Here is a 42,694-nt window from a genome sequence, read left to right as displayed (position 1 = left end):
CCGCCGCGCCGACCGCGGCACCGGCCGGTCCCCCCTCCCCACCCCACGAAGGGAAACGGACCTCATGTCCACGCAAGCCGTCACCCAACCGACCTACGGGAACTGGCGTCGGCCACGGCGGCCGGGGCTCGGTCCGCTCGGGCTCGTCGGCACCTTCGGTGTCTTCGGCGGGCTCGTCGTCACCCTGCTGGCGTCGCTCATCTCGCTCTACGCGGCGCTCGTCGTGCTCGTCCCGGTCGTCGTGTTCCTGGTGCCCCTCGCCGTCCGTACCCAGGACGGGCGCAACGTCTACCAGTTGCTCGCCCTGCGCATCGGCTGGCGACGCCGTAAGGCGCGGGGGGCGCACCTCTACGTGTCCGGGCCCCTCTCCGCCCGCCCCGGCGGCCGATACCGCCCGCCGGGGCTGCTCACCAAGGTCACCGCCTCCGAGGGCCGGGACGCCTACGACCGGCCCTTCGGCGTTCTGCACCACCCCGAGCGCAACACGTACACGATCGTCCTCGGCTGCGAACCCGACGGCGGCTCACTCGTCGACCCCGACCAGGTCGACGTATGGGTCGCGCTGTGGGGCGAATGGCTGGCCCGGCTGGCCCACGAACCGGGCCTGCGCGGCGCGTCCCTGATCGTGGAGACCGCGCCCGACCCGGGCACCCGGCTCGCCCACGAGGTGCTGCCCCGCATCCAGGAGGACGCGCCGCCCGCCGCGCGGGCCGTGATGGAGGAGGTCGTCGAGCGCTACCCGACCGCGTCCTCCGAGATGCACACCTACGTCAGCCTCACCTACGGCGTTCCCCCCGGCCAGAAACGTTCGCGGGACGACGTGATCGCCGACCTCGCCATCCGCGTGCCTGGCCTCCTCAACGGGCTGGTCGCGGCCGGCGGCGGAGCCGCGTACCCGTTGTCGGCCGAGCGGATCGCCGAGGTGGTGCGCGTCGCCTACGACCCGGCCGTCGCCGCCGACGTCCTGACGGCCCGTGCCCAACACGGCGGTACGGGTCTGGAGTGGGACGACGCGGGACCGGCCGCCGCCGTGGAGACCGTGAACAGCTACCAGCACGACTCGGGAGTCTCCCGCACCTGGCTCATGACGCTGGCGCCGCGCGGCACCGTACGGGCCTCGGTCCTGCGGGGGATGCTGGAGGCGGCTCCCGGTACCCGCCGCAAGAGGGTCGCGCTGGTGTACCGGCCCATCGACCCGGCCACCTCGGCCCGGATCGTCGAGTCCGACCGGCGCAGCGCCCAGTTCATGGCCAACTCCGGCCGCGGCATGGTGCAGGCCAGGGCGGCCTCCGAGGTACGGGCGGCGGAACAGACCGCGGCCGAGGAGGCCTCGGGGGCCGGGCTGGTGGAGTTCTCGCTGATGCTGACGGTCACCGTCGACGACCTGGAGCAACTGGCCGACGCGACGGTCACCGTACGCAACCTCACCGCCGCCTCCCGCGTGCTGATGCGCCCCGCCGACCGGATGCAGGCCGCCGCGTTCAGCTGCACCCTGCCCGCCGGGATCCTCCCGTGGGAACAGACCCTGGTCCCGCACGAACTGCAGGAGGCGCTGTGAGCCGCCGTAGCGAGGAGAGAAGGGCCGAACGGGCCGACCGGCTGGCCGAGCAGCGGGCGCGCGAGGCGCTGGACAACGGGCCGGCGGCGCTTGAGCGTACCGGGACCGAGCGGGAACCGAGCGGGGCCGGGCCGGCCGGACGCCGAAGGAGCAAGCCGCGGAAGAGCGGGTCCGGCACGACCCTCGAACCGGTGGAGTCCGGCGCCGGCCGCAGGGGCCGCCCACGGAAGTCCGCCTCCCGCGGGCAGCAGCAGACGGCCCGGCAGCAGCAGGAGACAGCCCGACCGCAGAAGCAGGCCCGCCCGCGGGAGCCGTACGTCCCGCCCCGCGGCTGGTCGGGACCGGGCGGCGGACGGGTCGGGTACCTGGACCCGCCCACCATGTGGCGCGCCACGACCGTCCAGGCCTGCGGCATGTGGCCCTTCGCCGCCGGGTCCGGTTCCCCCATGACCGGTGTGCCGCTGGGACAGCACCTGTTCACCGGCGCCACGGTCTGCGGCGACCCGCTGAACTGGTTCACCCGGGCCCGCTACATCTCCAACCCCTCACTGTTCATGCTGGGCATGCCGGGACTGGGCAAGTCCACGCTCGTCAACCGGATGCTCATCGGGCTCTCCGCGACCGGTGTCGTCCCGCTGGTCCTCGGCGACCTCAAGCCCGACTACGCCGACACGGTCCGGGCCCTGGGCGGCCAGGTGATCTCCATCGCGCGGGGGCGGGGCGGCATCAACATCCTGGACCCGGGCGCCATGGGCGCGGCGGCGGAACGGATCGGCGGCCAGGCGGGCGAGATGCTGAAGGCGGAGACGCACGGCCGGGTCCTGAACATGGTGGCCGCGCTCATCACCATCGTGCGCGGCCGGCCGATGGACGACCACGAACAGTCCGTGCTCTCCGCCGTGCTGCACCACCTGCGGGAACGTACCGCGCCCGGACGCCCGGCGCTGCTGCCGGACGTGCTGCGGATCCTCGCCGAGGGGCCCGACCGGGTGCGCGCGGTCACGCTCGACCGGGGGGACGACACCCGCTACCGGGACGCGGTCGACCCGCTGCACCGCTCCCTGCTCGGCATCCTCGACGGTCCCCTCGGCGACACCTTCGCCTCCGAGACGTCCACCCGCATCGACCCGAACGCGCCGGCGGTGTGCATCGACATCTCCGGCATCGGTGAGGCCGACACCCAGCTGACCGCCGCGGCGATGCTCGCCGCCTGGTCCGACGGGCTCGGCACGGTGGCCGCCTCGCACGCCCTCGCGGACGCCGGACTCGCCCCCAGGCGCTGGTTCTTCACGGTGCTCGACGAACTGTGGCGGCCGTTGCGCGCCGCCTCCGGCATCGTCGACCGCATCGACGCGCTGACCCGGCTCAACCGTTCCCTCGGCCTCGGCGACGCCAAGATCACCCATACCCTGAAGGACGCCGAGGCGCTCGGCACCGACGCCGACCGGGCCAAGGCCCGCGGGTTCGTGGAGCGGGCCGGGATGGTGGTGTGCGCCGGGCTGCCGAAGGCGGAGATGGAGGACCTCGGGAAGGTCGTGGGCCTGTCCCGGCGCGAGATCGAACTCGTCTCCTCCTGGTCCTCGCCGCCCGGCTGGGGAGTCACGGGGGACCACGAGGAGCCGCCCGGCCGGGGCCGCTTCCTCATCAAGGTCGGCGGGCGGCCCGGCATTCCGATCAAGGTCGCCATCACCGACGCCGAGCGTCGGCTGCACAACACCAACACCCGGTGGACGCCGAACGAGGAGGCGGTCGAGCAGGCCGTGGCCCACACCGCCGAGCAGGTGGCACGGGCCGCGCTGGAGGGTGCCCACCCGATGCCCGGTGCACCCGGTGCGCCTCTCGAACCCGGTGCGCCCGGTGTGCTCCTCGAACCCGGCGTGCCCGGCGGTCCGCTCGCGTCCGGGCACCCCGGCCCCCCGGGGCCGCCCGCCCGTGAGGGCGACGCGCCGGACGGGAGGTGGACCGCGTGAGCAGCCCCCGTTCCAGCGACCTCGACCAACTCCTGCCCTGGGCCGTCGTGGCGGTGGCGGGCGCCGGACTCACCGTGTTCACCGTCGTCTGGTCCGGCGGCACCCTCGGCTCGGGACTGAGCGGTCACGGCTGGCAGGCTCCGCCGTTCACCCTGTCCACGATGGCCCGGATGGCCTCCGACGGGCCCGCCGCGTCCTGGCCGTGGGCACCGGCCGCCGCCGTGTACGGGGGCGTTCTGGGCGTCCTGGCGCTCATCGTGCTCCCGGTCGCCCTGCTCGTCGGCTTCCTGGTGCGCGAGGGCGCAGGCCGCAAGGGCCTGGCCGGCCGCCGTGAACTCGCCCCCCTGTGCCCCAAGGGCGTCGCCGCCCGGGCCCGGGAACTGCGCCCCGGACTGCGCGGCCGTGAGCACCTGCGGCCGGACGAGACCGGCAACCTCCTCGGCGACCTCGCGCCCCACGGCCCCGAGCTGCGCAGCAGCTACGAGGACGTGGAACTCGACCTCATGGCGCCCCGGGCCGGCAAGTCCACCGGCATCGCTGTCCCCCGGGTGCTGCGCGCCCAGGGTGCGGTCCTGCTCACCTCCAACAAGTCCGACGTGTACGCCGTCACCCGCGCCGAACGCGAGAAGGCGGGCACCGTGTGGACCTTCGACCCGCAGGGCATCGCGCACGCCCCGCGCACCATGTGGTGGGACCTGCTCAGCGAGTGCCGCAGCACCGAGGGCGCCCGCCGGCTGGCCGGGCACTTCGTGGCGTCGGTCAACGACGACACCGCGAAGAAGGACTTCTGGATCTCGGCCGCCCAGAACACCCTCACCGCCCTCTTCCTCGCCGCCGCCCGCAACCGCGCACCGCTGCACGAACTGCTCGGCTGGCTCGCCGACCCCGGCGACCGCACCCCGGTCGACCTGCTCCGCGACGCCCGACTGATCGCCATGGCCGAGCAGTTGCAGGGCACGGTCCAGGGGGCCGTGGAGACACGGGACGGCATCTACGAGACCGCCCGGCAGACCGTCTCCTGCCTCCTCGACCCGGAGATCCTCGCCTGGGTCACACCCGACCCGGACCTGCCCGAGTTCCGGCCCGACCAGCACGTCCTCGGCCAGGACACCCTCTACCTCCTGTCCAAGGACGGCGGCGGCTCCGCCGCGGGCGTCATCGCGGGACTGGCCGACGCGACGATGCGGGCGGGCGTGGTGGCCGCCGAGCGGATGGGCGGACGGCTGGACCCGCCCATGACGGCGGTCCTCGACGAGGCCGCCAACGTGTGCCGCATCTCCGACCTGCCGGACCTCTACTCACACTTGGGCTCCCGGGGCATCAACGTCGTGACACTGCTGCAGAGTTACCGTCAGGGCACGCGGGTGTGGGGCGAGGTCGGCATGGACGCGCTGTGGAGCGCGGCGACCGTCAAACTCCTGGGAGCAGGCCTCGACGACGCCGACTTCGTCCAGAAGGTCTCCACGCTCGTCGGCCAGCGGGACGTGCGTACCCCCACCATCTCCCGCAGCAAGGACGGCACATCGCGGTCCTACTCCTACCGTCTGGACCCGGTGCTGCCGCCCGACCGCATCCGGGCCCTGCCCAAGGGCACGGCCCTCCTCCTGGCGACCGGGATCAAGCCGGCGCTGATCCGGCTGCGCCCCTGGTACAAGGAACCGGGCGCCGACGTCATCTCGGCCGCCGCCAAGGCGGAGACCGCGGCCATCACCGAACGCGCCGCACGGCGCCTGATCCCCGGGATGCCGCAGACTGCGGACGGGACGGAGGCGACGGGGATCCCGGGGCCGCCGGGCGTGCACCTGTCGAAACCGGCCGCCGACGGCGGGCAGCGGGGCGCCGCGCCCGCGTGACCGTACGCAGCACGAACTCGGCCGGGCCGTACCGCAGGTGCCGCCGGAGCAGGGCCCCGGCGGCCAGCTGGACCGCGTAGAGCACCACGCAGCCGGCCAGGACGGCGAGCGTCCCGGCCCGGTCGTACAGCGCGAACCCGTACCCGGTGAACACGAACGAGAGGACCAGGGACTGGGCGAGGTAGTGGCTGAGGGCCAGCCGCCCGGCCGCCCCGAGCACCCGGGCCGCCGCCGGCCGGCAGAGCTCAAGCAGCAGGAGCAGCCCGCACGCGTACGACGCCGTGAGCAGGGGTGCCGTCAGCACCGACACCGCCAGCCCGACCAGGAACCAACGGCTGTCCAGCGGCCCGGCCATGCAGCACGCGGCGACCGCGCCACCGGCCAGACCGGCCGGCAGCAGCCGCACCACGACGCCCCGCAGCCACACCCGGTCCCGGCCCCGCCGCTCGGCCAGAGCGGACTTGGCGGCGGCGAGCCCCGCGAGCATGGCGGCCAGTATGGCGGGCGCGTGGAGCAGGTCGGCGCCGATCGCCCCCGGAAGGCCCGCCAGATGCGCGCCCACCACGGACCGGAACCCCCCGCGGTACGCGGCGACGGCCTCCGCCTCCTCGGCAGTGCGCCGGGCGGCGCCGAGCGGCTCGGTGACGGCCACGGTCAGCAGTCCGTACGCCAGCATCAGCGCCGCCAGCACCACCAGCAGGCAGGCCGCGAGACGCAGGGCGGCCCGCGGGGACAGCCCGCGCAGCCCGTACAGCACCAGGGCCAGCGCCGCGTACGTCATCAGGATGTCGCCCGGGTACAGCAGTACGGCGTGTACGAGCCCGATCCCGAACAGCGTCGCAGCCCGCCGCAGATGACGAGGGCCGTGGGCGGCGCCGTCCCACTCGGCGGACCGCGCCTGGAGCACGAAGCCGTAGCCGAAGAGGAAGGAGAAGAGCACGTAGAACTTGGTCGTGACCAGGGCGGTCACCGCCCAGGCCGCGACCCGGTCGGCCCCGGAGGCGTCCGGTCCGGGCGCCGCGTACGGCCCCGCCGTCAGCAGTGCGTTGGCGAGCAGGATGCCCAGCAGGGCGAAACCCCGGAGCACGTCGAGTGCGTCGACGCGCCGGGGGAGCGCGGGCGGACCTCCGGCCGGCCTCACCGCAGCGCCACCGCGCCGGTGCCGAAGACCAGCGTCGAGACCAGGAACCATCCGAACGACGGGGCCAGCAGATGCCGGAGCGTCCCGAGCCTGGCCCGGCCGGGTCGGCCGCGCGCGTACACCACGGGGACCGTCCCGCCCACCGGCGGCACACCGTAGAACGGGCCGTACCGGCCCGGGTCGAGTACCAGCTCCCGTCCCAAGTGGTCGAAGAACAACACGAGTTCACCCTGCCGCCCGCCGGTCCCCGTACGGGCCGTCACGAATCCCATGACCCGCTCCCCGCGCAGCGCCAGCCCGACGGCGCCCGCCGCCGCCCGCACCGCGAGGTACAGGAAGCCCAGCCCCGACCCCGTACACAGCGCGAGCAGCACCAACCCCGCGTCCACGCGCGTCCCTCCCCTTGCCCGTTGCCCCGTTGCACGGATTCGGCACGCACAACGGGCAACGGACCGGGCCGGTTCACGTCCGTCCTGAACCGCCGGACGGTGCGGCGCCGTTGTCGGGACGCACCACCGACCGCCCTCGCGCACGCGCTGCGTACGCGTACGCACCGGCACAAGAAGGAAGTTGCGGCCCGGAATGAGACGGATCCCACGCGCGCGCGGCCACCGCCGGACGGCCGCGACCGCCGCCCTGACCCTCAGCCTGACGGCAGCACTGCACCAGCCCGTCGCCGCCGAGCCGCAGACGCTCTCCGAGGTGCGGGCCGAGATCGAGCTCCTCCACCACGACGCCGAGGTCGCCACGGACCGGTACAACGCCGTCGACCAGGAGGTCACCCGGCAGACGAGGCAGGTCCGCTCGCTGGGGGCCCGGATCCGCCGGACGGAACGGGACCTGAACCGCCTGGTGCCGCTGGCCGGAGCAGCGGCCCGCGCCCAGTACCGCGGCGGCGGGCTGCCCGCGGAAGTGCAGTTCGCCCTCGCCCCCGACCCCGCGCACGCGCTGGACGCCGCCGCCCGGACCCGCCAGGCGCAGCACACCACGAACCGGGTGGTCACCACCCTGGCGGCCCTCCGCCACCGGCTGCGCACGCTCACCGACGACGAGTCCGCGGAACTGTCGCGCCTGCGCGAGAACCGCCGTGCCCTGGCAGCCCACCGCCGCACCGTCGAGAAACGCATCGACAAGGCCCGGAAGCTGGAGTCCCGACTGGCCGAGGACGAGCGCAGGCGACTGGCCGAACTCGACACGGCCGCCGGCGACGCGGCCCACGCACAGTGGGTGAGCACCGGCATCCTGAAGCACCTCGGCACCGAGGCCGGCGCCGCCGGCAAGAAGGCCATCGAGTACGCCACCCGGCAACTCGGCAAGCCCTACGTCTGGGGCGCCGAGGGGCCCGACTCCTTCGACTGCTCGGGCCTCACCTCACAGGCCTGGCGGTCCGCCGGCATCACGGTCCCCCGCACCTCTCAGGACCAGTGGCGCCTGCTCGAGCACGTACCGGTCGAGGAGATGCGGCCCGGCGATCTGATCATCTACCACCCCGACGCGAGCCACGTCGGCCTCTACACCGGCGACGGCAACATGATCCACGCCCCCCGCCCGGGCCGGTCGGTGACCGTGGCCCCGGCGGGCTCCATGGTGATCCTGGGCGTGGTCCGGCCGGACGCCTGAACCGGACGCCTGAACCGGACGCCTGAACCGGAAGCCGCCGCCGGAAGACAGCAGGGAGAACCATGACGACCGCACCAGCGGAGAAGACCGAAACCCCGGACACCGGGCCGGACACCGAAACCCCGGACACCGACGCCCCGGACACCCGGCCGGACACCGGCGCCGGGCCGCCCGGCACGGCGACCCCGGACAAGGAGCCCCCGCCCCCGGCCTTCATCCTCTACATGCAGGGCCCCGCCTACGCGCACGAGCTGCGCCAGCTGACCCTCTGGACCCACCACGTGCTGCTGCCCGTCTACGGCAGGGAGGCCTCCTCCGGGCTGCCCTGGTGCCCCGTGTGGTGGGAACACCCCGAAGCGGTCGCCCAGCTCCACGGTCTGTGGCTGGCCTGGGGAGACCTGACCGGCCCGGGCTCCCCGCCGACCGGCCCCGCCATGTGGCACCGCGACTACCTGTTCCCGGCCATGAGCGCCCTGCGGGACCCACAGGGTCCCTTCGCCGGCTGCAAACCCGGCATGCACCGCCCGAAGACACCCCCACCGATCGACACCCTGGACCCCTTCGGCCCACCCCCGCCCCCGCCACCACCGGCCTGACGGGAAGACACCCGGCCGCCGGATGAACCGGCCATGACGGCGGGCACGTTGATGCCGTGTCATCACCCGCCACACGACGGGACGAACCGTGCCGAAGCACGACCGGGACAGCTGCATCTCCCCAGAAGCCCTCGCATCCGCAGCAGCCCTCGCAGCAGCCGATCACCTGAACCGCACTCCGACCCAGGCCGGCCCTCCGGCTCAGGACGGACCGGGAAGTGGATCCGGCAACGAACCTGTTGCCGGATCCGGATTCGGGCAGCAGGGCCGACAGAGGAGGAACGAGCTCGCCAGCAGCACGAGGCGCAGCGCCGCAGCGCAGAGCGAAGCGCTGCGGCGCGGGCCGAGCAGGTGGCGCTCCGTGAGCGGTGGCAGAACCCCTTGCAGGTCGCAGCCGATCGGCACGCCGCGCTTGTGCGTGTCCAGCAGCCCCCAGCCACTCGGCAGCAAGGCCTGCCCTCCTACGGAGACCAGCCACCCACAGCAGCCGCACCTGGCGCGCCCACGATCCCGGCCTATGCGCCCCTGCCCGCGGTCAGTCCGGTGCTGAGCCAGGCAGGTGCCCATCTGCAGGAAACGGCACGGCCCTCGTCCGGTGCGGCCGACCCGTCCCGTGGAGGGGCCGCCCAGGGACAGAGCAGTGCTGGGACTTGGAGCACGTGGCAGGACATGCAGGGGCGGCAGTTGCAGGGCCGGCAGACCGGGCGTGGCGGTCCTGGCGGCAGTGGCGGGAAGTGAGCCGTCCGTCCTCGGGGTGGTCGCTGCCGAACCGGGGGCCCGGGATCACCGTTCCACCAGAGTGAGTCCCCAGGGGGCGTCGGCTGTTGAGGCCGGCGCCCCCGAACGCTGTTCGCGGCGGGACGAATCTCCGGCGGAAAGTTGAACCGGGCTCACCTGTCGCCCGTTGTACGGGATGCTCGGCCGTTTCCAGCCCCACGCCGGAGCGGTCGGGCACCTGTTTCTGTTCGGAGGGAGGGGGCAGGTCACGCCAGGCGGTCGAGGCGCTCCTGGATCTTCTCGGCGTCCGCGTGGTCGCAGTCCGAGAGGATCTCCAGAGCCTCGAGCCAGGTGCTGCGCGCCGCTTCGGGGTCCTCATGCATCTGTGCGTCACCGAGGTTGCCCAGCGTGTAGCCCTCTCCCCATCGGTTCCCGACCTCTCGATGGGTTGTGAGTGCCTGGTGATAGAGACTGACCGCGTCGTCGTAACGGTGAAGGCGCCGGTACACCGTGCCGAGCATGTCGAGGGCGACGCCTTCGACCCAGCGGTTGTCATGCTTGCGCAGGAAGGTCAGGGCCTGCTCCAGGCAGGTGACGGCCTCGTCCAGTCTGCCGAGCCGCCGGTAGGCGTCGCCCAGATTGGCCAGCCCGATGCCCTGGCTCCAGGCGTCGTCCTGGTCCCGGGCGATGGCCAGTGCCCGGAGGGTGTACTCGACGGAGTTGCCGGGCTGACCGGACAGCAGGTACGCGTCGCCCAGGTTGGCCACGATCGTCGACATGCCGGCGGTGTCGCCGAGTTCCTCGCAGATGGCCATGGCTTCGTGCAGGGGGCCGATCGTCTCCTCCAGCATCCCGGAGCCGCGCAGCGCCGCGGACGTGTCCACGAGCCCCTGGGCCTCGCCCCGGCGGTCGCCGGCGGCCCGGGCGGCGGCGAGCCCCGTGGTCGTGGTGTCCAGCCAGTCGTGCGTGTGGCTGCGCAGATAGAAGAACCCCCACAGGACGGCTGGAAGTCGCCACGCAATGCCCGCGTGTCCGGATCCGGCGGCCTGGTGCACCGCGTCGACCAGGTTGCCCCGCTCGGTCTCGCACCACTCCAGCGCCTCCTCCCGCGTGGTGAACTCCAGCGGCCGGCAGCCGGCGGGCGGCGCCTGCGCGGGGATCCGGGGCCGGTTCGGAGTGATGTGCGGGTAGGCGGCGTCGGCGGTGTGCAGGTACCACGCAAGCAGCCGCCCGACCGCCTCGTCCCGCTCCCGTTCCGTGTCCTCGGTCCCGGCCAGCTCCCCGGCGTAGTCGCGCAGCAGGTCGTGCAGGACGTAGCGGCCCGGGAAGTGCTCCGTCAGCAGGTGGGCGCGGGTGAGTTCGGCGAGCACCGCGCGGATCTCGCGCAACGGCACCCCGGCGAGCGCCGCCACGGCGGGTGCCGAGATGTCGGACCCGGAGTGCAGGCCCAGCAGCCGGAACAGACGCGCGGCCGGTGCGGGCAGCGCCCGGTACGACCAGGAGAAGACCGCCCGTACGTCGGTGGCGCTGTCGTCGCCCCCGGCGAAGGCGTCGAGGCTGCTGTGGTTGTCCCGCACCTCCTCGGCCATCACACTGAGCGGGAATCCCGGCCGGGCGGCCGCGTGCGCGGCGACGATGGCCAGCGCGAGGGGCAGCCGGCCGCACCGCGTGATGATCTCGCCGGCCGCCCTGGGCTCCGCCGTCAGCCGTTCGTCGCCCAGGCGCGCGGCCAGCACGTCGAACGCCTCGACGGGCGTCATCTGGTCCAGGGTCAGCGGATGGGCTCCCTCGCTCGCGGTCAGGCCGGCCAGGTGGTTGCGGCTGGTGACGATGACCAGGGAGCCGGCAGATCCCGGCAGCAGGGGACGCACCTGTTCGGAGTCGCGGGCGTTGTCGAGCAGGAGCAGTACCCGGCGCCGCGCGAGCGTACTGCGGTAGAGCGAGACCTGGGCGTCGAAGTCCGACGGGATCCGCGCCGGGGACACCCCGAGCGCGTCCAGGAGGATGCGCAGGGCTTCCTCGGGTGCCATGACCGGCCGGTTCGGGTCGAAGCCGCGCAGGCTGACGTAGAGCTGACCGTCGGGGAAGCGGTCGGCGACCTCGTGGGCCCAGTGCACGGCCAGGGCCGACTTGCCGATGCCCGCCATGCCGCCGATCGAGCTGATCACCAGGGTCGCAGGAGGACCCCCGTTGTCCGGCAGCAGCGTGCGCAGGTGGTCCAGCTGGGACTGGCGACCGACGAACGTCGGCAGGTCGGAAGGGAGTTGTGCCGGACTGGGAGGCTGCTCGGCGGGGGCGGACGCCTGGTCGGCGGGCGGGGCGGGTGCGGCCGCGGTGCCGGGCCGATGGGGCTCCGCGGCGGCGGGGTCCCCGGCCTGAGCGGGCGCGGCGGAGGGGACCGGGCCGACCGGGCCGTGGGCCGCGGCCGTGGGCGGATCGAGCGTGGGCGGATCGAGGAGGGTCCGGTCGCCCGCGAGGATGCGGTCGTGCAGGTCCCGCAGGGACGCGCCCGGTTCGATACCCAGCTCGGCCACCAGAGAGCTCCGCGCGCTGCGGTAGGCCGCCAGCGCCTCGGCCTGTCTGCCCGACCGGGACAGCGCCAGCATGAGCAGCTGGCAGAGCTGCTCACGCAGCGGGTGCTTGGCGGTCAGCGCGAGCAGCTCGGGAACAGCCGTGTCGTGACGGCCGAGTACGACGTCGATGTCCAGCCTGGTCTCCAGCGCACCGAGCCGTTGCTCGGCCAGCCGCGACTCCTCCGACTCCGCCAGTGGGCCGGGGAGTCCGGCCAGCGCCGGCCCCTGCCATGCGTCCAGCGCCTCGCGCAACAGGGCGGCGGCGTCGGCGAGGTCACCGGCCGCCTGCAGCTTCTTCGCCTGGGCGACCCGCCTTTCGAACACGGCGAGGTCCAGTGAGTCGTCCCCGACCCGGATCAGATAGCCGTCCCCGACGGAGACGAGCAGCTCGGGCAGCCGGCCCTGGGGCCCGGTTTCCAGGACCTTCCGCAGACGTGACGCGTACGTCCGGACGACGGAGACGGCAGCCTTCGGCGGCTCCTCGCCCCACACGGCATGAATGAGTTCGCCGAGGGCGACCGGTCGCCCCCGGCCGAGTAACAGTGCCGCGAGCGTGACGCGTTGCTGTGGTGACCCGAGGTCCAGCTCGTGTTCACCGCGCCACGCCCGGACCGGGCCCAGGACAGAAAAGTAAAGAGAAGGTTCAAGTTCGGTCATGGCGTTGACTCTATTGACCGACCGCTGCGCCGTATTCGCTTCGACGGAACATTCCGTTCCGCCGGAACCTCCCCGTCGTGGGCCTTTGTCGTGGTTTCACGGGGCGGGGTCGTCCTCCGATTCCGGGTGAACCGTTTCCGTGTTCTGCCCGTTGCAGTCGCGAGCCCGCGAAGGCGGGACCGACCGGGCCACGCGGCCGGAACAGTCAGGAGGGAAGGGAAACCCATGGTGCGGGACGGAGAAGAGGGCGAGCCGGGCACGGCGGGCGGGGATGCCGAATCCAGGGAGGCGTCCGAGCCGGTTTCCCACTTCGAGGTGGTCGTCTCGGGTGACGGCTCCGCCGACATCGACGGCGAGCGGGTGAGGGTGGCGGAAGGGGAGACGGTCGACACCGCGATCCTCGGACTCCTGGCCGCCTACGCCGACGGCCGGGGCGCGCCCGTGACGGCCACCGTCTCGGACCCCTCCGCGGGCTACGTGGCCGTCGTCGAAGTCTCCCCCGACGGCTCCAGCAGGCTCCTGGAACAGTACGAGAGCAAGGACCCGCCTCAGAAGCCGCGGTCCGGCGGTACCGCACCGCCGCCCTCCCCGACCGCCGCCGTCACGGCCGATGGTGACGGCGGCGGTGACAGCGACGGCGACGAAAGCGACCCCTGCGCCTACGAGGACGACGGCGACGGTCGCCGCGGCGACGGCGGCGGCGTCGTCGATGCCGACGACTACGACGACTACGACGACTACGACGATGATGACGACCGCGATGACGACCGCGATGGCGACGATGGCCACCGCGAGGGCGATGACGACGACCGCGATGACGACGACCGCGATGACGATGACGACGGCGACGATGACGACGGCGCGCCCGGGCAGTTGAGCCCGGTTCCGGTGGGCACCCGGTCCGCGCCGGTCCCGGCGGTCCCCCGTGGCGGCGTCCCGCGTCAGTCCGACGACGAGTACCGGACGACCGGAATGCTGCGGAAGCCGCTGGTCGTCGGCCCGGCGGCACTGGTCACCTCGGCCCTCGTGATCGTGCCGCTCATCATCCTCGGCAGTTCCGGTGACGGGGACCAGCAGGCCGGCGGCGCCGTCACGGACGCGAGTGCGACGCCTGCGCCGGGGGAGTGGCTCACGCCCGAGCCGACGTCGCCCAGCCCCTCTCCGGCGTCCCCCAGTTCCACGTCCGCCTCACCGACGCCCACCGCCGGGAAGTCCGGGGCGGAGAAGCCGGCGGGCGCGAAGGGCGCCCGGGCCACCGTGACCGTGACGGCACCCGCTCCGAGGAGTACCAGGACCGTCACCGCCGACGCTCCGGCGGAGACCGCCGCCTCGGCGGTCCGGCGGATCGCCAAGAAGGACCCCTCCGGCCAACACGTCTGCTACCGCGCCTTCGTGGCCGGACAGGGCTGGCAACTCCCGGTGTGCGACGGCACGGTGACCGGCACACCCGGGGGAGGCAAGGCGGTCAAGGCCCTCAACATCGCGGTGTACGGCGTCGGCGGGTCGGACGCCAACGCGTTCGTCCACTCCTCCAAGCCGACCAACGGCCGGGGAGAGTGGAAGCCGGAGTGGACGGGCGTCGTCGCCGACGGCAAGGACAACTACATCGGCAGTACGAAGGGCGGGGCACCGGACATGATCGCCTTCGCGGTCAACGTCGGGAGCGGAGGGGTCTGCCAGAACACGTACGTCCACGAGATCGGATGGGGCGAGAAGGGCTGCGCCGGCGGCCGGCCCGAAATGGTCTCCGGCGGATCCTTCGACAACGACCTGTGGCTGGAGGCCGTCAAGTTCACGGTCTGAGCCCGGCGGCTCGCTCAGCGCGCGTCCCGGGCGGCGCGCCTCAGCCGGAGGGCGGAGAGGAGGAAGAAGACGCCGCCGAGGAAGGCGTAGCCGGCGAGGCTCCCCAGGGAGGCACCGTCCTTGCCGGCCTGCGCGACGAAGGACGCGCCGGCGAGCGTCGAGATGGCACCGCTGGCGATCATCGCCCACTGGCCGCCCAGCCGGCGGCGAAGGGCGCCGACGACGAGCTGGACGAGGCCCGCGGTGACGGCCCAGGCGCCCCAGACGCGCAGGACGGCCGGGATGCCGGACGCGGCGGCGACGGCCAGGCCGACGCCGGTGAGGGTGCTGAGCGCGATGTTCGCGTACAGGCCTCGGACCGGGCCGCCGGCCTCCCGGGCGGACCGGACGTCGACGACCGCGCACGCCACGTCGAACAAGGGATAGACCACCAGCAGCGTCACGCTCACCGGGCCGAGGGAGCCGGCGGTCGTGAACAGCAGGGCCGCCCACACGGCGGCGAACGCGAAGCGCAGGAAGTACAGCTTGCTCAGGGCCGTGGTGTGGCCGGTCGGGGCGGTGGGGGCGGTGGCGACGACGGTGTCCATGGGCACGCCTTTCGAGTCGATGAGGGAGTGATTGAGGGAGTGATTGAGGGGGTGATGAAGGGGTGACGGGTGGAGCGATGAGGGAGAACGTTCGGTCTCTTTCTGTATTCAAGAAGAGTCGGCGCCCACTGTCAAGACCGAACGTTCTCCCTCGCGGCTTGCTACGGTGGACCCATGAGTCGGGACACAGGAGGAGGCGGCAGCACGTCGGCGGCGCGGTCGCGGCTGCTCACCACGGCGACCAGGATCTTCTACGCGGAGGGGATCCACTCCGTCGGCGTCGACCGGATCATCGCGGAGGCGCAGGTCACCCGCGCCACGCTGTACCGGCACTTCACCGGCAAGGAAGAGCTGGTCCTCGCCTACCTCGGCCAGGCAGACCTGGGCATCCGGGCCCAGGTCGAGGCCGCACGGGCGGGCGAGGAGTCGGCCGCCGGCCAGGTCCGCGCCGTTGCCCGCTCCATCGCCGACGGCATCCGGTCCCCGGGTTTCCGGGGCTGCGCCTTCCTCAACGCGGTGGCCGAGTACCCCGACCCGGCCCACCCGGTCCACCGTGCCGTCCTGGCGCACCGGCAGTGGTTCCTGGACACCGTCACGGAACTGCTGGCCCGGATCGGCGACGCGCCCGCCGACGGCGACGGCCGGCACGTCGTCATGCTGAGGGACGGAGCCATGGCGGCCGGCTGCCTCTTCGACCCCGAGCTGGTCTGCGAGACCTTCCTCGGCGGTGTCGAGGACGTCGTGCGCTCCCGCGAGGCCTGAGCCCCCTCCGTACCGCCGCGGGACCGACGTCGTGCTCCCGCCGGGTCAGCGTCCGGTCGAGCCGTCGATCAGTTCGCGCAGGATGTCCGCATGGCCGGCGTGGCGGCCCGTCTCCTCGATCATGTGGGTGAGGGCCCAGCGGACGCTGGGCGCGGCGCGGCCCGGCGCGGATCGGGGGAGCGGTGCGCCGAGGTCGCTGCACGTGTCGAGGACCCGGTTGGCGCCCGCGACGGCCTCCCGGTAGCGGGCGAGGACCTCCGCGACGCCGTCCTCCGGCGCCGCCCGGAACGTTGCCGGCCAACTCCGCACCTCCTCCCCGAGGAAGAGCGCGCGCTCGACGTGGACGAGGTGGTTGAGAAGCCCGAGCAGGTTCGTGCCGGACGCCACCGCGGCCGTGCGGACCTGCGGTTCGGGGGCGCCGTCGACCTTGTCGGCGATCGAGGCCCTGAGGTGGTCGAGGAAGCCGCGCAGGGTCTCGGCCTCACTGCCCCCGGTGCGCGGCGGCGGGCTGTCCCGGCGGGGGCCGCGGCGGGCGGCGACGGGCATGGTGGCCTCCTTCTCGTGGTGCGGGACGGCGTACGGTCCGTCAGTCCTCCCGGTCGACGGGGGCGACGGGGTCGACGGTGTCGACGAGGCGGACGAGCAGGACGTGGTCGACGACCTCCGCGGTGCTGCCGTCGGGGCCGGTCGCGATCCGGCGCGGTGCGTCGGCGCGCTCGGTCCGCCACGCCGCCGGGTCGAGAGCCAGGCCGTCGGCGACCTCCCGGGGCGTCGGGTGGTGGACGTCGGGGTCCTGGTTCCACGACCACGGCGCGGTCGAGCCGTGGTCGACGACCAGCAGCCGTCCGCCCGGACGCAGCGCCCGCGCGGCCGTCCGCAGGACCGCCGACCGGTCCATGTCGAAGGGGGTGTGGAAGTAGTGCGCGGTGACCAGGTCGAACCGCCCCTCGGGGAAGGAGACGCCCAGGTCGTGCCGCTGGGCGTCGACCATGTCGCCGAGCCCCTGGGCGCGGGCGCGTCCGGTGAGGCGTTCGGCCGCCACGCCGGAGATGTCCACGGCGGTGACCCGCCATCCCCGGCGGGCGAGCCACAGCGCGTCGCCGCCGGGGCCGCACCCCAGGTCCAGGGCGTCGCCGGGCGGCAGGTCGGTGACCGTCTCGACGAGCCGGGCATTGGGCTGCGGGTCGCCCGCCGGCCGGTGGGACGCGTGGAGGTCGTCCCAGAAGGTGACCGCGTCGGTGGTGTGCACAGCAACTCCGTAAGTCGTCGGGCGGCCCTGGAGGGCCCGTTGCGGTCAGTCTCGGCAGCGCCGCCCGGTGTGGCACGGAAACTTGCTGTTGTGGCAAGGTGAGCCGGATGGACGCCGGAACGGACGACGTGCTCGACGCGGTGGGCCCGCGACTGCGTGCGCTGCGCCGCGAGCGGGGCATCACCCTCGCCCACCTCTCGGCCGCGACCGGCGTGTCCGAGAGCACCCTGTCCCGGCTGGAGGGCGGGCAGCGCCGGGCCGCCCTGGAGCTGCTGCTGCCGCTCGCCCGGATCTACGACGTTCCGCTGGACGACCTCGTCGGGGCCCCGCGCACGGGCGACCCCCGGATCCACCTGAAGCCGGTACGGCGCTTCGGCATGGTCTTCGTGCCCCTGTCCCGCCGGCCGGGCGGGACCCAGGCCTTCAAAATGATCATCCCGAGGCGGCCGGCACCGCTCGAACCGACCCCGCAGACACACGAGGGCCATGAATGGCTGTACGTGCTCAGCGGCCAGCTGCGGCTGCTGGTCGGGGAACGCGATCTGACGCTGTCGCCCGGGGAGGCGGCGGAGTTCGACACGTCCCTGCCGCACTGGCTGGGCAGCGCCGACGGCGGCGCGGTCGAACTCCTCGTCCTGTTCGGCCTGCAAGGCGTGCGCGCACACGTGCGCGGCGACTGAGCGGTCGACGCGCGCCGCCGTCCCGTGTCGTTCCGCGGCCGTTCACCGCGCGGAGCGTCGTGTCCGCGATCCGCGTACCGTCGACTCGCACACCGACGCCCCGCGCACCGGCGACCCGCATACCGCCCCCGCGCCGCCCGTGCCTACCATGCGCTCAGTCGAACGCCCGGCCACCCGAGACCCCCCGGCCACCGTCCGCGGCGGCCCTCCGCGTCACCGCCCGAAAGCAGGAGCACGGTCCACGTGTCCACACCGCCGCCGCCCGGGTCCCACCAACCCCAAGGACCCCAAGGACCCCAAGGGCCCGAAGGACCCCACGGGCCGCACGCCCAGGGGCCGTACCCGCAGGGGCAGCAACCGCCGCAGGGGCCGTACCCGCCGCACCCGCATCCCTACCTGCCCCCGCAGCCGGTTCCCGGCCCCTGGGGACAGCCCTCCGGCGGCCACGGCGGCCACGGCGGGTACGGCGGCCAGGGCGGGTACGGCGGGCTCCCCGGGCAGACCGCCAGGCTCAACGGGCTCGCCGTCGCCGCGTTCGTGCTCGGTGTCCTGTGCTTCGTGCCGGCGGTGGGGCTGGTGCTCGGGCTGATCGCACTGGCGGGGATCCGGAAGCGCGGCGAGCGGGGCAAGGGGTTCGCCGTGGCCGGGTCCGTGCTGTCCGGCGTGGGGCTGGTGCTGTGGGCGGTGTTCCTCTCCACGGGCGCCGCGGGAGACTTCTGGGACGGCTTCCGGGACGCCGCGCGGGGTGAGGGCACCGCGTACGCGCTCGAGAAGGGCCAGTGCTTCACCACTCCCAGCGGTTCCCTGCAAGGCGTGACGTACGACGTCGACGAGGTGCCCTGCGGACAGGAGCACGACGGCGAGGTCTTCGCCTCCTTCACGCTGCCCGGCGGTGCCTTCCCCGGCGACACGGAGATCACCCGGGCCGCCGACGACCGGTGCTACGCGCTGCAGGACACCTACGCCATGGACCGGTGGGCGCTGCCGGGCGACGTCGACGTCTACTACCTGACACCGACCTCCGCCAGCTGGCGGACCGGCGACCGGGAGATCACCTGCCTGTTCGGGAACAGCGACGAGCGGGCCTCCCTGACCGGCTCGCTCCGCAACGACGGTGCCCGGCTCGACGAGGACCAGCACACCTACCTGCTGGCGGAGGGTCACCTCAACCGCGCCATGGACGAGATGCCCGGCGCGGCGGCCGTCGAGGACGACCTCGCGGGCTACCGGGTCTGGGCGGGACGGGTGTCGGAGGCGCTCAGGACCGAGACCACGATGCTGGACCGGCACCGCTGGCCGGGCGGCGCCGAGGGGCCCGTCACCGAACTGGTCGCGGACCTGGAGGCGGCGCGCGAGGAGTGGGGCCTGGCGGCGAAGGCCCCCGACGCCGACACCTACTACGCGCACTACGGCAAGGGCTACGACCTCCTCGCTGCCGACACCACGGTCACCGCCCGCGAGGCGCTGGGCCTGGCCACCACGCCGCCCGACTCCGAGGCGGACGGCGGCAGGGGAGACGGCGGCGGGGGAGACGACCCCGGCCTGGAGGTGTGAGGGCCGTCATGACGGGGACGCCATAGCGGGGAGAAAGTGCCTGCGTAAAGCCCTCGGGCGATACATGTCATCACATCGAGTGATTCTCTGGCCTTTGCTTGCCTGTCCCAACCTACGGTTGCCAGGCTGTTGCTGTCTGTACAACCTGATGGGAGCGGCCAGTGACATTCGGTGAGCAGCCGGCGTATCTGCGTGTCGCGGGTGATCTCCGCAAGAAGATCGCCGACGGCCTGCTGCCGCCCCACACCCGCCTGCCGTCCCAGGCGCGGATCCGCGAGGAGTACGGGGTCTCGGACACCGTCGCCCTCGAAGCGCGCAAGGTGCTGATGGCCGAGGGGCTGGTCGAGGGCCGTTCCGGTTCCGGGACCTATGTGCGCGAGCGGCCCGTGCCCCGGCGCATCGCCCGCTCCGGGTACCGGCCGGCGGGCGGTGCCACCCCGTTCCGCCAGGAGCAGGCGGACGGCGAGGCGCGCGGCACCTGGGAGTCGCGCAGCGAGCAGGCCGAGGCGAGCGGTGCCGTGGCCGAGCGGCTGGGCATCAAGCCCGGCGACCGGGTCATGTGCACGCGGTACGTCTTCCGGGAGGCCGGCGAGGCCGTGATGCTCTCCACCTCCTGGGAGCCGCTCGACCTCACCGGCCGCACCCCCGTGATGCTGCCCGAGGAGGGTCCGCTCGGGGGCATGGGCGTCGTGGAGCGCATGGCCGCCATCGACGTCGTCGTCGACAACGTCACCGAGGAGGTCGGTGCCCGCCCCGGCCTCGCGGAGGAGCTGCTCGCCCTGGGCGGCGTCCCGGGCCACGTGGTCCTGGTCATCCAGCGCACCTTCTACGCCTCGGGCCGGGCGGTCGAGACGGCCGACGTGGTCGTCCCCGCCGACCGGTACCGGGTGGCGTACCACCTGCCCGTCAAGTAGCGGCGCCGCCGGGGGACTTCGGGCTCGCCTCCGTGGTGTGAGATGGCGCACGCCTCCCGTGCGCCTCTCGCGCCCCTTCACCCTGCCCGCGGGCTCGCCCGGCATGGCCCGCTGCCATCCGGGCGGCGCCGGAATCCGGTCGTCTCCGCAGGTCGTGTCCGCCGCCCCCGCCATGCCTCCGACCGGAAGCGTTGATGCCCGCGGACGGCGCGTTCCATCCCGTGCGCCCCCTGCGTTCTGGCTGGTTGCGTACCTCTTTGTGCAAAGCCGTATTCGCTGAGTGAAGGTTGGGCGTAGGGTCGGGCATATGCGGATCGGGGTTTCCTTACCGGGTGGGGCGCGGCGCGGGCCGCGGGCGGGAAGTGGAGGGGCGCGATGAACGACAGCACGGTCACTCTTCCCTGGCTGGTCTTCCGGCAGGACGACAACGGCAATCGCTACCGCGTGGGGCGGTACGCGACCCGGGCCGAGGCCCAGAAGATCGCGGACACGCTGCACGACCGCGGGCACCAGCAGCTCTACTGGGTCGAGAGGCTCGGCGCCAAGAGCGCGGGTGACTGACCGCGGCCCACCGGACGCGGGGCGCCGAGGCCGACCGCGACCGGCCGGGCCGGCGAGGCGGCCGGGGTGTTCCGGTCCCGCGCCCGCGGCGCCCTCCGGCCGGCGGGACGGCCCGACAGCCGGGTGGCCGGACGGCCCCGTAGGCTCCGGCGCATGACCGAACGGATCGTGGTGGGCGCGGCCCTCGTCGACGGCGGGCGTCTGCTCGCCGCGCGCCGCAGCGCGCCGGCCGACCTGGCCGGACGCTGGGAACTGCCCGGAGGCAAGGTCGAGGCGGGCGAGACCCCCGAGGCGGCCCTCGTGCGCGAACTGCGCGAGGAACTGGGCGTGACGGCCGAACCCGGAGAGCGCGTCCCCGGGTGGTGGCCCCTGCGGGCGCCGTTCGTCCTGCACGTGTGGACCGCGCGCCTGCTCCCCGGCTCCGCCGCCCCCGAGCCCCTCGAGGACCACGACGCCCTGCGCTGGCTCACCCCCGACCGGATCTGGGACGTGCCCTGGCTCGACCAGGACGTACCGGCCGTCGAACGGGCGATCGCCCACCTGCGGTTCGACACGGTGTGTCCTCCCGGCGGTACCGCGCCCGAATAGGGGGTATGTGCCCATTAACCCCATGAAAGCGGACATGGGTGGGTGCGCCGACCGGGGATGTGAGCGGCGTGGACGACAGCGAGGGCGGCTGTGCCGAGTGGGTCTTTCCCGCGGCGCCGGACGTCGTGCGCACCGCCCGTTCACTGGTGCGCCGCACGCTGTCCGAGTGGCGGCTCGACGGCGTCGGTGACATCGCAGCCCTGCTGGTCAGCGAGTTGGTGACCAACGCCCTGCGGCACGCCGACGGACCCATCGGCGTCCGCCTGGTACGTGGCCCCGGCGGGGCGGCCGGGGTCCTGCTCGTGGAGGTCTCCGACCCGCTGCCGGACCCGCCCCGGGAGCGGGTGGCCCGTCCCGACGACGAGGACGGCCGGGGGCTGCAGTTGGTGGCGGCGGCCGCACGCCGCTGGGGGACCCGGTCCGGCGGCACGGGCAAGACGGTGTGGTTCGAACTCGCCGTGCCGCACCGGCCCTGACCCGCCGTCGCCACCGTGCCGGGACGCTCCGCCGCAGCCCCGTCGACGCGCCCGCGACACCCCGCTGCCGGGCGCCGTCGGGTTCCGGCCGACGGCAGTTGTGCAACTCCGTGATTCGATGCCGTGTCCGCTGGTTAGAAGACTGGTTGTGTTGTCACGGTCCGGGCCGAAAACATCGGGACCGTGATGTGATCGTGAACACCGTGTCGTGCGGCGCCGTAGTGCTGGATACTGCGGGCAGCCGCCTCCGGTGACCGGTGCCGGATGCGGTGAGCTGGAGGGGACGGTTCGCGTGAGCGAGATACCAGCGAGGGCCAAGGAGTCCACGGAGTCCAAGGGGTCCACGGGGTCCATGGAGTCCGGGAGGCCGTCGCACGGCGCGCCACTCGGTGACGCGGTGTGGCAGAGCAGCCCGCCCGGGTCCATCTACGACTACATCAAGGTCGCGTCCTTCTCCATCGGCCCCGACGGCCTCGTCGACCAGTGGAGCCTGCGCGCGGAGCAACTGCTCGGCATCCCCGCCGAACACGCCGTCGGCACCGACCCCATCGACGCCTTCGTCGACCCCGACCTGCGCGAGCGCGGCCAACGGAAGATGGCCGAAATCCTCGACGGCCGGGAATGGACCGGCGTGGTCCCCTTCCGCGTACCGGACCCCTCAGGCGGCGAACCGGGCCGGAGCGACGAACGCGGAGGGGAGCAGGCCGGAGGACGCGGAGACGAGCAGGGCACCGGGCGCGGACACGTGCGGGGGCGCGGGCGGCGCGGGCTCGCCGAGGTGTACGTCATGCCGACCCGCACCGAGGACGGGGAGAAGGCCGCCGTCTGCATCGTCGTCGACGTACGGGTCCTGCGCAGCATCGAGACCGACCTCGCCGCCTCGCAGGCCATTTTCGGCCAGTCCCCGTTCGGCTTCCTGCTGATCGACCCCGACCTGCGGGTGCGCCGCGCCAACCAGCGGTTCGCCGCCACCTTCGGCGGCACACCCGACACCCACCGCGGCAAGGGCGTCCACGACTACCTGCCGCGCGCCGAGGCCGACCGGGTCTCGGCGACCCTGCGCCGGGTCCTGGAGACCGGCAACTCCATCACCGACATGCACGTCACGGGCTTCGTGCCGGGATCGGAGGGACGCCGGCACTGGTCCGTCAACCTCTACCGGGTGCACAGCGGTTCCGGCCGGCCCATCGGCGTCGCCTGGCTGGCGACCGACATCACCTCCCGCCGCCAGGCCGCCCGCGAGGCGGCTGCCGCCCGGCGCAACCTCGCCCTGCTCAACGAGGCCGGCGCCCGCATCGGCAACTCCCTCGACCTGGAGACCACCGCCCGCGAACTCCTCGACGTCGCCGTCCCCGGCTTCTGCGACCTGGCCACCGTCGACCTCTACCAGGGCCTGCTGGCCGGCGACGAGACCCCGCCCGGCCTCGCCGACGGCAGCGCGGAACTGCGCCGCGTCGCCTTCTCCAGCGCCGTCTCCGACGCCCCGTTCCTCGGCACCGGCGAGCGGGTCAAGCTCGGCGCCGTCCACCACTACCCGTTCAACTCGCCCTGCGCCGACGCCCTGCGCACCGCCCGCCCGCGCAGCGTGCCCGCGGAGGAGGGCGGCCTCGTGCAGTCCACCCTCGCCGTGCCGATGGTCGCGCACGACACGGTCGTGGGACTCGCCCAGTTCGCCCGGACCAAGGGCAGCGAGCCCTTCGGCGACCGCGACCGGGACCTCGCCGTGGAGCTGGCCGCTCGCGCCGCCGTCTGCATCGACAACGCCCGCCTCTACCGGCGCGAGCACGAACGCGCGCTGATCCTGCAGCGCTCCCTGCTCCCGCCCGGCGACCCCGAGGCGTCCGGCCTCGACATCGCCTGCCGCTACCTGCCCGGCAACGCCGCCACCGGCCGGGCCAGCGAGGTCGGCGGCGACTGGTTCGACGTGATCGAACTCCCCGGCCACCGCACCGCCCTGGTCGTCGGCGACGTCATGGGCCGCGGTCTGCGCGCCGCGGTCGCGATGGGCGAACTGCGCACCGCCGTACGCACCCTGGCCCAGCTCGACCTCGAACCGGCCGAGGTGCTCGCCCAGCTGGACGAGATCGCCCGCGGCCTCGGCGCACCCTCGGGCGTCCAGCAGGCCACCCGGGCCGCGCGCCGCCCCCGCGAGGCCGACCTCTCCGAGGTCTACCTGGCGACCTGCGTGTACGCCGTCTACGACTCGGTGACCAGGCGCTGCACCTTCGCCAACGCGGGCCACCTGCCGCCCGTCCTGGTCGAGCCCGGAGAGACCGCGCTGATGCTGGACGTACCGCCCGGCCTGCCGCTCGGCGTCGGCGGGGAGCCCTTCGAGGAGGTGGAGGTCGAACTGCCCGAGGGCGCCCTGCTCGCCCTCTACACCGACGGACTGGTCGAGAGCCGCGACCACCCCCTCGACGAGGGGCTCCAGGCCTTCGTGGGCGCCCTGACCGACCCGGCGCAGCCGCTGGAGGACGTCTGCGACCATGTCCTCAACACCCTGGACAGCCACCACGGCGAGGACGACATCGCGCTGCTCATGGCCCGCGTCCAGGGCCTGCCCAGCGACTCGGTCGGCGACTGGACCCTGCCCCGCGAGCCGCGCAGCGTCGGCCGGGCCCGCGAGCTGGCCCGCGCCAAGCTGCTCGACTGGGACATGGAACCGCTGGTCGACACGACGGAGCTGCTCGTCAGCGAACTCGTCACCAACGCGCTGCGCTACGGCGAGGGCGAGATCAGGCTCCGCCTCCTCCTCGACCGCACCCTGGTCTGCGAGGTCTGGGACTCCGGCCTGGTCCAGCCTCGCAGGCGCCGCGCCCGCGACACCGACGAGGGCGGCCGCGGCCTGCAACTGGTCGGCCTGCTCAGCGCGGCCTGGGGTTCGCGCCGTACGCCGCGCGGCAAGACCGTCTGGTTCGAACTGCCCCTGCCGGGCGCCGACACCCAGCTGACCGACCCGGCGGAGGCCCTGCTCAGCCTCTTCTGACGCCTCCCGCGGCCCGCCCCGGAGTCGTCCGGCTCCGGGCCCGCCGGACGCGGCGTACGTGGCCGTACCCGGCCAGCAGCAGGACCGCCCCGGCCGTGACCAGGGGCGGCACCAGGTCGACGGAGATCATCGCCACGCACCCCCGACCGCAACCGGAACACCGGTTCGAGTCGTCCCTGCCGGCACCACGCTCGGAGCGTATGCGCGGCGACCGGCCACCGCGACCGGAGCCGGCCCACAGGGAGGGGACACCGTGGACCACACGGAACCGAGAACCACGGAACCGAGAACCACGGAACCGAGCACCACCGAACCGACAGACACCGAACCGAGCACCACCGAACCGTCGGCCGCCGACGGCGACCAGCCCCCACCGGGGCCACCCGCACTTGACGACGAAAGCCGCACGGGTGGCGCGGGTGGGAACCCGGACGCCGAAGGCGAAGCCGAGGCCGAGGCCACCCCACGAACAGAAACCCGCACCCGCACCCGCGTCCGCATCCGCAGAACCGCCCTCGCCGTCCTCCTCGTCCTGCTCCTCCCCCTCCTCACCGCCGAGACCGCCCTGCGCGTCAACTACACCGGCGACCCCGCCGAAGGCACCCGCACCCGCAACCGCGACGCGATCTGGCTCGGCCACGCCTGGGTCGACGGCCGCAAGAAGGACGCGGACCTCACCGCGCTGGCCCGGAGCCTGAAGACCACCGGCATCCGCGACCTCTACGTCCACACCGGCCCCATGGAGCACGACGGCACCCTGCCCGAGGGCCTGTACCCCAAGGCCCGCTGGTTCGTCGACGGCGTGCACCGCGAGTTGCCCGGCGTCCGCGTCCAGGCGTTCCTCGGCGACGTCCTCGCCACCGAGAGCCCCGACGGCATGCGTCTGGAGAAGGCCGCCACCCGCGCCGCCGTCGTCGGCTCGGCCCGCCAGGTCCTGGACGTCGGCTACGACGGCGTCCACCTCGACCTGGAGCCGCTGCACTCGGGCGACGGGAACTACCTCTCCCTCCTGGACGACGTCCGCGCCGTCACCCGCGCCCGGGGCGCGCAACTGTCCGTCGCCGCCCACCAGATCGACCCGCTCCCGGGCTTCCACTCCTTCTGGGGCACGGTCGCCGGACACCCCAAGTGGTGGTCGCAGGAGTTCTTCGGCCGGGTCGCCCGCCGCGTCGACCAGATCGCCGTCATGTCGTACGACACGATGCAGCCGCTGGAGAGCCTGTACGGCGGTTACGTCGCCCAGCAGACCTCGCTGGCCCTGGAGGTCACCCCGCCCACGACCCACCTGCTGATGGGGCTGCCCTTCTACCACGAGAACCGCTTCGGCCACTGGGCGCACGCCGAGACCGTCGCCGCCGCCGTCCGAGGCGTCCGGCTCGGACTGTCCCGTACGGACGCCGACCGCGAGAGGTTCGGCGTCGCCGCGTACATCGACTTCGCGGCGACGGACGAGGACTGGGCGTCGTACCGGGACGACTGGGTCGGCTAGGAACGGTCCCGGCCCCGGTCCCCGTCACGAGTCCGGCGGCCGATCTTCGAGCCCAGCCACACCAGCGGGTCGTACTTTCGGTCGACGGCCCGCTCCTTCAGCGGGATCAGCGCGTTGTCCGTGATGCGGATGCCCTCGGGGCACACCTCCGTGCAGCACTTGGTGATGTTGCAGTAGCCGAGGCCGTGCTCGTCCTGGGCCGTGCGGCCGCGGTCCAGGCCGGTGTCCTCGGCCGCGTCCAGCGGGTGCATGTCCAGCTCGGCCACCCGCATCAGGAAGCGCGGGCCCGCGAAGGCCGGCTTGTTCTCCTCGTGGTCGCGCACCACGTGGCAGGTGTCCTGGCACAGGAAGCACTCGATGCACTTGCGGAACTCCTGCGAGCGGTCCACGTCCTCCTGCATCATCCGGTACTCGCCCGGTCCCAGCTCCGCGGGCGGCACGAAGGCCGGGACCTCGCGCGCCTTGGTGTAGTTGAAGCCGACGTCCGTCACCAGGTCCCGGATCACCGGGAAGGCGCGCAGCGGCGTGACGGTGATCGTCTCCTCGCGGGTGAAGACGGACATGCGGGTCATGCACAGCAGCCGGGGACGCCCGTTGATCTCCGCCGAGCACGAGCCGCACTTGCCGGCCTTGCAGTTCCAGCGCACGGCGAGATCGGGGGCCTGGGTGGCCTGGAGGCGGTGGATGATGTCGAGGACCACCTCGCCCTCGTTGACCTCGACCGTGAAGTCCTCGAGGCCACCGCCCTCCACGTCACCGCGCCACACCCTGAAGCGGGCCTCGTAGCCGCTCATCCGCCCAGGCCCTCCAGTTCGTCGTCGCCGAGGTACTTCACCAGCTCCTCCTTGTCGAAGAGGGCGAGCAGGTCGGGCCGGATCGGCTCGGTGGTCTGCCGCTCGAGCGAGATCCGCCCGCGCTTCGGGTCCGTCGCCGCCAGTTCGCCCGCCGGGTCGGCCAGCGAGCACAGCAGGTTGGCCCGGCGCCAGCGCCGGTCCATCGACGGGTGGTCCTCGCGGGTGTGACCGCCGCGCGACTCGGTGCGCTCCAGCGCCGCCCGCGCCACGCACTCGCTGACCAGCAGCATGTTCCGCAGGTCCAGGGCGAGGTGCCAGCCGGGGTTGAACTGCCGGTGCCCCTCCACTCCGGCCCGGCGGGCGCGCACCCGCAGCTCGGCCAGCCGCTCCAGGGCCTGCTCCATCTCCGGCGCGCGGCGGATGATGCCGACCAGGTCGTTCATGGTCTGCTGCAGTTCCTGGTGGAGGGAGTACGGGTTCTCCGGCGGGCCCTCGTCGGGCTCGTGGGTCTCGGCGGAGAACGGCCGCAGCGCCTCCGCGGCGGCCGCGTCGACCTGGGCGTCGTCGACCGGGACGCGGACCCCGTCGCCCCTGTCGCCCCCGTCGTCCGCGCCGCCCGGTCGTGCCGCCGCGTACTCGGCCGCGTACCGGCCCGCCCGGCGCCCGAACACCAGCAGGTCGGACAGGGAGTTGCCGCCCAGCCGGTTGGAGCCGTGCATGCCGCCGGCCACCTCACCGGCCGCGTACAGCCCCGGCACCCCGCGCGCCGCGGCCGTGTCGGAGTCGACGGCGATGCCGCCCATCACGTAGTGGCAGGTCGGTCCGACCTCCATGGCCTCCGACGTGATGTCGACGTCGGCCAGCTCCTTGAACTGGTGGTACATGGAGGGCAGCCGGCGCCTGATCACCTCCGCGGGCATCCGGGTCGACACGTCGAGGAAGACGCCGCCGTGCGGTGAGCCCCGGCCCTCCTTCACCTCGGCGTTGATCGCGCGGGCCACCTCGTCGCGGGGGAGGAGTTCGGGCGGGCGCCGGTTGTGGTCCGGGTCGTCGTACCAGCGGTCGCCCTCGGCCTCGGACTCGGCGTACTTCTCCTTGAAGACGTCGGGGACGTAGTCGAACATGAACCGCTTGCCCTCGGAGTTCCTGAGCACCCCGCCGTCGCCGCGCACCGACTCGGTGACGAGGATGCCCTTGACCGACGGCGGCCAGACCATGCCCGTCGGGTGGAACTGCACGAACTCCATGTTCAGCAGCGGCGCCCCGGCCAGCAGCGCCAGGGCGTGGCCGTCGCCGGTGTACTCCCACGAGTTGGACGTCACCTTGAAGGACTTGCCGATGCCGCCCGTGGCGATCACCACGGAGGGTGCCTGGAGGACGAAGAAGCGGCCGCTCTCGCGCTCGTAGCCGAAGACGCCCGAGACGCTGCGGCCGTCCTTGAGGACGCGGGTGACCGTGCACTCCTGGAAGACCTTCAGGCGGGACTCGTGGTCGCCGGTCTCGCGGAAGTCCTCCTGCTGGAGCGAGACGATCTTCTGCTGGAGGGTGCGGATCAGCTCCAGGCCCGTGCGGTCGCCGACGTGGGCGAGGCGCGGGTACTCGTGGCCGCCGAAGTTGCGCTGCGAGATCCGGCCGTCCTGCGTCCGGTCGAACAGCGCTCCCCAGGTCTCCAGCTCCCACACCCGCTGCGGCGCCTCCTGGGCGTGCAGCTCGGCCATCCGCCACTGGTTGAGGAACTTGCCGCCGCGCAGGGTGTCGCGGAAGTGGACCTGCCAGTTGTCGCCGGAGTTGACGTTGCCCATGGCGGCGGCGATGCCGCCCTCGGCCATCACGGTGTGCGCCTTGCCGAACAGCGACTTGCAGATCACGGCCGTACGGGCGCCGCGTTCGCGGGCCTCGATCGCGGCGCGCAGCCCGGCGCCGCCCGCGCCCACCACGACGACGTCCCAATCCTGCCGGTCGACCACGGACATCAGAACAACCTCGGATCGTCGAAGACACCGGACGCGACCAGATACACGTAGAAGTCGGCGAGCGCCACGCTGACCAGGGACGCCCAGGCGAGCTGCATGTGCCGGGCGTTGAGCCGGCCGACCAGCTGCCACGCCCGGTAGCGCACGGGATGCCGGGAGAAGTGCTTGAGCTTGCCGCCGACGATGTGCCGGCAGGAGTGGCAGGAAAGGGTGTACGCCCAGATGAGCGCGATGTTGGCGAGGAAGACCAGCGTGCCGAGCCCCATGTGGCCCCAGGCGTAGTGCTCGTCGCGGAAGGCGAGCACGGTGTCGTAGGTCAGGACGACCGCGACCAGGAGCGCCGCGCAGAAGAAGTACCGGTGGATGTTCTGCAGGACCAGCGGGAAGCGGGTCTCGCCGGTGTACTTCTTGTGCGGCTCGGCCACCGCGCAGGCCGGCGGGGACGCCCAGAAGCCCCGGTAGTAGGCCTTGCGGTAGTAGTAGCAGGTCAGGCGGAAGCCGAGCGGGAAGATCAGGATGATGATCGCGGGGGAGACGCCCCACCAGGAGCCGAGGAGTTCCCAGTTGGGCCCCGAGCGCATCGGCGCGCAGTTCTCCGCCAGACAGGGGGAGTAGAAGGGCGAGACGTAGGGGGCCGCGTAGTAGTCGGCGTTCGCGAAGGCCCGCCAGGTCGAGTAGACGACGAAGGCCAGCAGGCCCGCCGCGGTGGCGGCCGGTGCCAGCCACCAGCGGTCGGTGCGCAGGTGCGGGGCGCGGATGGCGGCGCGCGTCCGGGTGTGGACGCCCCCGCCCCGGGGATGGTCTTCGGTAGCTGGCGGTTCCGTACCAGTGGCCACTGGGCGACTCCGGTCGGTCGGGTCGGGTTGAGGACCTGTCTCGTCTCCCCGGGACGGGGCCTGGGAGCGCGTCCGGGGACGGGTCCCGGGAACGGATTCCCGCAGCGGGCCCCGGGAGCGGGTTCCCGGAACGGGCCCCGGGAGCCGGTTCCCGGAACGGGTCCTAGGGGGCGCGGCGGTCGCGGGCGCCGAGACCCTCGTCGTCCGAGTCCGTCCACAGCGAGCCGTCGTACGGCGTGTCGGGGATCGGGACGAGGTCCGGGCGCCTGGGCGCGTCCGGCGCGGCCGCCGCCGCCCGCAGCAGCGCGACGCTCTCGCGCAGGTGGTCGGTGTCGGTGCGGACCCGGCGGACCTCCAGGTCGCCGCTGCCCAGCTGCTGCTCCAGCCGGGTCACCGACCGGGACAGGTCGTCGAGACTGCGCTGCACCGATGACAGGTCGTCGTGCACGGACATGACGTGACCTCGCTTCCGCCGGAGCTGGTGCCGGACGTCCGCAGGACGCACGGCAGGGGCCGGACCCTGGGTGGCGACGCTCATGCGCCTGCGAGTGTCGCGCGTCACACCTGCCGCTGGGAAGGGATGTGCAGCGATTGGCCGGGGCGGATCGGCGCACCACGGGTGGCATTGCGCCGCACGAGTGGCGTTGCGCGCCGCCGTCGCCGTGTCTCCGAGCGCGGCCGAACCGTTTCCTCTTCAGTGGCCGCATCCCTCGCCCGGATACAAATGATCAACTTCAATACCGCAAAACAACCCGCAAACAAGGCGTACCGCGGCATAACGCGCACCGCGCGACATGCCGCCCCGAGCGCACACCACGGCCGCGGCCTTCCGGAGGTAGCAGAGATGTCCCACGTCCGCGTCGGACCGCGCGCCGTCACGCGCTCGGTCGCCTTCCTCACCGCGGGCCTCCTCGCGGTCACCGCGCTGGCCGGCTGCACCTCCGAGGAACCGCCGGGCAAGCCCCTCGCCGCACAGGACGTCGGCGCCGCCTCCCGCGCCCGGGTCGCCGACGGCGGCACCCTGCGCTGGGCCGTGGACACCGTGCCGGAGACGCTGAACGCCTTCCAGGCGGACGCCGACGCCACCACGACCCGCGTCGCCCAGGCCGTACTGCCCTCGATGTACCGGACGGACGAGACCGGCCGGCCGGTGCGCAACCCCGACTACCTGGAGTCGGCCGAGGTCGTCGACACCGAGCCCAAGCAGGTCGTCGTCTACAAGCTGAACCAGCAGGCCGTCTGGAGCGACGGCCGGGAGATCGGCGCCGCCGACTTCGCCGCCCAGTGGCGCGCCCTGTCCGGCAAGGACAGCGCCTACTGGACCGCGCGCAACGCCGGCTACGACCGCATCGAGAAGGTGGAGCGCGGCGCCAACGACCTCGAGGTCAAGGTCACCTTCAGCCGCCCCTACGCCGACTGGCAGTCCCTGTTCACGCCGCTGTACCCGAAGGACGTCACGGGCACTCCGGACGCCTTCAACGACGGCGCCCGGCGCGAGCTGAAGGTCACCGCCGGGCCGTTCGCGGTGAAGAAGGTCGACACCAAGGGCGACGAGGTCGTACTCGCCGGCAATCCGCGCTGGTGGGGCGAGCCGGCCAAGCTGGAGCAGATCGTGCTGCGCGCCGTCCCCCGCGACAAACGCGTCTCCGAGCTGGTCGCGGGCGACCTCGACCTCGCGGAGATCGACCCGGAGACCGCCGACGAGGTCGGCCTGGCCGCCGGCCCCCGCGACGCCGGCACCGGCACACCGCTCATGGGCCCGCAGGGCACCCCGGCCGCGGGCGCCCCCGGTTCCCCGCTCGCCGGGGGCCAGGGCAGGTCCGCGGCGCAGGCGCTGCGCTCCTGGGCCGTGGCCAACGGCTCCGACGAGGAGGCCGCCGAGGAGGAGGTCCTCGCCCGCGAGGAGCGGCGCGAGACGGAGGCGAAGGCCCAGCGCCGGCAGCAGGCCCTGAGCGGCTACGAGGTCCGCAAGTCGCTGGAGCCCGCCTACACCCAGCTCGCCCTCAACGGCGCCGAAGGACCCCTCGCCGACGAACGCGTCCGCAGGGCCGTGGCCCGCGCCCTGGACCGGAAGAAGCTGGCCGAGGCGGTGCTGAAGCCCCTGGGCCTGCCGACCGAGCCCGTGGGCAGCCATGTGGCGCTGGCCGGCCAGCCCGCCTACGCCGACGGCAGCGGCGCACTCGGCGACCAGAACGCCAAGGAGGCCCGCGCCCTGCTCGCGGACGCCGGGTGGGTGCCCGGCGGACCGGTGAAGAAGACGGAGGAGGGCGAGAAGGCGGCCGGCGCCGAGGGCGACAAGGACAAAGAGAAGGACAAGGACAAGAAGGACGGGGACAAGGACAAGGACACGGATGGAGGCAAGGACAAGGACGAGAAGAAGTCCGACGGCGGCGACGGCGACGGCGACGACGGCACGTACATCGTCGGCGAGGAAGACGGCCAGGACGGCGGAGGCAGCGAGAACAGCGGCGAAAACGGCAGCGACGGCAGCGGCGCCGGTGACGGCGGCGACGACGGCAAGAACGCCGCCGGCGAGGCGCAGGCCGACGACGATGACGCCGACCGGGAGAGCGGCGAGAAGCACAGCAGCGGCAAGAACACCGCGCAGGGCGGCGCCCCCGGCGCCTACGCCCCCAAGGGCACGGCCGCACCGGCCGCCGCGGCGGCCCCCGTCGCCAAGGACGGCAAGGCGCTCACCCTCCGCTTCGTGCTCCCCTCCGGCCCCGGCTCCGAGGCGCTGCGCACCGTCGCCGGCCGGGTCTCGGACATGCTCGACGAGATCGGCATCGACACGGACATCACCAAGGTGCCGGACGAGAGCTACTTCAAGGACCACATCGCCTCCGGCGAGTACGACCTCGCGCTCTACTCCTGGCCCGCCACCGCCTTCCCCGCCACCGACGCCCGCCCCATCTACGCCAAGCCCGTGCCGGCGGCCGACGGCTCCCTGAACGTGGCCCAGAACTACACCCGGGTCGGCACCGACCAGGTGGACCAGCTCTTCGACCGCGCGATGTCGACACTGGACCGCAAGGAGGCCCGGGACCTGCTGCGCAAGGCCGACTCCCGGATCTGGGCGGCGGCCGGCTCCCTCCCCCTCTACCAGCGCCCCCAGCTGACGGCGGCCCGCAAGAACCTCGCCAACGCGGGCGCGTTCGGTTTCGAGACGCCGGTCTACGAGGACATGGGCTTCCTGAAGAAGGGCGCCCAGGGCTCCCGGCCCTCGGCCTCCGCGTCCTCGTCCCCGTCCTCCTGACCGTCCTCCTCATCGTCCGACCGTCCTCCTCACCGTCCGGGGGCGCAGCCCGGTCCCCGGGGCACAGCCCAGTGTCCGGGGCCCCGTACCATTGGGTGAGGCCGTGGCATGTACCGCCCGGCAGGCCCGCGTGACACGGACGTCCGCGAGGGCCGTCCTCACACCCTCCGGGAGTAAGCCACTTATGGCCGCGTCTACCACGCGTCACGACATTCGCAACGTCGCCATCGTCGCCCACGTCGACCACGGCAAGACCACGATCGTCGACGGGATGCTCAAGCAGGCCGGTGCCTTCGCCGCGCACCAGCTCGACTCCGTCGACGACCGAATGATGGACTCGAACGACCTGGAGCGTGAGAAGGGCATCACGATCCTCGCCAAGAACACGGCGGTGAAGTACCACCCGAAGGACGGGGGGGACGTCATCACCATCAACATCATCGACACCCCCGGCCACGCCGACTTCGGCGGTGAGGTCGAGCGCGGTCTGTCGATGGTCGACGGCGTCGTGCTGCTCGTGGACGCCTCCGAGGGGCCGCTGCCGCAGACCCGCTTCGTGCTCCGCAAGGCGCTGAGCCAGCGGCTGCCGATCATCCTGTGCATCAACAAGACGGACCGCCCGGACGCCCGGATCGACGAGGTCGTCAACGAGACGTACGACCTCTTCCTCGACCTGGACGCCGACGAGGAGCAGATCGAGTTCCCGATCGTCTACGCCTGCGGCCGGGACGGCGTCGCCTCCCTGACCAAGCCCGACGACGGCACGGTCCCCTCCGACTCCACCAGCCTGGAGCCGTTCTTCTCGACGATCCTGGACCACATCCCGGCGCCGACCTACGACGAGGGCGCCCCCCTCCAGGCGCACGTGACCAACCTGGACGCCGACAACTTCCTCGGCCGTATCGCGCTGCTCCGCGTGCACCAGGGCGAGCTGAAGAAGGGCCAGACCGTCGCCTGGATGAAGCGCGACGGCTCGGTCAGCAACGTGCGCATCTCCGAGCTGATGATGACCGAGGCGCTCACCCGCAAGCCCGCCGACAAGGCGGGCCCCGGTGACATCTGCGCCGTCGCCGGAATCCCGGACATCATGATCGGCGAGACCCTGGCCGACCAGGAGAACCCGGTCCCGCTGCCGCTGATCACGGTCGACGAGCCCGCGATCTCCATGACCATCGGCACCAACACCTCCCCGCTGGTCGGCCGCGGCGCCACCGGCAAGGGCGCGGACAACAAGGCGGCCGTCAAGGACCGCAAGGTCACCGCGCGCCAGGTCAAGGACCGTCTGGACCGCGAGCTGATCGGCAACGTCTCGCTCCGCGTCCTGGACACCGACCGCCCCGACGCCTGGGAGGTGCAGGGCCGCGGCGAGCTGGCGCTGGCCATCCTCGTCGAGACGATGCGCCGCGAGGGCTTCGAGCTGACCATCGGCAAGCCGCAGGTGGTCACCAAGGAGGTCGAGGGCAAGACGTACGAGCCGGTCGAGCGCATGACGATCGACGTGCCCGAGGAGCACATGGGCGCCGTCACGCAGCTCATGGGTATCCGCAAGGGCCGGATGGACAACATGTCCAACCACGGCTCGGGCTGGGTGCGCATGGAGTTCGTCGTGCCCTCCCGCGGACTGATCGGATTCCGGACGGAGTTTCTCACCCAGACCCGCGGCACCGGCATCGCCCACTCCATCCACGAGGGCCACGAGCCCTGGTTCGGCACCCTCACGACCCGCAACAACGGCTCGCTGGTCGCCGACCGCTCGGGCGCCGTCACCGCGTTCGCGATGACCAACCTCCAGGAGCGCGGCGTCCTGTTCACGGATCCCGGTACCGAGGTGTACGAGGGCATGATCGTCGGCGAGAACTCCCGCGCCGACGACATGGACGTCAACATCACCAAGGAGAAGAAGCTCACCAACATGCGGTCGTCCACGGCCGACGTGACCGAGTCGATCGTCCCGCCGCGCAAGCTGTCGCTGGAGCAGTCGCTGGAGTTCTGCCGCGACGACGAGTGCGTCGAGGTGACCCCGGAGGCCGTCCGCATCCGCAAGGTGAACCTGGACGCCCGCGAGCGCGCCCGCGCCGCGAGCCGCGCCAAGCACGGCTGACCCGCCGGGACAGCACAAGAGGAACCGGGACAGCACAAGAGGAACAGGGGGCACCGGGCACCACGGCGACGTGGCGTCCGGTGCCGTTTCGTGAGCGCAGCCGCGCGACTCGTGAGGGCACCCGCCCGACGTAGGGAAAACCCTCGACTTCCCGGCGGCACGAGGCCGGGGCGGGCCGGCACCCACTAACCTGCGCGGAAGCGCGCGAGGCGCCGCGGCCGCCGACGGCGGTCGTTCGCGGCGCAAGACAGAGCTGTCTGTCAGCCTGCACCTCCCGAGCGTTACGCGCAATCAATTTCCACGACACGGACGTCCGCTATACGGACAGTCACCTCCGTTAGATGTGTAACAAGTCCGTTTCGCAGCGATCTCGTACCAAACCCTTTGTCCGGATTTTGAAAGGTCTGGCCCCTATCTGTGATCGAACCGAGACCTCGAACCAGTGGTTCGTTCCCCGGAGGATGGCAGATAGTTAGGCGCGTAGAGCTCGGATAAACGGGTCACGCGCTGACGGGGCGCAGGCTCGCGAGCGTGAGGGCGCCCGACGATCTCATCACCGGTCAGTGGCCGGTGTGTGTCGCGTGCTCCTCTTTGCGGTGAACCAGCGGATTCATGAGGAGGAACCCATGCGAGGTGCCACAAGCGCCATATGGGTCGCATCGTTCCCGATGGCAGGTGTAGGCCCCGCGGGTGCGTTCAGTACCGTCCAGGTCGATGCGGCCGCGGCGAGGCGTCGCGAACTTCCTTGACGACGCGTGCCGTCGGCCGGTGCCACCGGTCGCGAGCCAGGGTTCCCCAGGGGTATGTCGCCCCTCCGTCGTTGTTCCCCTCGCGCGCTGCGCCTGACATACGCCGTGCGAAGGCCGTCGGACCCCCCATACTCCCGACGACCTCCAACCTGTGAAATGGACGAATCATGACGAGTCCAATCGAGATTGAGGGTGCTGAAGCCTCTCCCGTCTTGGACAAAGAGAGCGCGCCGCAGGGTGACGCCCCGAAGCCCAAGGAGCCGGAAGGGCGCAAGCCCGGCCAGTTGATGTGGGCGCGCTTCAAGCGCGACCGGGCCGGTGTGGTCTCTGCCTTCGTCGTCCTGTTCTTCTTCGTGGTCGCGGCGGCGGCGCCACTGATCTCGAAGGTCTACGGCAAGGACCCGTACACGCTGTACGGGCAGGACAACCCCGACCTCCTGGACATGTTCACCATGCCCGCCGCACCGTTCGGCGGCATCAGCGGTGACTTCTGGTTCGGTATCGAACCGGGCCTGGGCCGCGACGTGTTCACGCAGCTGCTCTACGGGATGCGCAACTCGATGGCCACCGCGCTGGCGGCGACCCTCATCATGACGTTCCTGGGTGTGCTGATCGGTCTGGCCGGCGGCTACTTCGGCGGGAAGATCGACTACTGGCTCGGCCGGATCACCGACTTCTTCATGGCCCTGCCCAGCCAGCTGTTCTTCGTCGCCGCGATGCCCGTCATCACCACCGTGTTCGTGGCCCCGGACAAGGAGACGCCCACCTACGTGCGCGCCGCCGCGATCATCATCGTGCTGTCCTTCCTGGGCTGGATGAGCATGGCCCGCATCGTCCGCGGCGCCACGATGTCCCTGCGCGACCGGGAGTTCATCGAGGCGGCCCGCATCTCGGGGGCCTCGCCCTGGCGCATCCTCCGCAAGGAACTGCTGCCCAACATCGTCACCCCGACGCTGGTACAGGCGACGCTGACGCTGCCGAGCACCATCCTCAGCATCGCGTTCCTGTCCTTCGTGGGTGTGGGGTACGTCGAGCCGACGCCGGACTGGGGGCGGATGTTCTCCATCGGCGCCAACATCGTCGAGCAGGATCCGTACTACATGCTCTTCCCCGGAGTGGCCATGGTGATCTTCATTGTGGCCTTCAACCTCCTCGGCGACTCGGTGCGGGACGCCTTCGACCCCAAGGGAAACCGCTGAGGCCCAGGGGACATCCCCCCACATCCTCGCCCGGCCGGCCCGGCGCCGCCCAGCCCGGTCCCGGCCACGTACCAGCAGCGCTCACTACTCACAGGCAGGTGGATTCGTCCCAATGAGCATTCTCCGTAACCGCACCGCGACGGCCGCGATAGTCGCGGTCGCCGCCGGCGCCCTGACCCTCACCGCCTGCGGTGGTGGCGACAGCGACAGCTCCTCCAAGGACAACAGCAAGCAGAAGGAGGACGCCAAGTCGCAGTCGAAGCCGGTCCAGATCGGCGACGCGCAGGCGTCCACCGGCCCGGCCCCCGACGTCGAGGGCGCCAAGTCCGGCGGCACCATGACCGTCTACCAGACGGCGGACTTCTCCCACCTGGACCCGGGGCAGATCTACGTCTCCGACGGCAAGCTGCTCAGCCGCCTGATCTTCCGCGGTCTGACCCAGTACGACGAGGACGAGAACGGCAACCTGACCGTCGTCGGCGACCTCGCCACCGACGCGGGCAAGGAGTCCGACGGCGGCAAGACCTGGACGTACACCCTCAAGGACAACTTGAAGGACGCGAACGGGAACCCGATCAACTCGGCGGACATCCGCCACACGGTCGAGCGGATGTACGCCAACTACATCACCGACGGCCCGACCTACCTCCAGCAGTGGCTCTCCGGCGACGGCACCACCTACCGCGACGCCTACCAGGGTCCGGACAAGGGCAAGCACCTGCCCGACGACGTCCTGGAGACGCCGGACGACAAGACGATCGTCTTCCACTTCGACACCCCGCGTCCCGACCTCCCGCAGATGCTGACGATGCCCGGCTACAGCGTCGTCCCGGAGGAGACGGACACCAAGGAGAAGTACGACTCCGCGCCCGTCGCCGTCGGCCCGTACAAGATCTCCGAGTTCAAGCCCGGCAAGTCCATGAAGCTGGTCAAGAACACCCAGTGGGACCCCAAGTCCGACTCGGTGCGCCACCAGTACGTCGACGGCTTCAACATCGAGATGAACCACGACGACGAGGACCAGACCAAGACCCTCCTCGCCGACCAGGGCGGCGCCAAGAACGCCATGATGTTCACGGGTCAGGTCGCCACCACCCAGCTGCAGAACGTCGTCGGCGACAAGCAGGCGATGGAGAACCGCACGATCCAGGGCTACGCCCCGTACGTGTGGCAGCTCAACTTCAACATGGACCGCATCAAGGACAAGAAGCTCCGTGACGCGATCACCCTGGCCCTGCCCTCGGACGCGGTCTTCAAGGCCGACGGCGGCGCCTACGGCGGTGAGGTCGCCAACTCGCTGATGTCGCCCACGACCCCGGGCTACGACGGCACGTTCGACCCGTTCAACCGTGAGAAGAAGCCGAACGGCGACGTCGAGGCCGCCAAGAAGCTGATCAAGGAGGGCGGCTTCGAGGGCAAGAGCCTCGTGTACGCCTACGGCAACACGCCGGAGCGGCAGAAGCAGGCCGTCCTGATCGCCACCGCGCTGGAGAAGATCGGTCTCGACATCCAGAAGAAGGAGATCGACTCCGCCACCTGGTACGAGCAGGTCGGCAAGGTCAAGAACGGCTACGACCTGTACATGACCGGCTGGGGCCAGGACTGGCCGTCCGGTTCCACGGTCATCCCGCCGGTCTACGACGGCACGCAGATCCAGGACGGTTCGTCGAACTACTCGCACATCAACGACGACCACGTGAACTCCGAGATCAAGCGCATCCAGAAGATCACGGACACGGACGAGGCCACCAAGGCCTGGGCCGAGCTGAACGAGTACATCTCCAAGGAGATCAACCCGGCCGCCCCGATCTACTACACCAAGGTCTTCCAGATCTTCGGTTCGAACGTCGGCGGCATCCGCTACAGCTCTGACTCGAGCTACGTGGACGTGACCCGGGTCTTCCTCAAGAAGTAGCCCGACCGGTCGGGAAACGGTGGTGGGCGCGCTGCGGAGCGCCCACCACCGGGCCCGGATCTCCTTCAGCCCTCCCCATCCCCCCGCCGCAGTCCTGAGAGCAGCTGTCTGCCATGCTTCAATTCCTCATTCGCCGGTCCTTCGGCGCGGTGCTGATCCTGGTGTTGATCAGTGCCTTCACCTTCTTCATGTTCTTCGCGATCCCGCAGGACCCGGCCATGCTGGCCTGTGGCAAGAACTGCACTCCGGACGCGCTGGAGATCATCCACAAGAACCTGGGCCTCGACAAGCCGGTCACGGTCCAGTACTGGAACTTCCTGATCGGCATCTTCGCCGGGCGTGACTTCGCCGTCGGCCACTGCGCGGCCCCCTGCTTCGGTGTGTCCTTCGCGAACAACCAGAACGTCTGGGACACGATCATGGACCGCTTCCCGCTGACGGTCTCGCTGACCATCGGCTCCCTCGTGGTCTTCCTCATCGCCGGCCTCGGCGCCGGCCTGCTGGCCGCCCGCAACCGCGGCACCTGGGTCGACAAGGTCTTCAGCTCCGGTTCGCTGGTCGTCAGCTCCCTGCAGATCTACTTCCTCGGCCCGCTCGTGCTGCTGGCGCTCGTCTACAGCACCGGCTGGCTGGACAAGCCGAAGTACGTGCCGTTCTCCGAGGACCTCGGCGGCTGGTTCATGGGCCTGCTGATCCCCTGGCTCGTCATGGCGACCATCTTCACCGCCAACTACACCCGCATGAGCCGGTCGTCGATGATCGAGCAACTGCAGGAAGAACATGTGAAGGCGGCCCGCGCCAAGGGCATGTCGGGCAACTACACCTTCTTCCGCTACGCCTGGCGCGGTTCGCTCGTGCCCATCGTCACCATCCTCGGCATCGACCTGTCCTCGCTGATGGGCGGCGGCATGGTGACCGAGATGACGTTCGGCCTGGCCGGCATCGGCCGGCTCGCGCTGGACTCCGTCACCAACAAGGACCTGCCGATGTTGATGGGCGTCATGCTGGTCAGCGCCGCGCTCATCATCGTCTTCAACCTGATCGTGGACGCCATGTACGCCGTCATCGACCCGCGCGTGCGCCTGTCCTAGGAGAACCACCGTGACCACTCAGACCAAGCCCGAAGAGGCCCCGGCCGCCGCCGCGGGGGACGCGTTTCTCTCGGTGCGCGACCTCAAGGTCCACTTCTCCACCGAGGGCGGCGTCGTCAAGGCGGTGGACGGTCTCTCCTTCGACCTGGAGCGGGGCAAGACCCTCGGCATCGTCGGCGAGTCCGGCTCCGGCAAGTCGGTGACCAACCTGGCCGTCCTCGGCCTGCACGACCGCCGCAAGACCGCCGTCGACGGCTCGATCACCCTGGACGGCCAGGAGCTGACCGACGCGAGCGAGAAGCAGCTGGAGAAGCTGCGCGGCAAGAAGATGGCGATGATCTTCCAGGACGCGCTCACCGCGCTGTCGCCGTACTACACGGTCGGCCGGCAGATCGGCGAGCCGTTCATCAAGCACAACGGCGCGTCCAAGAAGGACGCCCGGGTGCGCGCCATCGACCTGCTGCAGAAGGTCGGCATCCCGCACCCGCAGAAGCGGGTCGACGACTACCCGCACCAGTTCTCCGGCGGTATGCGCCAGCGCGCCATGATCGCCATGGCCCTCTCCTGCAACCCGGACCTGCTCATCGCGGACGAGCCGACCACGGCCCTCGACGTGACGGTGCAGGCCCAGATCCTCGACCTGCTCAAGGACCTCCAGCAGGAGTTCGGCTCCGCGATCATCATGATCACCCACGACCTGGGCGTGGTCGGCAACATGGCCGACGACATCCTGGTCATGTACGCGGGACGGGCCGTCGAGCGCGGCACGGTGCGCGAGGTCCTCAAGTCGCCGCAGCACCCGTACACCTGGGGTCTGCTGGGCTCGATGCCGAACCTGTCGTCCGACGTCAACGAACCGCTGATGCCGATCCCGGGATCGCCGCCCTCGCTGATGAACCCGCCCTCGGGCTGCGCGTTCCACCCTCGGTGCGGCTTCACCGACCTGGTCACCGGCGAGCGGTGCTCGGGCGAGCGTCCGACGCTCGACCTGGGCCGCGGTGCCGCCTGCCACCTGACGGGCGACCAGCGGCAGCAGGTGTTCATCGAGAAGATTCAGCCCCGGCTGGGCTGAGCGGAAACCGGCGACTGGGGCATCCACACCATGAGCGACAACAGCAAGACGACCACAGCGGTGGCCGACACCTTCCCGCAGCAGCGGGACGGCGACACCGCGCCGCTGCTCAAGGTCAGCGGCCTCTCGAAGCACTTCCCGATCAAGGGCGGCTTCCCCATCAAGCGCACCGTCGGCCACGTCAAGGCCGTCGACGGCGTCGACTTCGAGGTCTTCCCGGGCGAGAGCCTGGGCCTCGTCGGGGAGTCCGGCTGCGGCAAGTCGACCACCGGGCGGCTGCTGACCCGGCTGTACGAGCCCACGCAGGGCACCATCGAGTACCGCGGCAAGGACATCACCCGCGCCAACCGGCGGGAACTGGCACCGATCCGGTCCGAGATCCAGATGATCTTCCAGGACCCGTACGCGTCGCTGAACCCGCGGCAGACCGTCGGCACGATCATCTCGGGCCCGATGGAGATCAACGGGATCAACCCGCCCGGAGGCCGGGAGAAGCGCGTCCGCGAACTCCTGGAGATCGTCGGTCTCAACCCGGAGCACTACAACCGCTTCCCGCACGAGTTCTCCGGCGGCCAGCGCCAGCGCATCGGTGTGGCGCGTGCCGTCGCGCTGCAGCCGAAGCTCATCGTCGCCGACGAGCCGGTCTCCGCCCTGGACGTCTCCATCCAGGCCCAGGTGGTGAACCTCCTCCAGGAGGTGCAGCGGGAGATGGGGATCGCGTTCGTCTTCATCGCCCACGACCTGGCGATCGTGCGGCACTTCTCGCAGCGCGTCGCGGTGATGTACCTGGGCAAGGTCGTGGAGATCGCGGACCGCGACTCGCTCTACGAGCGCCCCCGTCACCCGTACACCCACGCGCTGCTCTCGGCGGTGCCCGAGGCGGACCTCGACGCCGACAAGCGGGAGCGGATCCGGCTGGAGGGCGACGTCCCGTCGCCGATCTCGCCGCCGTCCGGCTGCCGCTTCCGCACCCGGTGCTGGAAGGCGCAGGACAAGTGCGCGACCGAGGAGCCGCCGCTCGTGCAGCTCTCCGGCAACCGCGAGGGCCACCTGACGGCCTGCCACTTCCCGGAGGAGGGCACGACGGAGGCCAGGGCGGAGGACGTCGTCATGGATCCGGGCCTGAAGGCCCTGGAAACGGACACGGACGGTGACCCGAAGGTCACGAAGGCCTGACGCCGCCACCCGCAGCCGCATGCCGCCCAGCTACGGGCGGTCGTGCCACCCCAGCTACGGGGCCGCCGCGCCCCAGCTGCGGGCAGTCGTGCCGCTGGGGCGGCACGGGTGGGCGGTGGGGGCACCTCCCAGGCCGTTCAGGCACTGGGGGAGGCACCCCGTAAGCGCCGGGCTGCGCGACCCTCCCCCGCCCAGCCC

General features: G+C 72.0%; 32 protein-coding genes and 1 pseudogene. 22 read left to right on the top strand and 11 right to left on the bottom strand.

Translation table 11 applies throughout. From position 1 onward, the window contains the following. The first annotated feature begins 64 nt into the window (after positions 1 to 64). The 3 genes from HZS56_RS24455 to HZS56_RS24445 are packed head-to-tail and all read left to right on the top strand — an operon-like array spanning position 65 to position 5,381. The gene (locus tag HZS56_RS24455) at positions 65 to 1,558 is read left to right on the top strand and encodes an SCO6880 family protein (protein ID WP_216722934.1); all 1,494 of its coding nucleotides are present in this window, start codon (positions 65 to 67) and stop codon (positions 1,556 to 1,558) included. Then, the gene (locus tag HZS56_RS24450; RefSeq protein WP_308408150.1) at positions 1,555 to 3,528 is read left to right on the top strand and encodes a putative type IV secretion/conjugal transfer ATPase; all 1,974 of its coding nucleotides are present in this window, start codon (positions 1,555 to 1,557) and stop codon (positions 3,526 to 3,528) included. Before HZS56_RS24455 ends, HZS56_RS24450 begins: the two co-directional genes overlap by 4 nt. Then, entirely contained in the window at positions 3,516 to 5,381 is a 1,866-nt protein-coding gene (locus HZS56_RS24445; protein ID WP_216722933.1) for a TraM recognition domain-containing protein, read from the top strand. Before HZS56_RS24450 ends, HZS56_RS24445 begins: the two co-directional genes overlap by 13 nt. A 52-nt stretch (positions 5,382 to 5,433) precedes the next feature. Here HZS56_RS24445 and HZS56_RS39115 read toward each other — a convergent pair. Together HZS56_RS39115 and HZS56_RS24440 are read right to left on the bottom strand one after the other, a co-directional pair. Then, positions 5,434 to 5,868 (bottom strand): annotated as a pseudogene (locus HZS56_RS39115) (DUF418 domain-containing protein); the annotation flags it as partial. A gap of 650 nt (positions 5,869 to 6,518) precedes the next feature. Continuing rightward, positions 6,519 to 6,911 carry a hypothetical protein gene (locus HZS56_RS24440; protein ID WP_216722932.1) on the bottom strand — a complete coding sequence of 131 codons (393 nt, stop codon included), beginning with the start codon at positions 6,909 to 6,911 and terminating at the stop codon, positions 6,519 to 6,521. Positions 6,912 to 7,104: 193 nt separating this feature from the next. Between HZS56_RS24440 and HZS56_RS24435 the strand changes: the two genes are divergently transcribed. Together HZS56_RS24435 and HZS56_RS24430 are read left to right on the top strand one after the other, a co-directional pair. Further along, entirely contained in the window at positions 7,105 to 8,142 is a 1,038-nt protein-coding gene (locus HZS56_RS24435) for a C40 family peptidase (protein WP_216722931.1), read from the top strand. A gap of 62 nt (positions 8,143 to 8,204) precedes the next feature. Further along, complete coding sequence (locus HZS56_RS24430; RefSeq protein ID WP_216722930.1) at positions 8,205 to 8,738, top strand: DUF4913 domain-containing protein; 534 nt, start codon at positions 8,205 to 8,207, stop codon at positions 8,736 to 8,738. Between the two features lie 983 nt (positions 8,739 to 9,721). Here HZS56_RS24430 and HZS56_RS24425 read toward each other — a convergent pair. Next, positions 9,722 to 12,685 (bottom strand): AfsR/SARP family transcriptional regulator, encoded by a 2,964-nt coding sequence (locus HZS56_RS24425; protein ID WP_216722929.1) that lies wholly within the window; start codon positions 12,683 to 12,685, stop codon positions 9,722 to 9,724. A gap of 225 nt (positions 12,686 to 12,910) precedes the next feature. On the opposite strand from HZS56_RS24425, the gene HZS56_RS24420 reads away from it, so the two are divergent. Continuing rightward, positions 12,911 to 14,488, top strand: a complete 1,578-nt coding sequence (locus tag HZS56_RS24420) for a hypothetical protein (RefSeq protein WP_216722928.1) — start codon at positions 12,911 to 12,913, stop codon at positions 14,486 to 14,488. A 14-nt stretch (positions 14,489 to 14,502) separates the two neighbouring features. On the opposite strand, the gene HZS56_RS24415 is transcribed toward HZS56_RS24420, so the two are convergent. Further along, complete coding sequence (locus tag HZS56_RS24415) at positions 14,503 to 15,075, bottom strand: hypothetical protein (RefSeq protein WP_216722927.1); 573 nt, start codon at positions 15,073 to 15,075, stop codon at positions 14,503 to 14,505. Between the two features lie 174 nt (positions 15,076 to 15,249). On the opposite strand from HZS56_RS24415, the gene HZS56_RS24410 reads away from it, so the two are divergent. Then, the gene (locus tag HZS56_RS24410; RefSeq protein ID WP_216722926.1) at positions 15,250 to 15,837 is read left to right on the top strand and encodes a TetR/AcrR family transcriptional regulator; all 588 of its coding nucleotides are present in this window, start codon (positions 15,250 to 15,252) and stop codon (positions 15,835 to 15,837) included. Between the two features lie 45 nt (positions 15,838 to 15,882). Here HZS56_RS24410 and HZS56_RS24405 read toward each other — a convergent pair whose 3' ends face one another. Together HZS56_RS24405 and HZS56_RS24400 are read right to left on the bottom strand one after the other, a co-directional pair. Next, on the bottom strand, positions 15,883 to 16,383 hold the full coding sequence (locus tag HZS56_RS24405; RefSeq protein ID WP_216722925.1) for a DinB family protein: 501 nt from the start codon (positions 16,381 to 16,383) through the stop codon (positions 15,883 to 15,885). A gap of 40 nt (positions 16,384 to 16,423) precedes the next feature. Continuing rightward, complete coding sequence (locus HZS56_RS24400; protein WP_216722924.1) at positions 16,424 to 17,086, bottom strand: SAM-dependent methyltransferase; 663 nt, start codon at positions 17,084 to 17,086, stop codon at positions 16,424 to 16,426. Positions 17,087 to 17,193: 107 nt separating this feature from the next. Here HZS56_RS24400 and HZS56_RS24395 point away from each other — a divergent pair, with 107 nt between their 5' ends. The 7 genes from HZS56_RS24395 (at position 17,194) to HZS56_RS24365 (ending at position 24,845) form a co-directional block, all read left to right on the top strand. Next, a complete protein-coding gene (locus HZS56_RS24395) occupies positions 17,194 to 17,766 on the top strand; it encodes a helix-turn-helix domain-containing protein (protein ID WP_216722923.1) in 573 nt (190 codons plus the stop codon). 243 nt (positions 17,767 to 18,009) lie between these two features. Then, on the top strand, positions 18,010 to 19,320 hold the full coding sequence (locus HZS56_RS24390; protein WP_216722922.1) for a DUF4190 domain-containing protein: 1,311 nt from the start codon (positions 18,010 to 18,012) through the stop codon (positions 19,318 to 19,320). A 161-nt stretch (positions 19,321 to 19,481) separates the two neighbouring features. Beyond that, positions 19,482 to 20,234 carry a GntR family transcriptional regulator gene (locus HZS56_RS24385; protein WP_216722921.1) on the top strand — a complete coding sequence of 251 codons (753 nt, stop codon included), beginning with the start codon at positions 19,482 to 19,484 and terminating at the stop codon, positions 20,232 to 20,234. A 375-nt stretch (positions 20,235 to 20,609) separates the two neighbouring features. Beyond that, positions 20,610 to 20,795, top strand: coding sequence for an SPOR domain-containing protein (locus HZS56_RS24380; RefSeq protein WP_216722920.1), 186 nt, complete (start codon positions 20,610 to 20,612; stop codon positions 20,793 to 20,795). Between the two features lie 153 nt (positions 20,796 to 20,948). Continuing rightward, positions 20,949 to 21,383, top strand: coding sequence for a (deoxy)nucleoside triphosphate pyrophosphohydrolase (locus HZS56_RS24375; RefSeq protein WP_216722919.1), 435 nt, complete (start codon positions 20,949 to 20,951; stop codon positions 21,381 to 21,383). A 59-nt stretch (positions 21,384 to 21,442) separates the two neighbouring features. Beyond that, positions 21,443 to 21,859, top strand: a complete 417-nt coding sequence (locus tag HZS56_RS24370) for an ATP-binding protein (RefSeq protein ID WP_374201201.1) — start codon at positions 21,443 to 21,445, stop codon at positions 21,857 to 21,859. 292 nt (positions 21,860 to 22,151) lie between these two features. Continuing rightward, entirely contained in the window at positions 22,152 to 24,845 is a 2,694-nt protein-coding gene (locus HZS56_RS24365) for a SpoIIE family protein phosphatase (protein WP_216722917.1), read from the top strand. On the opposite strand, the gene HZS56_RS24360 is transcribed toward HZS56_RS24365, so the two are convergent. Then, positions 24,832 to 24,975 (bottom strand): hypothetical protein, encoded by a 144-nt coding sequence (locus HZS56_RS24360; protein WP_216722916.1) that lies wholly within the window; start codon positions 24,973 to 24,975, stop codon positions 24,832 to 24,834. The two genes, HZS56_RS24365 and HZS56_RS24360, sit on opposite strands and share 14 nt — an antisense overlap. 123 nt (positions 24,976 to 25,098) lie before the next feature. Between HZS56_RS24360 and HZS56_RS24355 the strand changes: the two genes are divergently transcribed. After that, entirely contained in the window at positions 25,099 to 26,334 is a 1,236-nt protein-coding gene (locus HZS56_RS24355; protein WP_216722915.1) for a glycoside hydrolase family 18 protein, read from the top strand. On the opposite strand, the gene HZS56_RS24350 is transcribed toward HZS56_RS24355, so the two are convergent. The 4 genes from HZS56_RS24350 to HZS56_RS24335 all read right to left on the bottom strand — a co-directional run bounded on the left by HZS56_RS24350 (position 26,331) and on the right by HZS56_RS24335 (position 30,391). Then, positions 26,331 to 27,128, bottom strand: a complete 798-nt coding sequence (locus HZS56_RS24350) for a succinate dehydrogenase/fumarate reductase iron-sulfur subunit (protein ID WP_216722914.1) — start codon at positions 27,126 to 27,128, stop codon at positions 26,331 to 26,333. The genes HZS56_RS24355 and HZS56_RS24350 overlap by 4 nt on opposite strands. Further along, positions 27,125 to 29,101, bottom strand: a complete 1,977-nt coding sequence (locus HZS56_RS24345) for a fumarate reductase/succinate dehydrogenase flavoprotein subunit (RefSeq protein ID WP_216722913.1) — start codon at positions 29,099 to 29,101, stop codon at positions 27,125 to 27,127. Before HZS56_RS24345 ends, HZS56_RS24350 begins: the two co-directional genes overlap by 4 nt. Then, a complete protein-coding gene (sdhC, locus tag HZS56_RS24340) occupies positions 29,101 to 29,937 on the bottom strand; it encodes a succinate dehydrogenase subunit SdhC (RefSeq protein ID WP_216722912.1) in 837 nt (278 codons plus the stop codon). The genes HZS56_RS24345 and sdhC overlap by 1 nt, the downstream gene beginning before the upstream one ends. A gap of 163 nt (positions 29,938 to 30,100) precedes the next feature. Then, positions 30,101 to 30,391 carry an Rv0250c family protein gene (locus HZS56_RS24335; RefSeq protein WP_216722911.1) on the bottom strand — a complete coding sequence of 97 codons (291 nt, stop codon included), beginning with the start codon at positions 30,389 to 30,391 and terminating at the stop codon, positions 30,101 to 30,103. Between the two features lie 390 nt (positions 30,392 to 30,781). On the opposite strand from HZS56_RS24335, the gene HZS56_RS24330 reads away from it, so the two are divergent. From HZS56_RS24330 to HZS56_RS24300, 7 genes are all read left to right on the top strand, one after another. Beyond that, the gene (locus tag HZS56_RS24330) at positions 30,782 to 33,193 is read left to right on the top strand and encodes an ABC transporter family substrate-binding protein (RefSeq protein WP_216722910.1); all 2,412 of its coding nucleotides are present in this window, start codon (positions 30,782 to 30,784) and stop codon (positions 33,191 to 33,193) included. Between the two features lie 184 nt (positions 33,194 to 33,377). Then, positions 33,378 to 35,294 (top strand): translational GTPase TypA, encoded by a 1,917-nt coding sequence (gene typA, locus HZS56_RS24325; protein WP_216722909.1) that lies wholly within the window; start codon positions 33,378 to 33,380, stop codon positions 35,292 to 35,294. A 916-nt stretch (positions 35,295 to 36,210) separates the two neighbouring features. Then, positions 36,211 to 37,242: an ABC transporter permease gene (locus HZS56_RS24320; RefSeq protein WP_216722908.1), complete on the top strand. Its 1,032-nt coding sequence runs from the start codon at positions 36,211 to 36,213 to the stop codon at positions 37,240 to 37,242. 112 nt (positions 37,243 to 37,354) lie between these two features. After that, positions 37,355 to 39,157, top strand: a complete 1,803-nt coding sequence (locus HZS56_RS24315) for an ABC transporter substrate-binding protein (protein ID WP_216722907.1) — start codon at positions 37,355 to 37,357, stop codon at positions 39,155 to 39,157. A 113-nt stretch (positions 39,158 to 39,270) separates the two neighbouring features. Further along, on the top strand, positions 39,271 to 40,248 hold the full coding sequence (locus tag HZS56_RS24310; protein WP_216722906.1) for an ABC transporter permease: 978 nt from the start codon (positions 39,271 to 39,273) through the stop codon (positions 40,246 to 40,248). A 10-nt stretch (positions 40,249 to 40,258) separates the two neighbouring features. After that, positions 40,259 to 41,320, top strand: coding sequence for an ABC transporter ATP-binding protein (locus HZS56_RS24305; RefSeq protein WP_216722905.1), 1,062 nt, complete (start codon positions 40,259 to 40,261; stop codon positions 41,318 to 41,320). A 30-nt stretch (positions 41,321 to 41,350) separates the two neighbouring features. Then, entirely contained in the window at positions 41,351 to 42,496 is a 1,146-nt protein-coding gene (locus tag HZS56_RS24300; RefSeq protein WP_216722904.1) for an ABC transporter ATP-binding protein, read from the top strand. Positions 42,497 to 42,694 lie beyond the last annotated feature (198 nt).

Source organism: Streptomyces mayonensis (genome assembly GCF_018982965.1).
Taxonomy (GTDB): domain Bacteria; phylum Actinomycetota; class Actinomycetes; order Streptomycetales; family Streptomycetaceae; genus Streptomyces; species Streptomyces mayonensis.
Note: the sequence above shows the minus strand (reverse complement) of the source record. Positions and strands in the feature narration are given on the sequence as shown.

Coding starts and splice junctions, on each gene's coding strand:
- HZS56_RS24395 (WP_216722923.1), top strand. CDS start 17,194: ATGGACGCCGGAACGGACGACGTGCTCGACGCGGTGGGCCCGCGACTG.
- HZS56_RS24330 (WP_216722910.1), top strand. CDS start 30,782: ATGTCCCACGTCCGCGTCGGACCGCGCGCCGTCACGCGCTCGGTCGCC.
- HZS56_RS24360 (WP_216722916.1), bottom strand. CDS start 24,975: ATGATCTCCGTCGACCTGGTGCCGCCCCTGGTCACGGCCGGGGCGGTC.
- HZS56_RS24310 (WP_216722906.1), top strand. CDS start 39,271: ATGCTTCAATTCCTCATTCGCCGGTCCTTCGGCGCGGTGCTGATCCTG.
- HZS56_RS24320 (WP_216722908.1), top strand. CDS start 36,211: ATGACGAGTCCAATCGAGATTGAGGGTGCTGAAGCCTCTCCCGTCTTG.
- HZS56_RS24435 (WP_216722931.1), top strand. CDS start 7,105: ATGAGACGGATCCCACGCGCGCGCGGCCACCGCCGGACGGCCGCGACC.
- HZS56_RS24380 (WP_216722920.1), top strand. CDS start 20,610: ATGAACGACAGCACGGTCACTCTTCCCTGGCTGGTCTTCCGGCAGGAC.
- HZS56_RS24315 (WP_216722907.1), top strand. CDS start 37,355: ATGAGCATTCTCCGTAACCGCACCGCGACGGCCGCGATAGTCGCGGTC.
- HZS56_RS24415 (WP_216722927.1), bottom strand. CDS start 15,075: ATGGACACCGTCGTCGCCACCGCCCCCACCGCCCCGACCGGCCACACC.
- HZS56_RS24410 (WP_216722926.1), top strand. CDS start 15,250: ATGAGTCGGGACACAGGAGGAGGCGGCAGCACGTCGGCGGCGCGGTCG.
- HZS56_RS24350 (WP_216722914.1), bottom strand. CDS start 27,128: ATGAGCGGCTACGAGGCCCGCTTCAGGGTGTGGCGCGGTGACGTGGAG.
- HZS56_RS24430 (WP_216722930.1), top strand. CDS start 8,205: ATGACGACCGCACCAGCGGAGAAGACCGAAACCCCGGACACCGGGCCG.
- HZS56_RS24300 (WP_216722904.1), top strand. CDS start 41,351: ATGAGCGACAACAGCAAGACGACCACAGCGGTGGCCGACACCTTCCCG.
- HZS56_RS24335 (WP_216722911.1), bottom strand. CDS start 30,391: ATGTCCGTGCACGACGACCTGTCATCGGTGCAGCGCAGTCTCGACGAC.
- HZS56_RS24455 (WP_216722934.1), top strand. CDS start 65: ATGTCCACGCAAGCCGTCACCCAACCGACCTACGGGAACTGGCGTCGG.
- HZS56_RS24425 (WP_216722929.1), bottom strand. CDS start 12,685: ATGACCGAACTTGAACCTTCTCTTTACTTTTCTGTCCTGGGCCCGGTC.
- HZS56_RS24405 (WP_216722925.1), bottom strand. CDS start 16,383: ATGCCCGTCGCCGCCCGCCGCGGCCCCCGCCGGGACAGCCCGCCGCCG.
- HZS56_RS24375 (WP_216722919.1), top strand. CDS start 20,949: ATGACCGAACGGATCGTGGTGGGCGCGGCCCTCGTCGACGGCGGGCGT.
- HZS56_RS24345 (WP_216722913.1), bottom strand. CDS start 29,101: ATGTCCGTGGTCGACCGGCAGGATTGGGACGTCGTCGTGGTGGGCGCG.
- HZS56_RS24420 (WP_216722928.1), top strand. CDS start 12,911: ATGGTGCGGGACGGAGAAGAGGGCGAGCCGGGCACGGCGGGCGGGGAT.
- typA (WP_216722909.1), top strand. CDS start 33,378: ATGGCCGCGTCTACCACGCGTCACGACATTCGCAACGTCGCCATCGTC.